The sequence below is a fragment of the Fictibacillus sp. NRS-1165 genome, from assembly GCF_050468105.1.
Classification (GTDB): domain Bacteria; phylum Bacillota; class Bacilli; order Bacillales; family Fictibacillaceae; genus Fictibacillus_C; species Fictibacillus_C terrinigri.
This window is the reverse complement of sequence record NZ_JBDPNU010000031.1, coordinates 1-57,671: the sequence shown is the minus strand read 5'-3', so window position 1 is coordinate 57,671 and position 57,671 is coordinate 1. Positions and strand designations below refer to the sequence as shown.

Here is a 57,671-nt window from a genome sequence, read left to right as displayed (position 1 = left end):
TCCCTAACCAGGAGGTCGCTACCGTTACATTAAGGGAAGTACTTGAATCGAGCCAATATCAAAAACAGACATCCAGACTGGCTATCGGACTTGGCCGGGACATTTCAGGGGAACCCATTTTCGCGGAACTTTCTAGAATGCCCCATCTTCTTGTTGCTGGTGCGACCGGGAGCGGGAAGAGTGTATGTATCAACGGCATTATCACAAGCATCCTGATGCGGGCAAAGCCTCATGAAGTCAAGATGATGATGATTGATCCCAAGATGGTTGAACTGAATGTGTACAATGGTGTTCCCCATCTCCTGGCACCCGTTGTTACAGAGCCGAAAAAAGCGGCACAAGCCTTAAAACGGGTAGTAAGTGAAATGGAACGGCGGTATGAACTGTTTTCCCACAGCGGAACGCGGAACATTGAAGGATACAATGAAAGCATAAAAAGGCAGAACAATGAAGGAGGAGCTAAACAGCCTTTCCTGCCTTACATCGTTGTCATTGTGGATGAATTGGCAGATTTGATGATGGTTGCCTCAGGAGATGTTGAGGATGCGATCATTCGCCTTGCCCAGATGGCCCGTGCTGCAGGAATCCATCTGATCATTGCTACACAGCGGCCATCCGTTGATGTAATTACGGGAATCATTAAAGCCAACATTCCTTCCCGCATCGCGTTCAGTGTTTCTTCACAGACGGATTCCAGAACGATACTGGATATGGGAGGTGCAGAAAAACTGCTTGGCCGGGGAGACATGCTTTTCCTCCCATCAGGTGCATCCAAGCCCACAAGGATCCAGGGAGCTTTTCTTTCGGATCAAGAAGTAGAAAAGATCGTTGAATTTGTTATATCGCAGCAAAAAGCGCAATATCAGAAAGAGATGATTCCAACTGAGGAAGCTCAAGTTACGATGGAAGTGGAGGATGATCTGTTTCCTGAAGCGGTAAAACTCGTTGTAGACATGCAGACTGCATCAGTGTCCATGCTGCAGAGGCGATTCCGAATCGGATATTCCCGTGCAGCCAGACTGGTGGATGCGATGGAGGCTAAAGGGGTCATCGGCCCTTATGAAGGCAGCAAGCCGAGAGAAGTTCTGATGACATCTCTGCCGGAACAGAATCAAGCATCAAGCTCCTGACAAAACCCTTTTTTGGGGTTTTGTTTTTTCGTGGATTTATCTGAATAATGCGTTTATTTCGGGTTTTAAAAAAATCTGTAAAAATAGTATTTATTTATACAGATAAAAATGATATATTTATGTCGATTATTTTAAATATTTGTCAAAAATTTTACACTGAAAAACAGTAAATTGTTATTGGTTTTGGTTGTCATAGAGGTGAATAACAACGTGTCCATTAAGACGGATCATCGTCTGCTGTATTTAAAGGTTATTGAGAAATTAAAAGCCGACATTGAGAACGGCACTTATGAAGAAGGCGAGAAACTCCCGTCAGAATTTGAGCTTTCGAAACAGTTGGGCATTAGCAGGGCTACACTCAGGGAAGCGCTGCGTATTCTCGAAGACGAAAACATTCTGATCAGGAAACATGGCGTAGGAACCTTTGTCAGGACCAGGGCACTCTTTTCTTCTGGAATTGAAGAACTCTTCAGTGTGACAGATATGATCGAGAGAGCCGGCAAGAAAGCATCCACCGTCTTCGTATCCTCTGTCGTGATTCCTGCAGTGGATGACTTGAAGAACAAGTTTAATCTGGCGGAAGGCGAAGAGATTAACGTTGTGGAACGCGTGAGAACAGCGGATGCTGAACCTGTCGTTTACTGCATCGATCATATTCCTGCGGGCTATATGCCGTCTGAATCACAACATAAGTACCTCTCCATGCTTGAGATGCTGGAAAAAGAAGCTGGCAAGCGTGTCATGTATGCGGTGACAAACATAGAACCCCTCGGCTTCCATGAACGGATCTCGGAAATCCTGGAATGTCCGGAGGAAGCAGCGCTTCTCGTTTTAAAGCAGATGCACTATGATCAAAATGATGAGCCTGTTCTCTATTCCTGCAATTATTTCAGAGCTGATAAATTTAATTTTACAGTTGTAAGAAAGCGCTTGTAAGAAGTCAATCCATTATAGGGGGTGATGTGCTACACCGTAGTCCAATGTGTGTTACAAGTGTTATATGCATAAAAAATAGGGGGAAAAAGAATTGAAAAAGAGAACTGGAGTTTTATTAAGTCTTGCTTTAGCAGCCGGCACACTGCTTTCTGCCTGTGGAAAAGATGAAGGCGGAGGGTCAAACGAAGGCAGCAAAAAAGATGCATTTAAAGTGGCGATGGTAACCGACACTGGCGGTGTCGACGATAAATCCTTCAACCAATCAGCTTGGGAAGGTCTTCAAAAGTTCGGTAAAGATAACCATCTTAAGAAAGGTACAGATTTCAAATATCTTCAATCTACCTCTGCAAGTGATTATGCGCCTAACTTGAACTCGCTAGTCAGGGAAAAATTTGATCTTGTTTACGGAATCGGTTTTTTGATGGCAGAAGATATTAAAAAAGTAGCAAAGCAGCAGCCAAACGCACACCTTGCTCTTGTTGATATGGTTGTTCCTGAAAAGAACGTTGCGAGCATCACATTTAAGGAGCATGAGGGCTCATTCCTTGTTGGACTAATCGCAGGAATGCAAACGAAATCGAACAAAGTAGGTTTTGTCGGCGGCGTGGACAGTGAATTGATCAAAAAGTTTGAAAACGGATTTAAAGCCGGAGTTAAAACTGCGAATCCTAAAGCGGAAATTTTTGTTCAATATGCTGGTGACTTTAACAAAGCCGAAAAAGGACAAGCGATCGCTAACACGTTTTATGGCAAGGGTGCAGATATTATCTATCATGCAGCCGGAGGTACTGGTAAAGGGGTATTCACCGAAGCGAAAAACCGATCGAAGAATGGTGAAAAAGTTTGGGTTATCGGTGTTGACCGTGACCAATACGAAGAAGGATTGCCTGAGGATGTAACACTGACTTCCATGGTTAAGCGCGTTGACACAGCAGTTGATCAAGTTTCAAAGGATACTAAGGATGGAAAATTCCCTGGCGGAAAAGTGGTTGAATTTGGTCTTAACGAAGACGGTGTAGGTATTGCTCCTCACAAACAAAATGTAACGAAAGAAGCATTGGCAAAAGTGGACGAGTACAAAAAGAAAATCCAGGATGGAAGCGTAACAGTTCCTAAAACGGATAAAGAATTCAAAAAGTTTGAAGCAGATATGAAAAAGTAAATGCTAAAAGGAAAGGCTGGTATTCGTTTACTGGCCTTTATTTACGCAGTAAAAGGTTAGACTTCTGACTCCCTCTGCAGGATGAAGAAACAAGATTGCTAGGTTTATAGTTTGTCATAAGGGGTGAACACAATGGAGTATGTCATTGAGATGAGGAATATCCGCAAGGAATTCCCGGGCATCGTTGCCAATGACAATGTCACGCTGCAAGTAAGAAAAGGCGAGATTCATGCGCTGCTCGGTGAGAACGGTGCAGGAAAATCCACTTTGATGAATATCCTCTTCGGTTTGTATCAGCCGGAAGAGGGAGAGATCCACGTTAAAGGCCAGAAGATTTCGATTACTGATCCAAATGTTGCGAACCGTTTGGGAATCGGTATGGTGCACCAGCATTTTATGCTTGTTGAAAACTTTACTGTAACAGAAAATATTATTCTTGGCAAAGAGATAACCACTGCTGGAAGGGTCGATTTGAAAAAAGCAGCGAAAGAAGTAAAGGCCTTATCTGACCGCTACGGCTTGCGGGTAGATCCAAACGCAAAGATCGAAAATATCTCCGTTGGCATGCAGCAGCGCGTCGAAATTTTGAAAACGCTGTACCGCGGAGCAGAAATTTTAATCTTTGACGAGCCGACCGCTGTATTGACGCCTCAAGAAATCCATGAGCTCATGGAGATTATGAAAAAACTGGTATCAGAAGGGAAATCGATTATTCTAATCACCCATAAACTGAAAGAAATTATGGAAGCTTGCGACCGCTGTACAGTGATACGACGCGGAAGGGGTATTGGAACAGTTGATGTTGCAGAGACCAATCCGGATAAACTTGCGGCGATGATGGTCGGGCGCGAAGTCAATTTCAAGGTGGATAAAGAGGAAGCTGATCCAAAACAGGCCGTTCTGCAGATCAAAGACCTCGTCGTTGAAGATTCAAGGAAAGTGCCCGTTGTTGACGGATTAAACCTTGAGATCAAGGCGGGAGAAATTCTGGGGATCGCAGGGGTGGATGGAAACGGCCAGACCGAGCTTCTTGAAGCGATTACTGGTTTAAGAAAAGCGACAAGTGGAACCATCCAGCTCAACGGCAATGAGATCACGAACCTTAAACCAAGAAAAGTAACGGAATCCGGAGTGGGCCATATCCCTCAGGACCGACATAAGCATGGACTTGTTCTTGATTTTTCGATCGGTACGAACATGGTGCTGCAAACGTATTATCAACAGCCATTTTCTAAAAATAAAATTCTTAAATTTCCCGCAATTTTTGATAAAGCAAACAAGCTGATAAAAGAGTTTGATGTGAGAACGCCGAGTGAGCATACACTGGCACGAGCATTATCTGGAGGAAACCAGCAGAAGGCGATTATTGCAAGGGAAGTGGACAGAAGTCCTGATTTTCTAATTGCAGCTCAGCCTACACGGGGGCTTGACGTCGGTGCTATTGAATTTATTCATTCCAAGCTGATACAGGAACGGGATAAAGGAAAGGCGGTTCTTCTCCTTTCGTTTGAACTGGATGAAGTCATGAATGTCAGCGACCGCATCGCCGTTATCTATGAAGGGAAAATCGTTGCGGTTGTGGATCCTGAACAAACGACCGAACAGGAACTTGGACTGCTCATGGCGGGCGGCAAGAAACAAAAAGCAGGTGAATTGCAATGAATGTAATGAAAGGCCGTTTATTTCATATTCTCGTCCCTGTCATATCCGTATTGCTAGGCCTGCTGATCGGCGGCATCATCATGCTGGTTTCTAACTATGATCCGATTCAAGCCTACTCAGCTTTGATCGAGGGCATCTTCGGTAATGGATACAATATCGGGGAGACGATTCGCGCGGCTTCACCGCTGATCCTCTCAGGACTTGCAGTGGCGTTTGCGTTTCGCACAGGGCTCTTCAATATCGGAGTTGAAGGGCAGCTGCTTGTCGGCTGGCTGGCATCCGTCTATGTCGGAATCCATTTTGATCTTCCTAAGATCATCCACCTTCCTTTAGCCGTAATCGCAGGCGCTTTAGCCGGTGCGCTATGGGGAGTGCTTCCTGGCATTCTGAAAGCCCGTTTTAAAGTTCACGAAGTTATTACGACCATTATGATGAACTATATTGCACTTTATGTGACTAACGCCATAATACGTGCCTATATGCTTGCCCCGGGTGAACGGACAAAAGATATAAAAGAATCCGCGTCCCTTGCTTCTCCTTGGCTTCAGCAGATGACAGATTTTTCCCGTTTGCATTATGGAATTCTCGTCGCTCTGATCGGTGCGCTTTTCATGTGGTTTGTTCTATGGAAGACGACTACCGGCTATGAATTAAGAGCGGTCGGTTTCAACCAGCATGCTTCACAGTATGCCGGAATTAGTGTATCAAAAAATATTATTCTTGCCATGGCGATCTCAGGTGCTTTTGCTGGTGCAGCAGGTACGATGGAAGGCCTTGGAACCTATCAGTATATGACGATCAATAACGCTTTTACCGGAGTAGGGTTTGACGGGATTGCCGTTTCCTTGCTTGGAGCCAACGGGTCGATCGGGATCATCGTTGCCGCTCTTTTATTTGGAGGATTGAAAATTGGAGCTCTCACCATGCAATCTACTGCAGGAGTTCCGACTGAGCTTATTGGCATTGTTATCGCTCTGATCATCTTCTTTGTTGCGTCCAGCTATCTAATCCGCTGGCTCACCAACCGATTTACTAAAGGGGGTAAAATATAATGAGTTTCTTCGATATTCTTGCCCTTATAGTACCTGCTGCGATCGTTTCGGCAGCCCCCCTCATCCTTACTGCTTTGGGCGGAGTTTTCAGTGAACGTTCCGGGGTCGTAAATATCGGGCTAGAAGGACTTATGATGTTCGGCGCCTTTTTAGGGGCGATTTTCACCCACTACGGTGAACAATGGGGTCTTGGAGCGGCTTCTCCATGGATGAGTTTTGCAGTAGCTATCGTTGGAGGTGCACTCTTTGCTGTTCCGCATGCAGTGGCAAGCATTTCATTGAAGGCGGATCAAGTCGTAAGCGGTGTGGCTCTTAACTTTTTAGCGGCTGGGCTTTCTATCTTTTTAACAAAAAAACTCTTTGACGCTGGACAGACTCCTGATATTCAGGAACGTATCGGCAAAGGTGACATTCCTGTGCTGTCTAAGATTCCAGTCATCGGAGACCTGTTTTTCTCCAATGCTTACTCTACTTCTTTCGTAGCGATTTTCCTGGCTTTTGTAGTATGGTACATTATCTACAAAACGCCGTACGGCCTTCGTCTTCGTTCTGTCGGTGAACATCCGATGGCTGCAGATACGATGGGGATCAATGTTAATAAGACCCGTTACATCTCAGTTATTATCGGGGGAGCGTTTGCCGGTCTGGGCGGCGCCATCTATGTGGCATCAATCGCCGGAAACTTTACACAGTCTACCATTTCAGGACAGGGCTTTATGGCTCTTGCTGCGATGATCTTTGGTAAATGGCATCCGCTTGGGGCGATGGGAGCAGCGTTGTTCTTCGGTCTTGCCCAAAGTTTAAGTATCACAGGGGAACAGATTCCTCTTCTCAAGAATATTCCTGATGTTTATCTGCTGATCGCACCTTATGTTCTTACCATTCTCGCTCTTGCAGGATTTGTTGGACGTGCAGACGCGCCTAAGGCATCCGGACAGCCTTACGAAAAAGGAAAAAGATAATTTACCGAACCTGCTTCAGTTTCTGAAGCAGGTTTTTTTGTTTAAAGCAGGAAAAGTCATGATTCCTATGGAATGTGGGTACACTAGAAGGTATGATAAAACAATTTTGGAAAGGGAGGAAGCAAGATGACACTCGTAGACCATCAAGTGGCTGACTTGCCCGGCATTACCTTACATACGGTCGAAACCACTAAATATAAGACCACTTCCTTAATACTCCAGCTAAAGAGCCCGATTGTTGAGGAGGAGGTCACTAAAAGGGCACTGCTGCCTTTTGTTTTGCAGAGTGGAACGGAGAGATTTCCAAGCAGCAAAGAACTTCGTGAAGCTCTGGACAGCCTGTATGGAGCCACACTGGGAGCCGATCTTTCGAAAAAGGGAGAATATCAAGTGATCACCCTGAGAATAGATGTGGCGAATGAAAAGTTTTTATCGGATAATACACCGTTGCTCGACAGGGCGTTTGAACTTTTGTCCGACGTACTTCTTAAGCCGGCAAAACAGGGGAATGCCTTTTTGTCTGAGATCGTACAGAAGGAAAAACGGTCGCTGAAGCAGCAGATCGAATCGATTTACGATGATAAAATGAGGTATGCCAACAAGCGTCTGATCGAGGAGATGTTTGAAGACGAGCCTTATCGTTTTAATGTATATGGAAGCGAAAAGGAAGTTGATGCCATTACTCCGGAAATTTTATACGACTATTATAACAAAGTGATTCAAGAAGACGAGATCCATCTGTACGCTGTTGGAGATGTGTCAAGAGAAGTTCTTAAGGATCTTACGGCAAAGCATTTCGTGTTTCCCAATGCCAAGACGGAGCCGAAGCGGATTTCTGCCACCGGAAAGCGCAGAGTCGATGAGGTTAAGGAGATTTTTGAAGAGCAGGAAGTCCAGCAAGGAAAGCTTCATATGGGATACCGGACATACATTACATACAGTGATCCGGATTACCTTCCTCTCCAAATATTCAACGGTGTTTTTGGCGGCTTCTCACATTCCAAGCTGTTCATGAACGTTCGTGAGAAAGAGAGCCTGGCTTACTATGCTGCTTCTCGTTTTGAGAGCCATAAAGGGATCATTTTTGTCATGTCCGGAATTGAAACCAATAATTATGAAAAAACAGTAAAAATCATCAATGAGCAATTAAAGGAGATCCAGAACGGCAACATAACGGATGCAGAGCTGGATCAGACAAAGGCAATGATCCGCAATCAGATCCTTGAGACAGTCGATGATTCCACCGGATTGGTAGAGGTTCTGTATCATGAGGTGGTCTCGCGCCATAAACGAAGCATCGAGGAATGGCTTGAAGGCATCGAGAATGTGACGAAAGAGCAAGTGGTCGGTGTCTCGAAAAAGATTGAACTTGATACGATCTATTTCTTAAAAGGGAGGGGCGATGAATAATATGGAACAGATTCATTTTAAACAGCTCAAAGAGACCCTTAACTTCAAGACACTTGATAACGGATTGAAAGTATTCGTGCTGGAGAAAAAGGACTTCAATAAAACATACGCTACGTTTACAACGAATTACGGATCTGTAGATAATCATTTCGTTCCTCTCGGAAAGAGTGAACCGGTCAAGGTACCGGACGGCATTGCCCATTTTCTCGAGCACAAACTATTTGAAAAAGAGCATGGAGACGTTTTTCAGGATTTCAGCAAACAGGGAGCATCGGCAAATGCCTTTACCACCTTTAAGCGAACCGCTTATTTGTTTTCCACGACAGGCGATGTTGAGAAGAACTTGACCACATTGATCGATTTCGTTCAGGCGCCGTATTTCACTGAGAAAACGGTCGAAAAAGAAAAGGGAATCATCGGGCAGGAAATTCGAATGTATGATGACAATCCGGACTGGCGCGTATATTTTGGTCTGATTGCCAACATGTATCAAAAGCATCCGGTAGCCATCGATATAGCCGGAACAGTTGAATCGATCGCAAAAATTACGAAAGATGATCTTTATGAATGCTATGATACCTTCTATCATCCGAGCAATATGCTTCTCTTTATTGTAGGGCCGGTGGATGCTGAAAAGATCATGGAGCTTGTCGAGAAGAATCAGGCGGGCAAGGATTATAAAGACAAGCCTCCGATACAGCGTTTTTTTGATGAGGAACCTGCTCAGCCAGGCAAAAGAAAAGAAGTGTTGAATATGCCGGTTCAAACACCGAAGTGCTATATGGGATATAAAGAGAAGCGTCCGGAAAGGGAAGGGAAAGAATTGCTCCTCCGTGAGCTCTCTGTTAATCTGCTGCTCGAAATGATGTTCGGCAAGAGCACAAAAAATTACGAAAAGCTCTATAATGAAGGGCTGATCGATCCTTCTTTTTCGTTTGACTATACAGAAGAACAGGGCTTTGGCTTCTCCATGATCGGAGGGGATACAACCAATCCTGATGCATTTGCTGACACGATCTCACGAATGGTGGAGGAATTTAAAAAGCAAGATTTAAATCAGGACGACCTGGAACGAGCAAGGAAAAAGAAAATCGGCTCGTTTTTGCGGGCGTTGAACTCTCCTGAGTTTATCGCAAATCAGTTCACAAGATATGAATTTAACGGAATGAATCTTTTCGATGTGATTCCTACGTTTGAAGACTTAACCGCTGCACAACTTGAAGAAGCACTGCACGACCACTTCCAGGAGAGCCAGCTGACCATTTGCCAGGTAAAGAAAAAACAGTCATAATGGAGAAAAAAACATCCTTGCCTTGCTGCAGGGATGTTTTTAAGCGGGTGAAAAACAGATGTCAGGATGGGTTTTAGTCACCGGTGCCAGCGGCGGAATTGGTTCGAGCATTTGCCGGACCCTTGCGAAGGCAGGTTTCCACCTTATCATTCATTACAATAGAGGTGTTCAGGAAGCAAAGGACCTTCAGCAGGAGATCTCTGAAGCATTCGGAGTGGAGACATTATTGGTGCAGGCAGATTTATCAGATCCTGCAGGACCAGATCGCTTGCTTTCATCGCTCTTCATGACGGTCGATGCGGTCATCCATAACAGTGCTAGTGCTTATTACGGGCTCCTGGCTGACATGGACAGCGAGACGGTCCAAAACATGATCCAGCTGAACTTAACGAGTCCGATCTTGATCACGAAACAGCTTCTGCCTTCTATGATGAGAAGAGGCAAAGGAAATATTATTGTCATCTCATCTGTCTGGGGTTCAGTAGGAGCTTCGTGTGAAGTCGTATATTCCGCTGTAAAAGGCGGACTGAATACATTCGTTAAAGCGTTAGCCAAAGAAGCAGCCCCTAACCGCATCAGGGTGAACGGCATCGCTCCGGGGGCGGTCAAGACTCGAATGATGGAAAATTTTACAAAGGAAGAATTGGGTATGCTGACCGACGAGATTCCTGAAGGCCGGCTTGCCCGCCCGGAAGAAATAGCCGAAATCGTGTCTTTCCTCTTGTCAGACCGTTCCTCCTACATAAATGGTCATATTATTTCTGCGACAGGCGGCTGGCATAATTGACGGCGAAGGGTGCAGGGGAAATATCCAATCACATGCATAATTCAAGTCCCTTCTTGAAATATTATAGAATGTACCATATTTTAAGGAGGAAAATAAATGTCTGTATTAGATAACTTTGGACAATGGAAGAATTTTCTCTCTGACCGTCTTGAGCATGCTCAAGGACAGGGGATGGAACAGTCAACCGTATCCAATCTTGCTACAGAAATCGGCGGCTATCTTGCTTCCCATGTTGATCCTAAAAACGCGGAAGAAAAAGTGCTTGCCGACCTTTGGAATGTTGCAAGCGATGACGAAAAGCATTCAATTGCCAACATGATGGTTAAATTAGTTCAGAACGACAAGGGACAACAGTAAATAAAAGGATGTTAAGAATTTTTCTTAACATCCTTTTATTTTTTCTTTCATAATAAATTGAAATCAGATATTATTAATTAATGAAGTGCGAAATTACTGATAGAATACAGGAAATAGGAAAGGGAGATGAAGAGTGGGCGAACAGGAATGGTATTTGGAATATGAAATCAATAAAAATCGTCCTGGTCTCCTTGGTGACATATCATCCCTTCTTGGAATGCTGGGCATCAATATTGTGACCATCAATGGCGTTGACAACGAAAGAAGAGGACTGCTTCTCATCGTCGACCGGCAGGAGAAAGTAGACCGCCTTCGCTCTATTTTACAATCGATGGATAATATTACAGTCACGAAATTCCGTAAACCAAAATTACGAGATATTCTCGCTGTCCGTCATGGACGTTACATACAACGGGACGCAGACGATAAAAAAACATTCAGATTTGTAAGAGATGAACTGGGGCTCCTTGTTGACTTTTTAGCCGAGCTGTATAAAGTCGAGGGCCATAAATTGATCGGCATCCGGGGGATGCCAAGGGTAGGGAAGACAGAATCAATCGTAGCATCAAGTGTTTGTGCCAGCAAAAAATGGGTGTTCATATCTTCTACGCTGCTGAAGCAAACGATTCGGACCCAGCTTGCGGACGATGAATACAGTACGGACAACGTCTATATTATTGACGGCATCGTGTCCTCAAGGCGTTCAAACGAAAGGCACTGGCAGCTGGTCCGGGAAATCATGCGCCTTCCATCGGCGAAGGTCATCGAGCATCCAGACGTTTTTGTTCAGCAGACCGAATATACAATGGATGATTTTGATTACATTATTGAACTTAGAAACGAACCGAATGAAGAAATTACATATGAAGTAATAGAGACAGATGTAGGATTTTCCGCATTTGAATAACTTCAATTAGTGGAAGGTGGTAAATTTGACTGAATTAGGAAATTTCTTAAGGGAAAAAAGGGAAGAAAAAGGCCTTTCTCTTGAACAGCTTCAAACGGAAACGAAAATACAAAAACGCTACCTTCAGGCGATTGAAGATGGCCGATACGATATATTGCCGGGTTCCTTCTACGCCAGGGCGTTTATAAAAAATTACAGCGAAACGGTCGGGCTCAATTTTGAAGAAGTGTTTTCACAGTTTGAAAACGATATCCCTAAAGCAGAAAAAGAGCCGACTGAATTTGTACCCCGCTCTGAAAGAAATAAGCAGCCCCTCGACGGGAAGGACTCTGTTATTACCGTGTGGCTTCCTAAAGTGCTGATCATTGCTGTGATTCTTGCCCTTTTGATCAGTGTTTGGGCTTACCTGGCAAACAGGGGAAATGACGGAGCGGATTCCAAGGATGCCAATAAGCCAGCCAGTGTAGAGCTCGACAAGAGCAAGAATGCTGCAAATACAGATAAGAAAAAGGATTCAATTGCGGAAAAACCAGGGAATGATACTCCTAAGAAGCCGGAAGAGCCAAAAAAGAAAGAATTCGCTCTGACAAAGCAGGCTACACAGGGAATCACGACTACATATGAACTAAGTAAAGCAGAGGATTTTAAAATCGCCTTTAAAATGGACGGGCCAGTATACATGGATGTGAAAGCGGACAACAAAATCATGGCCAGCAAAATGTTTAAGAAAGGTGACACTGCCAGCTATGACTTATCAGGCAAAAAAGAAGTAGAACTGAATATTGGCGCCGCCAATTTTGCGAAAATGACGATTAATGGTAAACCGTTCTCTTACCCGATTCCGCCTGTTAAGAGTGGTATTCACCAAAGAATCGTCATAAAAAACACGGCTTCCGGCAAACAATAACAAACGTAAAGTGCCGTGTAATGGTTGTCAAAATTGGAGGAAATAATATGAACTTGCCTAATAAAATTACAATTTCACGAATTTTTCTTATTCCTGTATTCATGATTGTTCTGCTTGCCCCTTTTGATTGGGGACACGTGACCTGGCTGGATGTGGACATCCCGGTCACTCATTTGGCAGCGGCCTTGATTTTCATTGTTGCTTCCTGTACTGACTGGGTAGACGGATATTATGCACGCAAGCTTAACCTCGTCACGAATTTCGGAAAGTTTTTAGACCCTCTGGCGGACAAACTGCTTGTAACCGCTGCATTCGTAGCACTCGTTGAAATCGGCTATGCTCCGGCATGGATGGTCATTATTATTCTGAGCAGGGAGTTTGCGGTGACAGGCATCCGCCTCGTTGCAGCGGCTGAAGGTGCTGTGATCGCAGCAAGCCAGATGGGCAAATTAAAAACTTGGATTCAGATCATCGCCATCTCCGCCCTTTTATTGCATAATATACCATTCGAGTGGATCGGCATTCCGTTCGCTGAGATCAGCCTATGGGCTGCTACGCTCATCACTCTTTATTCAGGGTGGGAATATTTTATTCAAAACAAAGAAGTTATGCTAAAATCAAAATAACAGCATGAACAGGAGAGAAACTCTCCTGTTTTTTTTCATCAAATTAAACAAAAGTTTAACAATATACATATTGGAGGAATACACAAATGAATGCAGAAATCATTGCTGTTGGGAGCGAGCTTTTACTCGGTCAGATTGCAAACACGAATGCTAAATTCATCTCTTCTGAATTGGCAGATCTCGGGATCAATGTCTTCTATCATTCTGTAGTGGGCGATAATCCCCGCCGTCTGGAATCGGTCATCCGCACCGCACAGAGCCGTTCAGACCTCCTTATCTTTACCGGCGGGCTTGGACCGACGAAAGACGACCTTACCAAAGAAACCATCGCCTCCGTTCTGGGAAGGGCCCTTGTCTATGATCAGGAGGCAATGGACCATATTGAGATGTATTTCAAAAGAACGGGCAGGGCTATGACGGAGAACAATAGAAAACAGGCGCTTGTTCTAGAAGGCTGTGAAGTTTTGCCGAACAGACACGGAATGGCTCCAGGCATGGCTCTGAATACAGACGGCCTCACCTATATTCTGCTTCCTGGACCTCCGAAAGAGATGCAGCCGATGTTCACCCATTTTGCGGCACCCTATCTTTCAGGCAGACTGCCGGGCAAGGAACCAATCGTATCCCGTGTTCTTCGGTTCTTTGGAATAGGTGAATCGCTCCTTGAGGCTACACTGGAGGATATTATTGATGAGCAGAGTAATCCCACCGTGGCCCCTCTTGCCGGAAATCATGAGGTGACACTCAGGCTCTCCGCAAAATTTAAGGATGTTAAGACTGCTGAGGAGCAGCTTGATGTGCTGGAAGGTAAAATCCGTGAGCGAGTAGGAAAATATTTGTATGGCTACGGTGATGATACGCTGCATAAAGCAGCTGCTGAAGTGCTGAAAGAGAGGAAGCTGTCCGTTTCTTCTGCTGAGAGCCTTACTGGCGGATGGTTTGGAAAACAGTTGACCGACCTGCCGGGAAGCTCTGAAATATTTAAAGGTTCTGTTGTTTGCTATACCAATGAGATAAAAGAACAGATTCTGGGTGTTTCTCATGAAGTGCTTTCATCCGAGGGTGCTGTAAGTGAGGGTTGTGCGAAACAGATGGCTGAAAATGTGCGCAGGCTGACTGGAAGCAACATCGGCATCAGCTTTACAGGGGTAGCCGGGCCTGGGCCGAGTGAAAACAAGGACGCCGGCACCGTTTATATCGGGCTGGCCGATTCCTCAGGCACAGAGGTCTTTCCTCTTTCACTATCGGGGTCAAGGACATCAGTCAGGGAGAGGTCCGTCTTGTATGGAATGTTCTACTTGTTGTCAAAGGTCAAAAAAGGACAATAAAAAAACGAATAAATGTTCGCAAAAAGATTGGCAAACAGTAAAAAAAGAAGTAAAATAGAGCTATAGGAAACGACATCATAATGTACTTACATGTGCAATGATATAAATTTGAGGAGTGATTACATGAGCGACCGCAAAGCGGCATTGGAAATGGCCTTGCGCCAGATTGAAAAGCAATTCGGAAAAGGATCCATCATGAAACTTGGCGAGCAGGCTGAACAGAGAGTTTCAACGATCTCCAGCGGCTCCCTTGCACTTGATATCGCACTTGGCGTAGGCGGATATCCAAGAGGGCGTATCATCGAAGTATACGGGCCTGAATCATCAGGTAAGACGACAGTGGCTCTGCATGCGATTGCAGAAGTGCAGAAGAACGGCGGACAAGCTGCATTCATTGATGCAGAGCATGCGCTCGATCCTGTTTATGCCCAAAAGCTTGGCGTAAACATTGATGAGCTCCTTTTATCTCAGCCGGATACAGGCGAACAGGCTCTTGAGATCGCTGAAGCCCTCGTCCGAAGCGGTGCAGTGGATATTCTGATCATTGACTCCGTGGCGGCTCTGGTTCCTAAAGCAGAAATTGAAGGAGAGATGGGGGACTCCCACGTAGGCCTTCAGGCAAGGCTGATGTCCCAAGCGTTAAGAAAACTTTCCGGAGCGATCAGCAAATCAAAAACCATCGCAGTCTTCATTAACCAGATCCGTGAAAAAGTCGGTGTTATGTTCGGGAACCCCGAAACTACCCCGGGTGGACGTGCCTTAAAATTCTATTCTTCTGTCCGTCTGGAAGTCCGCCGTGCTGAAACCTTGAAACAGGGCACGGATATGGTAGGTAATAAAACAAGAATCAAAGTTGTGAAAAATAAAGTGGCTCCTCCTTTCAAACAAGCTGAAGTAGACATCATGTATGGCGAAGGAATCTCCCGGGAAGGGGAAATCCTTGATATCGGCTCTGACATTGACATCGTTCAAAAAAGCGGTGCCTGGTATTCCTTTGAAGGAGACCGCCTTGGCCAGGGCAGAGAGAATTCCAAACAATTCCTGAAAGAAAACGAGGAAGTGGCAGAGGAGATCATTACTCAAATAAGAAACTATTATCGCCTCGGTGAAGAAGTCAATGCTCCGGATCCTGCACAACAGGAAGAAGAGTTTGAATTAACCGAATAGCATCTTAAACCGTACATAGAAATTATGTACGGTTTTTTTGGGGGATAAAAAAGATTTCCTTCATCCGCGTCTACCAAGCCGATGGAAGCGGTTTTCCCGCTGATCCTGAAGAAAAGAGAAAACAGGAGCCAAGGCGGCTGTACGGTCTCGTTGTAGGAATGATTTCCTTTGATTGGATATAAATAAAACTTGCCAATTTTGAAAGTAAGATTTATCATAGATAATTTGACATCTCTTGACATAACGTGCTGTCCTTTATAAAATGGAGATATACTTTGATTTCATCTGAAATTAAAAGATATAACCTGAAATGAGAATGGCATGACTTGTGCACAACACTTTGTTACACGAATGATGCTTATGACCCAGTAAAAAAAGTAGATAGCAAGAGGAGGTGGAAACATGGAAAACATGATTGTCTTCATCTCCAGTTTGCTTGTCTCAGCAGGTGTCGGTGCAGTTGTCGGATATCTTGTTAGGAAAAAAATCGCCGAAGCTAAAATTTCGAGCGCGGAAAATGCTGCTGCTCAAATCGTTGAAGAAGCTAAGCGAGATGGTGAAGCGAGCAAGAAGGAAGCGCTGCTTGAAGCCAAGGATGAAATCCATAAGCTAAGAACAGAAGCAGAGCGCGACATTCGTGAACGCAGAAATGAGCTTCAGAGACAAGAACAACGATTGGTACAAAAAGAAGAGATTCTAGACAGGAAAAGTGAAACTCTTGATAAAAAAGAGGAATCATTGGAGAAACGTGAGGAATCTCTCACCAAAAAACAACGACAAATTGAAGAGATTGAAAGCAAAGTGGAGGAGCTGCTCCGAGAGCAGCAAAGGGAATTGGAACGCATATCCGGCTTTACGCGTGAAGAAGCTAAGCTGATCATCATGAGCGAAGTGGAAAACGAAGTTTCACATGAAATGGCTATGATGGTAAAGGATATGGAAAATCGCGCCAAGGAAGAAGCGGATAAGAAAGCAAAAGAAATTCTTTCTCTCGCTATTCAGCGTTGCGCGGCTGACCACGTTGCTGAAACGACAGTTTCTGTAGTGAATTTGCCAAATGATGAGATGAAGGGCCGGATTATCGGACGTGAAGGACGAAATATCCGTACGCTTGAAACGCTTACAGGTATTGATTTGATCATTGATGATACGCCTGAGGCCGTTATACTTTCTGGTTTTGATCCGATCCGACGGGAAATCGCCCGCATGGCGCTTGATAAGCTCGTTCAGGACGGCAGGATTCATCCAGCTAGAATCGAAGAGATGGTTGAAAAATCTCGCCGTGAAGTGGACGAATATATCAGAGAGGTCGGTGAACAGACTACTTTTGAAGTAGGAGTTCATGGGCTGCATCCAGATTTGATCAAAATTCTGGGGCGCTTAAAGTATCGTACAAGCTATGGACAGAATGTATTGAAGCATTCGATGGAAGTAGCGTACCTCGCAGGCTTGATGGCAGCAGAAATTGGAGAAGATGTTCATTTAGCCCGCCGTGCCGGATTGCTTCATGACATCGGGAAAGCGATCGACCATGAAGTCGAAGGCAGCCACGTCGATATCGGAGTGGAATTGGCAACCAAGTATAAGGAACATCCGGTCGTGATCAATTCAATTGCCTCCCATCACGGAGATACCGAACCAACTTCAATTATCGCTACTCTTGTTGCTGCCGCAGATGCGTTATCTGCAGCAAGGCCGGGAGCGAGACGTGAAACACTGGAAACGTATATCCGACGGCTGGAAAAACTCGAAGAGATTTCTGAGTCGTTTGACGGTGTGGAAAAATCTTTTGCCATCCAGGCAGGTAGAGAGATCCGGATCATGGTTAAACCAGATTTGATTGATGATTTAGCTTCTTACCGTTTAGCGCGGGATATTACGAAGAAAATTGAAAGTGAACTGGATTACCCAGGACATATTAAAGTAACAGTCATTCGGGAAACAAGAGCTGTTGAGTACGCAAAATAAAGTGGTGTATACCACTTTATTTTGTTTTTATACAGAATGTAGTAAAAAGGAGTTCTTCATGAAGATTTTATTTGTAGGGGACGTCGTCGGTTCTCCAGGAAGAAAAATGATCGATACCTATTTGCCCAAGTTAAAACGCAAATATCAGCCGCTTGTTACCATTGTGAACGGAGAGAACGCTGCGCATGGCAGAGGAATTACCGGAAAGATCGTAAAAGGAATTTTTGAAGCCGGAGCACAGGCAATCACACTTGGAAATCACGCATGGGACAATAGGGAAATTTTTGAAATCATCGATAGCACCCCCCAATTGGTAAGGCCGGCAAACTTTCCGGCTGGAACGCCAGGCAGCGGATCAGCGATCTTAAAGATGAATCAACTGGAAATCGGCATTATCAATTTACAGGGCCGAACATTTCTTCCGCCCCTGGACTGCCCTTTTGAAAAAGCTGAACAGCTGGTAGAAGAGATGCGTAAGAGGACGCCGGTCATCTTTGTCGATTTTCATGCCGAAGCAACCAGTGAAAAGCAGGCGATGGGCTGGTTCCTTGACGGCAAAGTTACAGCCGTTGTCGGTACACACACCCATGTACAGACTGCAGATCAGCGAATCCTGCCACAAGGGACCGCATACTTGACGGATGTTGGCATGACAGGTCCGTATGACGGGATATTAGGGATGGATCGTGAAGCGGTATTAAAAAAGTTTCTTACCAGTTTACCGGTAAGGTTTGAAGTTTCTTCCGGGAGGGAACAGTTAAGTGGCGTCTTAATAGAGTGTGATCCTGCAACTGGAAAAGCCAAAAGTATCAAGACCATTTTGATTAACGACGACCACCCGTTTTTTGAATAAAATACATTTTGGTTTCACATTTTATGGCTTGCCGGGCTTCATATGTAAACTTTTCCATACTGCAGGAATACGGGCTCTTACCAATGAATATAGTAAAATGGGTATCATATCTCTAAGGAGGTACAAATTAATGGAAATATTAAAAGTTTCAGCAAAATCCAACCCTAATTCTGTAGCTGGTGCACTCGCCGGAGTTCTTCGTGAAAGAGGAGGAGCTGAAATTCAAGCTATTGGGGCGGGTGCATTAAACCAAGCCGTTAAGGCAGTAGCAATCGCACGAGGATTTGTAGCGCCTAGCGGAGTTGACCTCATTTGTATTCCTGCGTTCACTGATATTTTAATTGATGGAGAAGAAAGAACGGCGATCAAGCTGATTGTTGAACCTCGTTAAGTTAAAGACTATAAGCTGCCTGTTTGCCTGATTTTAGCGCAAACAGGTTTTTTCATGCAAAAATGTGAAGTGAAATCGATGTGAAACCCGGCGGTTGTGCCTAATAATTTTAATGGAATACTTGCTTTTTTGCTTAGTTAGGTCTAGAATTGTAAACGTTTAGTACATATTTTTTAACAAACAGCTTTGGTGATCAGCGCGCTTATTTTCTATTGGAAAATAGCGTATTTTTATACATAAAGCTGTCGGTGAGTATACAGAATGAAAAGCATAGAAGGGGTGGAGTTCATGGTGGATCAACTTTCCTGGAAAGTTGGCGGACAGCAAGGGGAAGGGATAGACAGTACCGGAGAAATTTTTGCAATGGCCTTAAATCGTCTTGGATACTATCTCTACAGTTATCGGCATTTTTCTTCCCGTATTAAAGGCGGACATACAAATAATAAAATTCGTGTCAGCACAAAACAAACAAGGTCGATTTCGGACGATCTTGATATCTTAATCGCATTTGATCAGGAAACGATCGATGTGAATGTTCATGAGATGCGTGACGGAGGTGTCGTCATCGGCGACGCAAAGTTCAATCCAGTCGTTCCGGAAGGCTCTAATGTAAGGCTCTTTTCAGTTCCCTTCACGGAAATAGCGAATGAGCTCGGCACATCCTTAATGAAGAACATGGTGGCTATCGGAGCTACCAGTGCGGTGCTTGATCTGCCTGCTGAATCGTACATAGAAGTGGTAGAAGAAATCTTTTCAAGAAAAGGCGCCAAAGTTGTTGAAAAGAATATGGATGCGATTCGCAAAGGCGCTGAGTTCTTTAATGAGGCAGCAGGCGGACCGATCGAAGGGTTCCAGCTGGAAAAAGCAGATGGAAAAAAACGCATGTTTATGATCGGCAATGATGCCATCGCTCTCGGATTCGTTGCAGGCGGCGTACGTTTTATGGCTGCTTATCCGATTACTCCGGCTTCAGAGATCATGGAGTACCTTATTAAGAAACTTCCGCAGTTCGGCGGAACAGTAATTCAAACAGAGGATGAAATTGCGGCGTGTACGATGGCGATCGGCGCTAACTATGCGGGTGTTCGTACCATCACTTCTTCTGCGGGTCCTGGTTTATCCCTCATGATGGAATCCATCGGCCTAGCAGGAATGACGGAAACACCGCTCGTTGTTGTTGATACGCAGCGCGGGGGTCCGAGCACAGGGCTTCCGACCAAGCAGGAACAATCGGATTTGATGGCCATGATCTATGGTACGCATGGTGAGATACCAAAGGTTGTCATGGCGCCAAGCACTGCGGAAGAAGCGTTCTATGACGCAGTTGAAGCATTGAATATCGCAGAGGAGTACCAATGTCCGGTCATCCTGCTGACAGATCTTCAGCTGTCTCTAGGAAAGCAGTCCGTTGAGCCCCTGGATTTCAGTAAGGTGGAAATCCGCCGCGGCACTCTTGATTTGAACGCCGAGATTCCTGAAGAGGAAGGCGGTTATTATAAACGGTATGAGCTGACAGAGTCCGGTATATCCCCTCGCGTCATCCCAGGAATGAAGAACGGAATTCATCACGTGACAGGTGTCGAGCATGATGAAACAGGCAAACCGTCTGAAGTGGCTGGCAACCGTTTGAAGCAGATGGATAAGCGCCTTAGAAAATTGAAGAATTTAAAGTTCAACACTCCGGTCGTAAAATATACCCCGAATGAAGAGGCTGATCTTCTCCTTGTCGGATTCAACTCAACAAGAGGCGTGATTGAAGAAGTCATTCCTCGTTTGGAGGCAGAAGGAATTAAAGTGAACCATGCGCATCTTCGTTTGATCCATCCTTTCCCGCTTGAAGAGATGAAACCTTTAATCGACTCAGCGAAGAGAGTAGCCGTCATCGAGAATAATGCGACTGGCCAGCTGGCCAATATCCTTAAGATGAACCTTGGTTCTCATCAAAAGATCGAAAGTATCTTAAAATATGACGGAAATCCATTTCTTCCTTCTGAAATTTTCAATAAATGCAAGGAGCTGGTTTAAATGGCGACGTTTAAAGACTTCAGAAACTCAGTAAAACCGAACTGGTGCCCTGGCTGCGGCGACTTTTCCGTGCAGGCATCCATACAGCGGGCGGCAGCGAACGTCGGCCTTGAACCGAACGACCTGGCAGTAATCTCGGGGATCGGCTGTTCGGGCCGGATCTCAGGCTATATTAAATCCTACGGTTTCCACGGCATTCACGGACGTGTTCTTCCCATCGCACAAGGAGTAAAGATGGCCAACCGTGATCTCACAGTCATTGCCTCCGGAGGGGACGGTGACGGATTTGCAATCGGAATGGGGCATACCGTTCATGCCATCCGCAGAAATATTGATGTCACCTACATCGTTATGGATAACCAAATTTACGGGTTGACGAAAGGGCAGACCTCACCGCGTTCTGCTGAAGGATTTAAAACGAAGAGTACGCCTGAAGGCTCTGTTGAGTCTGCCATTGGTATCATGGAGCTTGCTCTTACAGCAGGTGCGACGTTCGTGGCTCAAAGCTTTTCAAGTGACTTAAAAGAACTGACAGCAATCATTCAAAAAGGGATTGAACATAAAGGCTTCTCGTTGATTAATGTGTTCTCTCCTTGTGTCACCTACAATAAAGTAAACACGTACGACTGGTTCAAAGAACATCTTACGAGTCTTGATACCATTGAAGGCTACGATTCTTCTAACCGTATGATGGCAATGCAGACCTTGATGGAGCACGACGGCCTCGTCAAAGGCATCATCTACCAGAATAAAGAGAAGCCTTCCTATCAAGATCTAGCCCATGGATACAGCAAAGATGCATTATCCAAAGCCGACCTTAAGATGGATGAAGAGAAATTCAACGGCTTACTGGCCGAGTTTATGTAATAAAAAGAGAAGCGCAAGCGCCCTTCATAGGGCCCGACAAGCGCTTACAACCTGATTTTTCAAGAAAAAGGCATCCTGGAACATTTGTTTCAGGATGCCTTTTTGGGATTTCGCAATGCGAGCTCCAGTTTTTTGTTTCTCACGATGGAGATCATATTGATGAGCAAGAAGATCATTGTAATATAAAAGATGTCTTTGATGTTGTATGAAGCAGCAACAAAGGTACCAAGCAAAGGGCCCAGAAGATTTCCCAAAAAACGGGCCGAAGAACTGATGCCAAAAGCAGTTGCCTGCAGGTTGGAAGGAGCCAGTTTTTTTACGAGAACATTCAACGAAGGAATCATTCCGCCAATGAACAGACCGAGTAGAGATCTGCCTGCCAACAAGATGTGAACATCGGTTGCCAGTACTTGCGGCAGAAAGGCAAGAGCGGCCATCGTTAACGAGAGGATCAGAACCTTCCGCTGGCCATAGCGGTCGCCGATTCGCCCTAAGATCGGGGATCCGATCAAATTGGCAATACCGGTTACAGCACTGACCAGCCCCACGATTAGTGTCAAATGGTTTCCGTGGTAGATGGTTCTCGTATAGAGAGTGATAATCGGCTGGATGCTCATCATGGCCATCTGGGTGATCGCTGCTGCAATGAATACCGGATAAAGAGGTTTCAGCTCTTTCCATTCGTTTTTCTGCTTTTTCTTTCTTTCTTTTTTTACTGGGAGATCTTCTTTAATGAAGAATAAAACGACGAGTCCTGCGATGAGGATCAGTCCTCCGGTGATGAAAAAGACACCTTCAAATCCAAACAACTCAGACAGGAAGCCTCCAATCAAAGGTCCGATCAGTGTCCCGACAATCTGCCCCGTCTGCAGGGTTCCAAGGGATCTTCCTGCATCTTTGTCTGGTGTAACTGAAGCCTGAAGGGAAATCGACATGGAGATGAATCCGGAGAACAAACCGTTGACCAAACGCAGGACGAGAAGCTGCTCAGGGCCGGTGACGAGCCCCATTAAGGCTGTGACGGTGCCCATGCCAACCGCAGACCGGATAAGCATGACCTTTCTGCCATAACGGTCGGCGAGCGAGCCCCAGAGCGGCTGAAATAAAAAAGAAGTGATAAACTGGGCAGAAAAGATCCATCCTGTCCAATGTTCAACACTCTGTATATTTGTAACTCCTAATTTTTCAATATAGAGGGGCAAGAAGGGGATGATCAGACTCATTCCTGCGGCGATAAGAAAATTAGCCGGCCAAAGAATCCAAAGGGATCGTTTCCAGTACATAGCAGCATCATCTCTTTCATATACAGTTTATCTGATTTCTATTGTACTACCATTATTTAATAAAGTGAAATTTAAGGTACATTAACTATTCGTGACCGCCTGCTTCTGCATGCAGTCCAAACATTCCTTTTACTATCGAAGTCTGTTATAATATTGAAGTTATGAGAAAAATCAACCTCTAGAGTTTCGCTGTTTGCAAGGGAGGAAATTGCAATGAATCCAAAGGGAACCAATCCTGTAAAAGATAAAAAGAAAACCGCTAAGGACTACGCGAGCTATTTTCAGACAACCTATCAGCCGCCTTCCTTAAAGGACGCTAAAAAGCGCGGTAAAGAAGAAATTAAAATTGTAAAAGATTTTGTGATTGAGGAAGAATTAAGAACGATCGGAAAAGGAAAAAAGTTTTATATCAGAACGTATGGCTGCCAGATGAACGAGCATGATACAGAAATCATGGCTGGAATTCTCGGTGATATGGGTTATGATCCGACAACAGATATGATGGAGGCCGATCTGATCTTGCTCAATACTTGTGCGATCAGGGAAAACGCCGAGAATAAGGTGTTCGGCGAACTAGGTCATCTTAAACCGCTGAAGGTGGATAAGCCTGACCTGTTGATCGGTGTATGCGGCTGCATGTCGCAAGAAGAATCGGTAGTTAACAAACTGCTGAAAACGTATCAACAGGTAGATATGATCTTTGGTACCCATAACATCCACAGACTTCCGCAAATTGTGAAAGAAGCCTATCTTTCAAAAGAAAGAGTCGTTGAAGTTTGGTCCAAAGAAGGAGATATCGTTGAGAACCTGCCCCGGGTGCGAAAAGGCAACATTCAGGGATGGGTCAACATCATGTACGGCTGCGATAAGTTTTGCACCTATTGTATCGTTCCTTATACACGAGGCAAGGAAAGGAGCCGCCGTCCGGAAGATATTATAGAAGAAGTGCGGCACTTAGCCAGGAATGGCTATCAGGAAGTAACGCTACTGGGCCAGAACGTGAACGCTTACGGAAAAGACTTTGAAGATATGACGTACGGTCTTGGAGACCTGATGGATGAGATCCGCAAGATCGATATTCCAAGAATCCGCTTTACGACAAGCCATCCGCGTGACTTTGATGACCATCTCATCGAAGTCCTGGCCAAAGGCGGAAACCTGGTCGAACATATTCATCTTCCCGTACAGCACGGAAACAGTGAGATACTTAAGCTCATGGCCAGAAAGTACTCACGTGAACACTATTTGGAACTCGTAGGGAAGATAAAGAAGGCCATCCCGAATGCAGCCTTGACGACCGATATCATCGTCGGTTTCCCGAATGAGACCGAAGAACAGTTTGAGGAAACACTGTCATTGGTAAAAGAGGTTGAATACGATGCAGCCTATACCTTCATTTATTCACCAAGGGAAGGGACGCCAGCGGCGAAAATGGCGGACAACGTGCCTATGGAAGTCAAAAAAGAGAGACTTCAGCGTTTGAATTCGGTGCTAAACGATATTTCGCTGCGCAAGAACCAAGCCTACCTGGATACGGTTGTTGAAGTCCTCGTTGAAGGGGAAAGCAAGAAGAATCCTGACGTATTGTCAGGCCATACTGCATCAAATAAAGTAGTTAACTTTAAAGGGCCGAAGCACCTCATCGGCAAGATTGTAAAAGTGCATATCAACGATGCGAAAACATGGACATTAAGCGGGGATCTACTAGAAGAAAAGGCGGGAGTGTTAGAGGGATGACCTATACAAAAAGTGATATCTTGGAAAAGGCGAAAGAACTGGCAGAAATGATCGCACAAACAGAAGAAGTTGATTTTTTTAAACGGGCAGAACAGCAGATCAACGAAAACGGCACGGTATCCTTTATGATCGCCCAGATCAAAAAGCTGCAGAAGGAAGCAGTCAACCTTCAGCATTACGGTAAGCACGAAGCCCATAAGGAAGTAGAAGAAACCATCGATAATCTGATGAAGGAAGTGGACAGCATCCCGGTTGTTCAGCAGTTTAAGCAATCACAAGCGGATGTGAACGATATCTTGCAGATGGTGTCCCACACCATTTCCAACACAGTTACCGATGAGATCATCGAGTCAACAGGCGGCGATCTTTTAAAAGGTACTACGGGCTCAGCGGAAAGTTGTTCCACTGGAAATTGCGGCTGCCACTAATACGAAGACCAGGAGAATCTTGCATTCTCCTGGTCTTTTTAAATTTCACGTACCGTATTTTAAGAATAAAATATTTTCAAAATTAGGTCACCATCTGGGCATTTTACATAAACTGTATTAACGACATCATAAAAAAGTTTTTTAGCACACTAGTCATTTGCCCTGCATAGGATGAAATGAAGATTGGAAGAGGAGGGATTAAGTCTATGTCAAACATAGATCAAGATCTGAATTACAGAGAGATTATTTGCAAAGCAGTATGCGGCAAGGGGCGGAAATTCTCTCAGTCAACACATACGATCACTCCAAGCCATAGACCTACGAGTATCCTTGGAAGCTGGATCATCAATCATTCATATAAGGCTTCCAGGTGCAGTGATGACACGGTTGAAGTGGAAGGCAATTATGATATTAGCATCTGGTATGCATACAACAATAACACAAAGACCGAAGTTGTTACCGAAACAGTAGGCTACAAGGATTCGATCGTACTTAGTACACGAGATGAGCATGCGACAGGAAAAGATCTAGAAGTTTCCGCAAGGTGCATTCAGGCACCAAACACCTTGGAAGCAACAATCTCACCGAATGGGGGGCGTGTGGTCATTCAATGTGAACGCGAATTCACATGCGATGTGATCGGTGAAACTAAAGTCTGCGTATATGTGAATCCTGACGGTGCGCTTGATGATTGGGAAGAAAAAGACTGGGATTACGGGCTCGACGATCAGGATGTTGATGATATTGATCAATTCTTCATGGGTGAGCTGGATGAATAACGAAACAAGGAAGAAGATGCCTTCTTCCTTGCTTTTTTATGTTCAGAGGTTCTGTTTTCTTTAATCCAAATCAACATCCTATGCTATAATGAACTATTGAAAATAGAACTTAGAAGTTAGGTGAAAGCATGGCACAATACACACCAATGATTCAGCAATATTTAAAAATAAAATCGTCTCACCGTGACGCCTTTTTATTTTTCAGGCTCGGTGATTTTTATGAAATGTTTTTTGAGGATGCGACAAGAGCATCCCAGCTGCTTGAAATTACATTGACGAGCAGGGAAGGTGGAACCTCCGAACGCATACCGATGTGCGGGGTCCCTCACCATTCTGCTGCCAATTATATTAAACAGCTCGTGGAATCTGGCCACAAAGTCGCGATCTGTGAACAAGTGGAGGATCCAAAGTCGGCAAAAGGGGTCGTGAAAAGGGAAGTCATTCAGATCATTACCCCGGGAACCGTGATGGACCAAAACCTGTTAAAAGAAACCGAAAATAATTTTATTGCAGCTGTTTCCTGCAAAGATGAACAATACAGCATCGTGCTCAATGACCTTTCCACGGGTGAATTAAAAGGATATTTGTATAAAGGTGATACCTCTATGCTTATGAGTGAGCTTCAGGCGATGCATGTGAGAGAAGCCATCATGTCTTCTGAACTCTATGATCAAATCGCCGAAACTCTTCGATTGCGGTATCAGATCGTCAGCTCCATTCAGGACCTGAGTGAGGTACCCGATCCTTTTCGCCGCTTAGTACAGAAGAACGAAAAAGAACTGATGAAAGAAGCGTGCGGCCGGCTCTTTCACTATTTGCTGCATACACAAAAGCGTGCGTTGGAACATCTGCAGCCTCTAAGCATGCAGCATCTTAATGAATATATGAAACTGGACAGCTTTTCCAGGCGCAATTTGGAGCTGGTTGAAACGAACCGTTCAAAAGGAAAAAAGGGATCGCTTCTATGGCTGCTTGACCGTACGGTTACCGGGATGGGAAGCAGGAGACTGAAGCAATGGATCGAACAACCCCTGCTCGTTCCTGATCTTATTCAGCAACGGCTGGATGTGGTGGAAGAACTCATTCAGGAGTTTTTTGTCCGTGAAGAGCTACGTGATAAACTCAAACGGGTATATGACCTAGAGAGGCTTGCGGGGAAAGTATCGTTTGGCAATATTACAGCGCGTGACCTCATTCAGTTGAAACAAACGCTGGGCAGCGTTCCAGGCATTAAGCAGACGCTCTTACAATTGTCCAATCCATACAGCAGAGGATTGGCGGAACAGATGGACAGCCATGAAGAGCTGTACAACTATCTTGAATCTTCTCTGCATGACGATCCTCCATTATCATTAAAAGAGGGCGGATTGATCAAAGACGGCTATCATAAAGAGCTGGATACATACAGGGATGCCAGTGTAAATGGAAAAGCATGGATCGCCTCTCTCGAACAGAGGGAGAGAAGCGAAACCGGCATCAAATCACTCAAAATCGGCTATAACCGGATATTTGGCTATTTTATAGAAGTGACTCGTTCAAACCTGTCTCTCATTCCAGAAGGGCGATATGAAAGAAAACAAACACTTGCGAATGCTGAGCGGTTTGTAACTCCGGATCTTAAAGAGAAGGAGAGACTGATCCTTGAAGCGGAAGAGAAGATGGTCTCATTGGAGTACGAACTCTTCCTGCAAGTGAGAGAACATGTGAAAAGCTATATCCAATCTCTGCAGCTGCTGGCGAAGCAGTTGAGTGAGATCGATGTATTGCAGGCGTTTGCTGCGGTCAGCGAAGAACAAAGATATGTAAAGCCTCTCATCTCTTCGACTAACTCCGTGTCCATTTCCAACGGGCGGCATCCTGTAGTGGAGAAGGTGATGGATGCTCAGGAATATGTACCGAATGATATCTATTTGAACGATGACCGTTCGATGCTCTTGATTACAGGGCCGAACATGGCCGGTAAGAGCACTTACATGAGACAGCTTGCGCTTACTGCTGTCATGTTGCAGATCGGCTGTTTCGTGCCAGCGGATCACGCGGAGCTGCCGCTGTTTGACCAGATCTTTACAAGGATTGGCGCAGCCGATGACCTTGTTGGCGGGCAGAGTACATTTATGGTGGAGATGCTTGAAACAAGATACGCTTTAAGTAAAGCGACCAGCCAAAGTTTAATTCTGCTCGATGAGATCGGAAGGGGAACATCCACGTATGACGGGATGGCGCTTGCCCAATCCATTGTAGAATTCATCCATGACCATATCGGCGCTAAGACCCTCTTCTCTACGCACTATCATGAGTTAACGGTCCTTGAAAAGCAGCTCAGATCGCTGAAGAATGTTTATGTATCAGCGGTCGAAGAACAAGGGAGGCTCGTCTTTCTACATAAAGTGATCGACGGACAGGCTGACAAGAGCTTTGGAATCCATGTTGCACAGCTGGCAGAGCTGCCTTCGGCTGTAATCGAGAGGGCAAAATCTATTTTAGAAGATTTTGAGTCGGACGACCGTTCTCAAAAAAAAGCACAGATTGAGCCTGACACCCAACTAAGCTTGTTTATGGAAGAAAACGATACAGAGAAATTATCGAAAAAGAAACAAGAGAAATCAGAAGTGGAAGAGTTTCTAAGGACGATGAACCTTCTGGAAATGACACCGCTTGATGCGATGACCACATTGTTCAATCTGCAAAAGAAAGTGAAATAAAAGGAGACGATCAAGTGGGAAAGATAATCCAACTGGACGATCACCTATCCAATAAGATCGCCGCTGGCGAGGTAGTCGAACGGCCGGCATCTGTCGTAAAAGAGCTGGTTGAAAATTCTATTGATGCCCATTCCAGCCGTATTGAAATCGAGCTGGAAGAAGGGGGTCTGTCCCTGATCCGGATCATTGATAATGGGGATGGGATCGAACCTGAAGATTGTGAATTGGCATTCAGCCGCCATGCGACCAGTAAAATAAAAGAGGAACAAGATCTATTTCAAATCCGGACGATGGGTTTCCGGGGAGAGGCGCTTCCTTCGATCGCTTCGGTTTCTCAGATGGAAATGAAAACCGGTACGGGCACAGGTGCAGGAACGGCATTGTCCATCATGAACGGGCAGATTCAATCCGTATCTTCGACCAATGCAAGAAAAGGAACGGATATTACCGTCCGCCACTTGTTTTATAATACACCTGCAAGATTGAAGCATATGAAAACGATCAATACCGAACTGGGAAATATTTCTGACGTTATTAACAGGCTGGCGCTGGGCCATCCGGAGATTTCGTTCCGGCTCAGGCACAACGGACGGGATCTATTGAACACGAATGGAAGCGGCAACGTGCTGAACGTAATTGCGGCTGTATACGGGATGAATGTGGCAAGAAATATGGTTCCTGTGTCCGCGCGGTCTCTTGATTATGAAATCGAAGGCTATATTGCAAAACCGGAGATCACGAGAGCTTCTAGAACTTATGTGTCATTGTTCATGAACGGAAGGTATATCAGGAACTACGCCGTCCAGCGAGCTGTTCAGCAGGCATACCATACACTCCTTCCCATCGGCAGATATCCGCTTGTGGTCCTTTCGATCACGATGGATCCTTCCATTATCGACGTCAATGTTCATCCTTCCAAACTTGAAGCGAGGCTGAGCAAGGAACCGGAACTCAATTCATTGGTGGAGGAAGAAGTGAGAAAGGTGCTGCGCAAGCTGAGATTGATTCCTGAACCTTCCTCTTCATTAACAGTTAGTAAACCTGAGAAGGATCTGTCAGAACAGCATAGTTTTACGTTTGAACACGAGATAAAGCCATCGGCCCGAACAGAAAAAGAAGCAGATCAACCTTTGTTTACTGAGCATGTTAGGAATGAGGAAGAAAAATTTCCCGAAGAAGTAAAAGAGGTTCAGCAGCTCACGGAGGAAGATTCTTTTTCTTACGTTCCTAACCAAGTTCCTGAACAACAGGAACCCGCAGAAAGTGAGAATATGAGCAAGATTCCGGCCATGTATCCGATCGGCCAGATGCATGGAACGTATATCATCGCCCAAAATGAAGAAGGCATGTATCTCATCGATCAGCATGCGGCACAGGAAAGGATCAAATACGAGTTCTTCAGGGAAAAAGTAGGACAAGTAGCTTCAGAGCTGCAGGAGCTCATCGTTCCGCTTACGTTTCAGTTTACCAATAAAGAAGCCCTTATTATTAATGATCACCTGGAGGTCCTTGAGAAGGTGGGAGTTTTCCTCGAACCTTTCGGCCGGTCAACCTATATCGTAAAAGCCCATCCTCAATGGTTTCCTGCAGGATTTGAGAAAGAAAGCATTGAAGAGATCATCGATCAGGTGTTAAATGACAAACAGGCTGATATAAAAAAGCTGAGAGAAAAAGCTGCCATTATGATGTCGTGCAAGGGTTCGATTAAAGCGAACCATCATTTGCGAAACGATGAGATCTTCATGCTGTTAGAAACACTAAGAAAAAGCGAAGATCCTTATACCTGCCCCCATGGCAGGCCGATCATCATCCATTTTTCCACGTATGAGATGGAAAAGATGTTTAAGAGAGTCATGTAATGAAAAAAAACGCTGCCTTTAAGTAGGCTCGTTTTTTTTTGGCCATGTTTGGATTTTTCACTTCGTTCGCGTTATGATAATGATATCAATAGAAAAAAAGAAACGCTGTGATAGGAGTTTTTATGAAAGAACGGTTGATTGTGATTGTCGGTCCGACGGCTGTCGGCAAAACGAAAACAGGAATAGAACTTGCCAAAGCGCTCGATGGTGAGATCATTAATGGTGACTCCATGCAGATCTATCGAGGCATGGACATAGGTACGGCGAAAATTACTAAAGAAGAAATGGAAGGTATTCCGCATCACCTGATCGATATTAAAGAACCTTGTGATTCATTTTCTGCCGCTGAGTTTCAGGTGCTGGCCAGAAAAAGCATATCTGAGATCAACCAGCGGGGAAAAGTACCGATCATCGTGGGAGGCACCGGTTTATACATACGATCGGTCACACACCAGTACGAATTCTCAGCAGCCCCCCAAGATGAGAGCTACCGCAAAAGACTTGAAGAGCTTGCAAGGGAAAAAGGGGAGCTGCACGTTCACTCACTTCTTCAAAAGAATGATCCTGAAAGTGCAAAAAGAATACACCCCAACAATGTAAGAAGAGTGATCCGAGCCCTGGAGATCTTTCACAGTACTGGCAAGACCATGTCCGAGACTTTGGCAGAACAGCAAACACCGGATGAATCCCTCTATGAACTTGTTTTTATCGGATTATCCATGGATCGGGGACTCCTTTATGAGCGGATCAACGAGAGGGTCGACGAAATGGTCGCTTCCGGTCTGGTGGAGGAAGCTAAACGATTGTATGATGAAGGAGTCAGAGAATGTCAGTCTGTACAGGCTATAGGCTATAAAGAAATATATGAATACCTTGAGGGCAGAATGGCGTTGGAAGAGGCAGTTGAACTACTTAAACGGAACTCAAGAAGGTATGCCAAGCGGCAGTACACATGGTTCAGAAACCAGATGGAGATCGACTGGTTTGATATGTCCTCACTAAACTTTTACGAGAATTTTATGGAAATCAGATTATTTGTAGAAGGAAAATTAAAGAACCTGTCGAATGACTATTTTAATGGCTAATGAGGAGGATTGTATACATGAAGCAAGCGATCAATATCCAGGATCAGTATTTAAACCAATTACGACGTGAAAACATCTATGTGACTGTATATTTACTGAATGGCTTCCAACTAAAAGGACTGGTGAAAGGGTTCGATAATTTTACGGTCATCCTGGAATCAGAAGGAAAGCAGCATTTAATATACAAGCATGCCATCTCAACTTTTACGCCTCATCGCCCGGTAGAGCTGCCGGCTGAAAATTAATACATAGGTTTGTTGGGAATAAGAAAAGCCTTGCTGGTTTCATTCAGCAAGGTTTTTTCCTCGTTCTTTTGGCAAGGATTGCAAATACTTATAATAGCGTTCCAGGCTTAAAGACGATTTAAAACCGAACTTCTTTTTGATCTGTTCCGGTTCTTTTTCTGTTTGAATTTCATTAAGGATGCACGTCCGTCTCATGTGCTGCGCTGATATGCCTTTGCGCAATCCTGAACGCTCGACCTCCATGCGGATCATTTTCTGAACAGCAATCTCGGTCAGAGGTTTAGGGGAATTTGTTTTATAGACCCAGCGGTAGGTTCCCCGCTGATAATCAAAAGCAGCGAAGAAGCAGTCATTGGAATACCAGGCTGGGCGTACCGCAGCAGGTATCGTTTGATAATAGGAATAAAGAACCGCTTGATCCTCTTTTTCCAACTTGATTTTTCTGGAAAGGCTCGTCTCGGAAGGAACTTGAATGATTCCCTTCGTAAAGTTGATATGCTTCATTTTCAACGATGTGACTTCGAGCAAAGACAGACCATAACGGGAAAGGAGAACCACGATTGAAAGGTTGCGGCTGATCAAGAGATAGCGGTATTTTTGCTGATTCTCTGTCAGACCCTCGTACGATTTGATGATCTCGTTCAGCCTTTCCAATTCCCCAGGGGAGATGAAATCCTCTTCGCTGAAAGCCGTTTCTTCTCCAATGCCAAGATCCACACCATTGACCGGATTATACGCCAGTTTCCCAAGGGTAATCTGAAACTGTACGAGCTGTTTTAATACCGTCAATACTCTCCGCAGCGTACGAAGCGAATAGTTTCTTTCGCGGATTAAAAAGTCAAAATAGGACTGATAGTCTTCTGTTCGTAGCGATTGAAAGGCAGAGAAGCTGTCCTCTTTTTTGACCGCCCTCATCCATGCCAAAAAGTCATTCAGATCATAAAAATAGCGCCTGATGGTACTTTCCTGTCTTCCTTTCTTCTCCAAGGTCTCTAAATATACAGCCGAATAGTGGGGCAAGGAATCGATTAGCGGAAACATGAGTTACCTCCGTTTGGCGTTTTTGTTTAATTATACCAACATGTTCGAAGTGAAGCACTTTTAAAACGAAATGAATATTTGGGCAGAGAAGTTTGAACACTAATCCTATCGAATGATAAAAGAGAGGGTTACTTCCATGAAACGATATGTACTGGTTGCAGCAGCTGTCCTTTGGGTGTCCGGATGTTCACAAAATGAACTGGATCTTGATAAAGAAAAGAATTACAAAGCACCAACGAAAGTAAACATGAAAAACCTGCCCAACTCGCAGAATGATGCACCGAACATCAACGAAAAAAATTATGAATCAAAAAATGCTAAAGAAATTTCCAGCCTTGCACAAACCGTTCCAGGGGTTAAGCATGCTGATGTCATTGTGAGCGGTATTTATACAGTCGTAGGAATCACACCGACGCATAAGCTTACACAGGGGAAGAGCGATCATCTCAGATTAAGGGTGTATCATACGATCAAAGGGAATGAACATGGAAAAAACGCGGCCATCACGACGGATCCTTCGCTCATCAAGGAGATGAGAGGAATTCAACAAAAGATCAATGCTGGTGACAATCTCTATACGGATGATGCTTATAACAAATTAGGAATATTGATCGGCAAAATCACTCCTGTCTCCAATCAGGCAAAACGGAATTATCAGAAGGATATGGACCGGACAAAGCAAAATCATAGGGGGCGGCAGGTCTACGAATAGATTATTTCCCGGATAAGCGCAGGAATTGACAAAAAAAGCATAAAAAAACCACCCATAGGTTGAATTGAGTGGTTTTAGCGTTATTTATGCCTGAGCTTCGAGCGTAAGATCATTTTCATCATCGTTTTTCGGTGAATGCGGTTTGAACTTGCCGGCAAGGTAACTTGCGATCGTAATAGTAACGATGGAATAGAGTGCATGTAGAAATCCTACCATCAAGGTTGCAGATATAACGATGATGAAGTCAGTTAGAAAAAGAGTTTTGCCTCGGTTGATCGAAAGGTGCTGATCCATATAGACAGCTAATATATGAATACCGCCGAGAGAGGCGCCATTATTCAGGACGAGGACTACTCCTGTACCGATTATAAGTCCTGATGCAATTGCAATGATCAGCGGATGCAGTCCGGGAGAGGGAGAAATCTTAAGAAATTCATTGATCAAGGAGATCAGTGAGATACATAAAAGGGTATACACGGAAAAGGAGATCCCAAGCCTTTTGACAGATAAAATAAAAAAAGGAAGATTGATCACAAAAAACCAGATCCCCCATGAAATACCCGTCGAGAACGTCAGCAGCGTGGAAATTCCAGCAGTTCCCCCAAAAGTCAGGTGGGAGACGGTAAGAATCTTCGTTCCGATTGCGGTTAAGAACAACCCCATGAGAACTAAAAGCGCTTTTTTCATAAAATACATATTCATCGTTCCTTTATTATGCAGCTAATTTTAACAATAAGGCAGCAAGAAAAAATAGTCAATACATAATTTTGATTAAATATACATTAAATATTCTGAAAATATACATTATTAGATGATTTAGACAATTTAATAGAATAATTATTCACAATAATGTATAATGATTAAATTTCAAACCAGTCAGTAAGCCCGTATAATTGAAACTCTTCAGAATACATTAGAATGAGGGCTAACCGATGGGCATTTGTCACCATAAAACAATGTCATGAGTATAATAATCTTAGACAGCTAAAGAGAGGTGAATCTCTTGCATGATTCCATGACATTTAAAAAGAAAACGCAAATTAATATTATCCTGAACCAAAACAATGAAAGGGAACGCGTGGAAGAAGCAGCGAGTCCATCTGTGAAAGAAAGACAGCTTGAAAAACACCTTCCATTAAAGAAGATGGAACAAGAAATGGCATCACTCGTTGGAATGGAAGAGTTAAAGGGCTTTATTAAAGAGATCTATGCCTGGCTTTATGTGAATAAATGCAGAGCGGAACAAGGACTTAAAGTGGAAAAACAAGTGCTTCATATGATGTTTAAAGGGAATCCGGGCACAGGGAAAACAACGGTCGCACGGATGCTGGGAAACCTTTTTCATGAAATGAACGTATTGTCGAAGGGACATCTGATTGAAGTAGAACGGGCTGACCTCGTGGGAGAATATATCGGCCACACAGCACAAAAAACACGCGAGCTGCTAAAGAAAGCCATGGGGGGCATTCTGTTTATTGATGAAGCATATTCACTGGCACGCGGGGGAGAAAAAGATTTTGGCAAGGAAGCCATCGACACGCTGGTCAAAGCAATGGAGGACCAGCAGCATGACTTTATCCTGATCCTTGCGGGGTATTCAGGAGAAATGGACCGATTTTTAAAACTGAACCCCGGCCTTCCCTCAAGATTTCCGATCATGGTCTCTTTTCCGGACTATTCTGTAGATGAACTGATGGAGATCTCCATAAAGATGGTGGCTGAGCGGCAATATATCATGGCAAAAGATTCAGAATGGAAATTGCGCCATCATCTGCAGCGGGTATGTGCAGCTGGAGAAAAATCGTTCAGCAACGGCAGGTATATCCGCAACATCATCGAGAAGGCGGTAAGGAAACAATCCGTCCGTTTGCTGAGAGAAGAAAAAACAGATAAGAAGTCATTGATGACGCTGACGGCAGATGACCTTCATCTGGAAGAAAAACATGGAATTTGATATGATAGTTTTATTATGAATAGGAAAGCAGGTAGGTTATTTGGAAGAAATCAAGCATTCTCATCTAGAGAAAGCCATCCTCGTTGGCTGCCAGTTGCCAGGGCAAACCGACGAGCGATTTTTTTATTCAATGGAAGAATTGGAGTCGTTGACAAAAACGGCTCAGGGACAAGCTGTAGTATCTGTGACCCAAAAGCGTGAGCGCTATGATGCATCAACCTTTATAGGGAAAGGGAAAATTGAAGAGATCTTGGCGCTTGAGGAAGAACTGGAGCCGGATTTAATCATCTTTAATGACGAACTGACACCTGCCCAAAACCGAAATCTCTCCCGCTTTTTTGAAGCAAGGGTGATCGACCGCACTCAGCTGATCCTGGATATTTTTGCAACACGTGCACGTTCCAGGGAAGGTAAGCTGCAGGTTGAACTCGCTCAGCTGCAATATATCCTCCCAAGACTTGCAGGTGTTGGTGTTTCCTTATCACGTCTCGGCGGGGGAATCGGTACGAGAGGGCCTGGAGAAACCAAGCTCGAAAAAGACAGAAGGCATATCCGTTCCAGGATTACTGAGATCAGACGCCAGCTTGAAGATATCGTAAGCCATCGAGGTCGTTACAGAGAAAGAAGAAAAGAGAATAAAGCGATCCAGGCATCGCTGGTCGGTTATACCAATGCCGGAAAATCCACCATTTTCAACGGGCTTACTTCTGCAGACAGCTATGAAGAGAATTTATTGTTTGCCACACTGGATCCGCTGACAAGAAAAATGAGGCTTCCAGCTGGCCTCCAGGTGCTTGTGACGGATACGGTCGGTTTTATTCAGGACCTTCCGACATCCCTCATTGCTGCTTTCCGCTCCACGTTAGAAGAAGTAAAGGAAGCAGACGTCCTGATCCATGTGATCGATGGCTCCAGTGAAGACCGTGATCAGCATGAATCGACAGTACTTTCTATCTTGAAGGATCTTGATGCTTCCTCCATTCCGATGATTACGGTCTACAATAAAAAAGACCAGTTTAATGAAGGCTTTATTCCGGCCACGTCATCTGTATCCATCTCGGCCTTTCAAAAAGAAGATCTGCTTCTTTTAAAGGATGTAATTGAAAATGAGGTGAAGAAGCAGCTGGAATACTATCATATTTTTGTCCCTGCGGAGGAAGGCAGAAAGCTGTCGATGCTGAAAAACAGCACTATCTTGCTTGAACAGGTCTTCATCGAAGATACACAAAGCTACGAGTGCAGGGGTTATGCCCTGCCATCCATGAAATTACAATAAAAGGAGTACCCTATGTTTTCACAGTTTCAAAACGGAGGTCGACTGCAAAGATTAGCAATTGAGACAGAGGAAAAAATCCGGTCCCAGCATTACGGCATTCAGCAGAGAGCAGAATATAATCAGTTAAAAGTGTTAAACAGCTTTCGTGATCATCAAGTAAGTGACTTTCACTTCACCCCGTCTACAGGTTACGGTTATGATGATGCCGGCCGAGACACACTTGAAAAAGTATATGCACAAGTGTTTGGTGCGGAAGCAGCCCTTGTAAGGCCTCAGATTATATCAGGAACACATGCCATTTCTCTCTCGTTGTTCGGTGTGCTTCTTCCTGGTGATGAGCTGCTGTACATCACAGGGAAACCTTACGATACACTCGAGGAAATCGTGGGGATTAGAGGAAAAGGAACAGGGTCTCTTAAGGAGTATGGCATTACCTATGCCCATACAGAACTTACACCAGAGGGAAGACCTGATTTCAACGCCATCTCAAAATCCATAAAAAGCCATACAAAAATGATCGGCATCCAGCGCTCAAAAGGTTACGCAGACAGACCTTCCTTTACAATAGAAGAAATCGGTGAAATGATCGCCTTTGTAAAAGAGATCAAACCGGATGTGATCGTGTTTGTTGATAATTGCTATGGAGAGTTTGTAGAAGAAAAAGAACCATGCGAAGTCGGTGCTGACCTGATCGCTGGATCACTTATCAAAAATCCTGGAGGAGGTCTTGCGAAAACAGGCGGTTATATCGCAGGCAGGAAAGAACTCGTTGAACGTTGCTCCTACCGGCTGACTTCCCCAGGAATCGGTGGTGAAGCAGGAGCTTCCCTCTATAGTCTGCTAGAAATGTACCAGGGCTTCTTCCTGGCGCCGCACGTTACAGCACAGGCGTTAAAAGGGGCAGTGTTTACAGCTGCTTTTCTTGAAAGGCTCGGTATGTCAACCAATCCATCGTGGGATGCTAAACGGACAGATCTGATCCAATCCGTTAAATTAGAAGATGAAAAAAGGATGATCGCTTTTTGCCAGGCGATTCAGCTTGTCTCTCCTGTAAATGCCCATGCTGTTCCCTATCCGGGGTACATGCCAGGATATGAAAATGATGTGATCATGGCGGCAGGAACATTCATCCAGGGAGCAAGCATCGAACTGACAGCAGACGGACCGATCCGTCCTCCTTACATTGCATTTGTGCAGGGCGGTTTAACGTATGAGCATGTGAAAATTGCGATTCTAACGGCTGCAGACCGACTGATTCAGGAGGAACTGATCTAATTAATTTTTTATGTTATTTTTTCTTACATAAGGTTGACATGTGAGGTTTTGTAACATAAGATAAAAGTAGTTGGAAGGAGGGCTTATGATGATGAATGATGATACAAGACGGAATCAACCTTTATTCCCGATTAGTATTGTTATGAAGCTGACTGAATTATCTGCCCGGCAAATTCGATATTATGAAGAACATGAATTAATTCATCCGGCACGCACTGACGGAAACCGGAGAATGTTTTCTTTCAACGATGTGGATAAATTGCTGGAAATTAAATCTCTGATTGAACAAGGAGTTAACCTTGCCGGCATCAAGCGTGTGTTTGAATTGAACCAGCAAGCAGTTAACCTTTTGAAAAATGAGGTTAAGAATGAACAAATGTCTGAGTCTGCAATTCACCGCCGTTTAAAGCGTGAGCTCATGCATGCAGGGCGATTTGGCAAAACTTCATTGATTCAAGGGGAATTATCCCGCTTTTTCCACTAATCTTAACAGTGAATGCTGTATTCAATTACTAAGGAGGAGTAACAAGTGGCTAAATTTACAAAAGACAACATCATGCAAATCGCTAAAGATGAAAATGTACGTTTCATCCGCCTTCAGTTTACCGATCTATTAGGGGTCATAAAAAACGTAGAAATTCCTGTAGGACAATTGGAAAAAGCATTAGACAATAAGATGATGTTTGACGGTTCTTCTATCGAAGGATTTGTGCGCATCGAGGAATCTGACATGCTTCTTTACCCTGATCTGGACACTTGGGTTGTTTTCCCTTGGACTTCCGAAAAAGGAAAAGTAGCAAGATTGATCTGTGATATCTACAATCCAGATGGCACTCCATTTGCCGGGGACCCTCGCGGAATCCTTAAAAAAGTATTGAAGGAAATGGAAGACCTTGGTTTCACTGACTTTAACATCGGGCCAGAGCCGGAATTCTTCCTCTTCAAAAATGATGAAAAAGGCGAGCCAACACTCGAGCTAAACGATAAAGGCGGGTATTTTGACCTTGCGCCAACGGACCTTGGTGAAAACTGCCGCCGTGACATCGTTCTTGAGCTGGAGGACATGGGCTTTGAAATTGAAGCATCTCACCATGAAGTAGCTCCGGGACAGCATGAAATCGATTTTAAATATGCAGATGCGATCACAACATGTGACAACATTCAAACGTTTAAACTCGTCGTAAAAACAATTGCCCGTAAACACGGACTTCATGCAACATTTATGGCAAAACCGCTATTCGGTGTGAATGGATCCGGTATGCATGCGAACATGTCGCTATTTAAAGATGGAGAAAACGCATTCTACAACCCATCCAATGAAACAGGGCTCAGTGAGACTGCCATGGAGTTCCTTGCTGGAATCCTTAAGCATGCACAAGACTTTACAGCCATCACAAATCCAACTGTAAACTCTTACAAGCGTTTGGTTCCTGGATATGAAGCACCTTGCTATGTTGCATGGTCCATGCAAAACCGAAGCCCGCTTATCCGTATCCCTGCTTCCCGCGGACTCAGCACACGTGTTGAGGTTCGTAGCGTGGATCCAACAGCAAACCCTTACCTTGCAATGGCTGTGCTGCTTGCATCCGGCCTGGACGGTATCAAGAATAAGCTTGAAACCCCTGCGCCGATCGACCGTAACATTTATGTAATGGACAAAGAAGAGCGCGAAGCAGAAGGAATCAAGGATCTGCCAGCGACTCTAAAAGAAGCGATCGATCGTTTAAAGAAAAGCGAAGTGCTTCTTAAAGCGCTTGGTGAGCACGCAGCAGAACACTTTGTGGAAGCAAAAGAAATCGAGTGGGATATGTTCCGCACACAAGTTCACCCTTGGGAACGCGAACAATATATGTCCATGTATTAAGACTAAAAAACCCTTGACACCGTTGGTGTTAAGGGTTTTTTGTTTTTTGGTCATATAGGTTAATTTCATTTTCAATTGATGCAGGACCAAAATTGGACCAAAAAATTTTTAACTTTAAGACATTTTTCATATACTCTTCATATTTACCCATAGTATCTGTTTCTATCTTTTTGGAGATATGGGCATAAACATCTGATGTAATTTGAATGCTGCCATGACCTAAACGCTCCTGAATATACTTCATATCAGCTCCTGCTTCCAAAAGCAAAACAGCATGTGTATGACGTAATGAATGGATTGGTACTTTGGGAAGATCAGCATGTTGCAAAATACGTTCAAAGGCATTGAATAAAGTTGATTTTGGCATAATATCCCCATCGTTCCTACATAATACTAAATTAAGATCATGATGGTACACTTCATTCAGGGCAAGTTTATTTTGATTTTGATACTTCATGTGAAAGTAAAAGTCATTTACTAAGCTATTACTGATGTGATGGTTCGTTTTGAACTATAAGTCTTAGGATCCCCAAATAATTCTGAAGGGTTTTCCGCTTTAAAATCAAGTGTTTTATTGATGGAAATTAATCCTTCTTTTAAGTAAACATCCGACCACTTCATAGCAGCGGCTTCCCCTTTTCGCATTCCAGTTTCAATAAGAACTTAAAAAATAGCCAATAGATATAGTCATATTTATAAGCTTCATGCAGAAAACGAGAGATGTTTTGCGACTCAATAAAACGCAAAGAGGCTTCTTTTTTCTTACCTTTAATCGTTACACCTACGCAAGGATTTTTTTTAAGCTTTCCTAATGTTACAGCCTTTTCAAGGGCATTATTCATAGTCGTGTGGATTATTTCAACGGTACGTTTACTGTAACCCTGAGCTGTCAAATGATTTAAAAATTTTTGATACATAATCGGTTTTAAATAGAAAGACGGATGTTATTAAAATAGGGAAGTATGTGTTTTGCAATGTTACGTTCATGGAGTATATAAGTGTTTTTTCTCACTTCTCCCTTTTTGTATTCAGTTAACCATTCCTCCAGGAATGTTTTTAGAGCAGTAGGAGCTTGTTCGAATCCCTCCGCAAGTTTCAATTCTTCCTTTGCAGCAGCTAATTTTGCCTCAGGTTTTGTTCTGAAGCCACCTTTTGATTTCAATTTGAGTGAATACTTGAATATAAAATACTATTTAGTAGACCCATGCTGACAAAAAGCATGGGTCTTTGGATAAGTTTAACTATCAGCAAATAAAGCTGGTGATAGGTGGACTTAGTAGGAAATAAAAAGAAAATATGTTTTCTTATTTGTTTCCGCTTAACGATTTAAATATATCATCACCTGGAGCAACAGGGGAAGAACAAGGAGCATCACCCTGCATAACACCAAACTCTGTTATTTCACAAATACTTATTACTAATTCTGTAAATGATATATAACCTGCCCCAAAACAACAACTCATCTTATCTGCATTCTTAAGGATAAGAACCGAATCGCTCTTTACATCTTTTATAGTGCCGCGAGCTATATCGCCATTTCTTTCAAAAACAACAACGAAGTCTCCTCTTCTTTTTTCTAGTTGTTCTGCCAGTTCTTCCACACAGTCACATTGACAATCTGATTTTTTATGGCTGCTTGACAAATTACCCAACTCTCCCTTCAAGAGTAATTTAAATGAAATTTCTATATTCAGGATTCTTGCTTTTTGTTTCTATGTTTTATAGTTTAAAAGAAATTTCTATATAAGATTCAAGATTCATAGTTTTAGTTTGTATGCTTGTCTATTAAAATCAAATACAAGATTTGTTAGGTAAAAATGCCCTTGAGAAATTGAAACTGGCAAAAAGAAAACATGCAAAAAAAGAGTGAAGGGCTGTAAGGCCAATCACTTTTTTGGAGGATTTGGTGAGATGAACGCTCGTTTCCTCCATCCAAAGACTGGATTAGTGGATGATTCCTCGCCTTTTTTTCCCGGCCTGAACTGCATGGTCAATCGGTTGTATTCGCCGACTTTTTCTCCGAGCGGAAGGAAGTAGAAGAGTTTAATCAACGATTGTTTAATAAATAGTAAACCCTGTAAAGCGAACAGAACCATTCGGGCTTTACAGGGTCTTTCTTTTTGTAATATTGGAATTTACTAGTTTTCTGTTAAAGGAGTTAATCTATCATAGGGGGCCGCATCAGCCATGCAGGCTTCCCTGTAATCTTGGATGGGGCCGGAAGCAGCCCAAAGGGATTTGGAGCAGGCTGGTTTTTCCCTTTTCACTCAGTTTATAGAGGCCATCATAGGATTGGACATCAAATCCGAGAAGGGGGTGCCCGCCCATATTTAATGCCGAAGCGGCCAGAAGCAGATGCTGGGACAGAATTCCAGCTTCCATGTGCTGAATACGATGTCCCCTGTATCCATAAGCGCTTTGGTAATGATCCTTATGGCCAGAGATCGTGAAGGAAAGTGGAACTTGAGACATGTTTACAGTATCAGCAAGCAGTCCGTCTTGCAGCCGGCATCGGAAATCACCATCTTGAATAGGCTGTAACGCATGATTGGATTCATCATAAAAATAAGAGCCGTTTGGTAAACCTTCGATATTATACATACAGCAATAGAGTGAGATACGGTAAGGTGAATGATGAAAATTATGATCAAGATCATTTCGGTAAGAAAAAGTGGAGAAGGCTTCGAATAGAAGGGCTGATAAGGTTTGTTGGTTTATGGGTTTCTGAACAAAGTCCATTCCAGGCGAATATCGATTTCGGCAGGCGGAAGAGAAATCATACGATAACCGGTCCACACGAGGCAGCAGGTGGAACGAGGGTGCCAACTCTTCTTTCTTTTCTTTTTCCATTTCCTTATGAGTTGGGACCGAGTCCAACCTGCATGCTTCATTCATCTTCATCAGCATGGGATATTCGCTGATTTTCCTAGAACGGACGTAATGTTGATGCTCAAGTGGTTCCAGTTCACGGCATAACGAAGCAGCAGTGGAGGATTCCTCTGTTTCATCACTCGTAAACCAGTTCATGGCTGGATTTACGGAAAGAGGAATCACCGCATACACATTTTCTTCTTGCTCGGATATTCCTAAAAGGTGATGAAGGGCGCGGTCAAGAAAATGGTAATACACCCCCGTCTCAAAACCGATGCGTCTTCCTGTTTCCAGCAGCTGACCGATCACAAAGCCGGTATCCAGCCCTTGCAGACGGTAAGAGAAGTTATGGTATTTAAAAAAATTCTTCCAAAAAAACGTTGAGATCAATACGGTGCCAAAAGTGGAGGACACGTCACAGCGATTGCCCAGAGCTCTGTTCAAGTAGCTGTCAAAATTCCCTTCTCTTAAACAAACTAAACGATGGTGTGCGGCGTCATAGTGATAAATGCCTTCAGGGATCTCCTCCATTTTTAAATAGATATAAAGTTCGTTCGGATACAGTGCACCGCCGGATGGGACAAAGCGCCGGCATGCTGTCCATTCTTCTGTTTGATCAGTAAAAAACATGGTTTGGCTTACTTGTGTAAGCCCGAAGGTATATTTAAGAATGTGACCAATTTCCTGGAGATTCGGTTTTGGATTTCTTTTCTTTTGTTCGAGATGGAGCGGAAGATCTGCGTTTAATTCCACTACAGGCAAACCCCTGTAAAGCTTATAGGGAAGGGGGGCGTCGTCCCAGTCCACCACCCAGTCCCGGGGTTTTACTTTGTCAGATTCATAATGCAGCTTATGCAAAAATTCTTCGAGGTTCATTCTTTTCCCCCTTTGGCACTGTTATGGAAATGGATGGGGATGCGGGTTAAGCTTTCCATATGTCAACGGCTTTCTCACATATCCGAGTTTCGCTGGTACGTTCAATACCCGGTCCAACCCTTGCAGCCGGGTAAGGTGATGTCCGAATGTCATGGGCAGCATCCCGGGTATCACTACTTTTACACAATGCAGCCCGTTTCGTTTCAGTTCAGGACTGGTTTGGTCCACAACAATGACCTCCAGCTGAAGCTGCCGAAAAACTTCCAGGATTCCCGTTACATCATCCAATAGATCAGCTGATTTGCGAATGGGACGGAATTCCTGTTGAAGGCTCCTTTTCGGGCGCTCATCAAGCAGAAAGGATAAGCGTTCTTCAGCTTCTTTTAACCCGTATAGCATCGAATGGTCTTCCATCTGATGAACGAGAAACGAATCATGATACATCTGCAGGTATTTCTCCCGGTCTTTTTCCAGCTTATCGTCCATGGTGAGAAGCATCCCTGATAGCTCTTGAACAGCTCCTTTTACCGCTCTTAATGGATCAATGTGGGCTCCAGCTGCACATAAGAGATTCATGCCCGTCTGCTTCGTATTTTTGGCGAGAGCCCAAATGCTCGGAATGACGTTCTCGGTCGTCGAATTAAATAAATGAACCTCATATCCGGTCACTGCGTGCAGGCGCTGGATCATGAGTTGAAGCTCCCGGTCGTCAATGGATGATAGTTCAAGACGAGGAATAGGGAGCTGGCCGTACCAGGTCATTAAAAATGAATCCCGTTCAACAATTTCGAAAATACCGTAAAGAATCGCTTCCTCCATGCTACCGCCGAGTGCACAGCCGTTAGAGGTTTCATAAACAAAGCCTTCTCCGCCACCCAGGCTGTAATAGGCAAACGTCTCCGGAACCAGGATGGGCCGGTTCTGTGATAACGAATATCCCCAAACCCAATGAATGGGCCGGTCGGGGTCCAATGGCCTGAAAGGAAATTCGGGCATGTCATATTGTTCCTTTGTATGGAGTCCTATGGATCGAGGGTTAAGCGCATGCTTTTCCACCCTGGAATACGGCTCATAAACCATTGTCCGTTTACCCCTTGGGGCATAGCCGCAGTATCTCTCCAGTCCTTCCAAAATGGCTGATTGTTCACTATGAGCATAAGAATGGGTGCGCCCACCCGTTAACTCATTGCCTGATAATAAAGGAAGATTGACAATCGTATCGGCAAAAGGGGAGATGAGGTCATATCTTTTATGATTAAGAAGACCCGTTCTGCTATCCAAGTAATCCTTGCCCAGAACCTTCTCGAGATCTTCCAGAGAGCGGCAGCGGTAGCTATGGATAGAGGTTTTTGGGCATGGTTTCAATATGATCTCTGTGGGATCTGCTGTATCCTCTGGAAGATCGCCACACACAGGGCAATAGGGGTCAGGCAAAAAGAAATGATAAGATAGCCGGAGCGTATTTAACTGTAGAAGAAATACATGCTCATACGTGCGGGCTTTTTCTCCTTTTAAAATTCGATGAAGCTCTTCTTGAATGAGATAGGAAGTTTGCAATAACCCCAGAGCTGAAGCCCAAGGATCTTGCTCGATACCGGGTTGATCCATTTTGTATTCTTTCATTTGGAATTGTTCTCTCCGGTCAGAGCCCGCCATAAAACGGCGCCTATCCGCGCACTGAGAACACCCTTGTTTGTCAGGAAGAACAAGCGGTCCAATGTTGGCTTCACCAAAAGATACGAATCCCCGAAGCCATGGGATGCCACTGGACTTAAAGACCTCATCGGCTTCTCTGTGTTCAGACGGAACCCAGGAATCGTGGAGCACTAATGCCAGATTTCCTTGATTCGGAACGGCTTCTTTTACAGAGGCCAAGCGTGTAATGGGATAGAGCCCGCTCAATTGTTCGCTTACCGTATCAGCTAACCTTCCGTTTCCGATGATGATGATGGAGTGGCTCATGGAAGTTCCTCCCCGCTTAGCGCAATCCCATAAATGCCAGCCGTGTTCTCTTTAAAAACGGATTCCAGATGAAGTTCAAAGATGTGAACTTGTTTTTTTCTCTGCCTTAATCGATGTATTGCGGAATGGAAGGTTTCATCCAACGGCTTCTCTTCAAAAGAAGGAACCGGAACCTTCTTTTGAGCATCCTTTTGCGATGTAATGGAGGAAACCACAACCCCATAGGGATAATGTAAGGTTTCTTGATTTTGAAAATCCATCACAGCCGTTTGTAATGCTCTGCTTAAAGCCATCTTCATATTTAATCCAACGCTTCCATACCATTTGCCGTTTGATTCAACCCAAACGACAGGGAATCCCAGCACATCATGGCCCCAAAAAAGTTCTGGTTCAGACTTTCTGGTTCTCAAAGCCTGCAGAAAAAATCGGCAGCGATGATCATTTACAAGACTTACATCTAATGTGGCTTTAGTGGCACCGTGATCTGCTTGCTTCACAAATTCTTCATGAAGTGCGTTTTGCAATGCTCTGCATAACCCTTCCGCAGGGGTTTTGCCTGTTCCTATACCACTTGGTGAAGAATGCTCACTGAAACACTCTTTCCCAAAACTTCTGACATACGTTTCAATTCCAAAAAGACCTGCCTCCAGGCGAGCTTCTTCATGCGTGAGTCCTGAACAGACGGTCTCAGGATAGAGCTTGGCAGGGCCTTCTGAACGCGGATCAGCAACTTGGACTTTGCATTGGGATAACGGCAGCTGGAGTAAATCTGCTTCCTCCCAAAGATGAAAAACACCACATTCTTTTGAAGTAATCCGGTAAAACAATGAATGTAAATCCATTTGTTGATGATTGCATGTTTCAAGGAATTTAACAGGGTCCTTAATGGGTTCTGCATAAACACGCCCAGTAACCAGTGGGTGGGGGATAAAGGTATGCCAGCTTCCTTCGAGCGTTTCCAGGTTAAGCAAGTAAAATGGTCTTTCTTTTTTATCCTCATGTACCCCCGTGATTTCTTTAAAAAGCTCAAAAACCGCCACATTGGCTAATAGCGCACCCGCTGTTTGTGAGAAGGTGCGGGAACCATTGCTTTTTTCATTCGGCCGCTGGTGCAATCGGCGGAAGGCAGACTCCCAGCACGAATCGGATTCAGGAGAAACGAGCGGGCCCGTAAAGGCTAAGTCTTTTAAAAAAGTAACGGGAAGAGCTTTCTTCTTTTGTTCCTTGCAGATGGTTAGAATGGTACGAAGTTGAGCTAAATCACTGTCCTTGAATCCATATAGTATGGAATCAAACGGCTCTAGAGTTTCTCTCCATGAATGTTTCTCGGGACGTAAGATCGTGATTTTCGTTTCAGGCTCTGATTTGCGTGCTTCAACGATCATGTCATTTAACCGGTGCTGAGCATCCTGGCGGGAATCAGTTAGCAGGATGCTGAAAGAAGGAAGCCCTGACTGAATCAATGCTCGAACGAGAGAGAGGAGAAGCGAATCAGAACCGATCACCGCAACTCTTGCCTGGCGGTAAACTTGAAATCGGTATGCGCCGGAATCTCGAATAGAATTTAAATATTCAATTTGGGAGGTGTATTTTATAAGAATGCGATCAGGAAGCTGATGGGGGACATCCTGGCTTACATCACGGACAAAACCGTTTTCGTACAGAACTTGTGCGATCTTATACACTTGTTCTTTATAAGCATCTGGTAAACCGTTTGTTACAGATTCAAGAGTATGGGTTCCGTCGAAAATAGGAATTAATTTTTCCAGCCATCGGTCAATGGTGCTGCCTTCCATTCTTAAAGATTTTTCGTTATTCCGGAGATATACACCTTCGGCTGAATCCGGAAAAACAAACGTGTCTCTGTTCACTTTTAAACACATAGAAGGATTTAATATTTGCATGATCGCCCTCCTCTTCAGAAAGCTCCACATCTTTTACATTATTTAACACTATGGATGCCTTGTGTCCTTTATGTCTAAACAAACAAAAAAAGCCCTACAGAGGGATATGCAGGGCAAACCATTTTGAATTCCTGTTAATGTGAGTCGGAGCTCAACGATCGTCGCGATGACCTCCGCAACGACCTCCGCAACCACCGCATCCGCCACAACGGCCACAGCCGCCACAGCCACCGCAACGGCCAAAGCATCCGCCACATCCGCCACAGCCACCGCAACGGCCAAAGCAACCGCCAAAGCCACCGCATACACCAAAGCCACCGCATACACCAAAACCACCGCATACACCAAAGCCACCGCATACACCAACACAGAAACCAATGCCAAGGCCAACACATAGACGAGCGGGATCACTCATCTCTTGGTCCTGGGGATAATTCGGGGTAACATTGCTGACATTTACACCATCAGTGTGCAGCCCCTGAAGATCCCACTTGAATTCTTCATTCAATAAAAAAACCTCCTACTTTATTTTACGGGTTTAACGAGCTGAGAAATCGCCAGAACACAAACGTTTTTTCTGGAAAAGTACTCTCAAAATAAAATATGGGACGTGGTTGTCCCAAGTTACTGTCCATATGCCTAGTTATCATACACCAACAAATTGAACAAATTAACACCGAAACGGAATCGACGAAGTGCCAGGGCGCTTCCTTTTAATGAGGAACTAGGGGTGTTTTTGTGAGAATTGCCCGCACATTGCGAAAAAATGGATCGGGCTTTTGTTAATTGAAGGTTTCGGATTTTCTCCTCTTTATCGTACGGGAACAGGACATCATGAGAAAATATGGAAGTACCTACAGGACACAATCTTTCCATGCTGCTATATTTAAGATAATTTTAAAGGGGAGATGATACATCAAGATGAACAAACAGGAAAGCGGCTATCGATGGGTGGTATTTGGTACCGTTTTATTTGCTTACTTTTTGATTGTGAGTCAAAGAACGGCGCCAGGACTCATTACCGATCAGTTAATGAAAGATTTTCGTGTTTCCGCTTCTACTATAGGCCTTATGAGCGGTATTCAATTTTTGGCTTATGCAGGGTTACAAATTCCGGTTGGTCTATTATCTGACCGATATGCTGGTTTGTTGAATAAGTATGATGTGTAATTTGAAATACAATTCCACTACCAAACCACCCACATTTTAACCACGAAATTATCAACATTGATATATTTTAATACACACATATTTATTAAAAGTATTGATTTTAAAGGGTTCTAGCACTTATTTGGGCTTAAAAAAACACGTAGTATATGTTCCGCACACAAGTTCACACTTGGGAACGCGAACAATATATGTCCATGTATTAAGACTAAAAAACCCCTTGACACCATTGGTGTTAAGGGGTTTTTGTTTTCATATTTGTTAATTTTATTTTACTTTGCGTGCCAATGTTACTTTGAGTGAAACTGCTGGGCTTTACATAGGGTAGGGGGGTATAGTATTATGTAAAAAAGGAGGTGACACCCCATGGAACTTAACACTTCAGAAGAACTAGAAGAAAGCTGTTGTGCCCATGAAGAACGTAAAAGTCATCATTCTGATAAAGTAAAAAATAATTTAACTACACGCTTAAATCGTATTGAAGGACAGATTCGCGGCGTAAAAGGGTTAATTGAGCGTGACACCTATTGTGATGACGTACTTACTCAATTATCTGCTATACAATCTGCGTTAAATAGTGTCGGAAAAATATTGCTAGAAGGTCATCTGAAAAGTTGTGTGTTAGAGCGAATTCAAGAAGGCGATGATGCAGTGCTGGATGAGTTTCTTGTCACGGTTAAAAAATTAATGAAATAAGAAAAGTGAGGTAAATAAAATGGAAAAGAAAACGTTAATGGTTAAAGGGATGTCTTGCAATCATTGTGTGAATGCTATTGAAGGAAACGTGTGTAAACTAGCTGGTGTAACCGAAGTAAAGGTTAACTTAAGCGAAGGAAAAGTAGATGTTACGTTCGATTCAAATAAAGTTTCCTTAGAAAAAATTAAAGAAACAATCGATGACCAAGGATACGATGTGGCCTAAGATAAACTTGCGTGCTGTTTAGCACGCTATCTTTTGAATCTAAATATACCCTATATAGGTATATAGGAGGTAAAGGAATGGAATCTGCAAAATCAAAAGAAACCAACTTGCAAATCACGGGTATGACCTGTGCTGCTTGTGCGATTCGTATTGAAAAAGGGTTGAATAAACTAGAGGGTGTTAACCAAGCTAATGTGAATCTTGCACTAGAAAAATCGACCGTCTCTTATGATCCAACGGTTATTACAGTATCCGACTTGCAAAAAAAGATAGAGGATTTAGGTTACGGGACGGTCTCAGAGAAAACAGAATTTAATATCTCTGGAATGACGTGCGCAGCATGCGCCACCCGAATCGAGAAAGGATTAAATAAGCTTCCCGGTGTAAACAAAGCGAATGTGAATTTAGCTTTGGAAACCGCAACCGTTGAATACAATCCAGGTGAAGTGTGGATTGCTGACATGGTGAAAAAGGTTCAAAATTTAGGTTACGATGCGAGCCTTAAAAAGGAAAATGATCAGGAGCAAGGGGATCATCGTGCACTAGAGATTGAAAAACAAAAAGGGAAGTTTATATTCTCTCTTATATTATCGATCCCTTTACTTTGGGCGATGGTCTCTCACTTTGAATTTACATCCTTTTTCTATATGCCTGAGATGTTTATGAATCCATGGGTCCAGCTGGCACTGGCAACTCCTGTACAATTTGTTGTCGGTAAACAATTTTATATTGGAGCGTATAAAGCGTTAAGGAATAAAAGTGCCAATATGGATGTGCTTGTAGCATTAGGCACTTCAGCCGCCTATTTTTATAGTCTGTATCTCTCCGTTCTATCGATTGGTTCCAATGGAGGAATGGTTGAGCTCTATTTTGAAACTTCTGCTGTGTTAATCACGCTAATTTTACTCGGAAAGCTCTTTGAAGCAAAAGCAAAAGGACGATCGTCTGAAGCCATCAAAAAGTTAATGGGTTTACAGGCTAAAACAGCGATTGTAGTTCGAAACGGGGAAGAAAAAGAAATTCCCATTGAAGAAGTAGAAGTGGGTGATGTGGTTTATATCAAACCCGGCGAAAAAGTTCCTGTGGATGGTGAAATTATTGAGGGACGTTCAGCTTTGGATGAATCAATGCTCACAGGTGAAAGTGTACCGATCGATAAAACGGTGGGAGATTCCGTGATTGGGGCCACTATCAATAAGAACGGTTTCTTAAAAATCAAAGCTACCAAAGTGGGCCGCGATACAGCATTGGCCCAAATTATCAAAGTGGTAGAAGAGGCTCAGGGGTCAAAAGCGCCGATCCAACGCTTAGCCGATAAGATCTCAGGGGTTTTCGTACCCATCGTGGTGGGAATTGCTGTTTTAACTTTCTTGATTTGGTACCTATGGGTAATCCCAGGGGATTTTGCTGCAGCTCTTGAAAAACTTATAGCCGTACTCGTTATTGCTTGTCCTTGTGCCTTGGGTTTAGCTACGCCAACATCCATAATGGCCGGATCAGGTCGTTCGGCCGAATATGGGATATTGTTTAAGGGAGGAGAACATTTAGAAACAACTTCCAGGATTGATACGATCATATTAGATAAAACAGGAACCGTGACCAATGGGACACCAGAATTAACCGATGTTATCCTAATGCAGCCGTTTACAGAAGAAGAAGTCCTAAAATTAGTGGGTGCTGCAGAGAAAAATTCAGAACATCCTCTGGCTCAAGCCATCTTACAAGGAATTCAGGAGAAAGGAATACAACTGCCTTCATCCAGTGAATTCGATGCGATCCCAGGATATGGCATTCAAGCTGTTGTTGACGATAAAAAGATATTCATCGGTACACGTAGATTGATGAAAGAAAACAACATCACCATTCACGACGTAGATACGGCCATGGAAGAACTCGAGCGGAATGGAAAAACGGCGTTGTTGATTGCAATTGAAAACAACTATGCGGGGATTATCGCTGTAGCTGATACCATCAAAGATACTTCTCAGCGAGCTGTTTCTCGTTTGAAGAGTATGGGTCTCAAGGTCATCATGATTACTGGTGACAATCAACAGACAGCGAACGCTATTGCACAAGAGGTGGGAATACACCATGTCATTGCTGAAGTTTTACCAGAAGGAAAAGCGGAAGAAGTGAAAAAGCTGCAGCAACAAGGCAAAACGGTGGCTATGGTAGGAGACGGCATTAATGATGCGCCGGCTCTTGCCCTTGCAGATATCGGAATGGCCATCGGAACCGGGACCGATGTGGCGATGGAAGCTGCCGATGTCACGTTGATAAAGGGCGATCTGAACAGTATTGCGGATGCCATTTATATGAGTAAGAAAACGATTCGAAACATCAAACAAAATCTGTTCTGGGCGTTTGGCTACAACGTGTTGGGTATACCTGTTGCAGCTGTTGGATTTTTAGCACCATGGCTTGCGGGAGCAGCGATGGCCTTTAGCTCCGTTTCGGTTGTACTAAACGCATTAAGATTACAAAAAGTGAAATTGTAAAGGGGGCTTTCAGCAGTGCTAAATAATATCGTCATACGTTGGGCATTATCGGCTGTTATCATCCTTGCACTAGTGATCGGAGGATATTCTGTTTACGCATCATTAGCTGGTAATCCAACAGACAATCATACCGAACACAATTCTTCAAAAGAACCGGGTGAACATGGAAGTCATGAAGAACATAACGATGGGATGCAAACAGAAAGTGAAGTAGACCCTATGATTGTTCATGCATATGGAAAGATGCGTATTGAGTTAAAAGATAAGGTCGGGGAACCCGTTGACCAACTAGAAGTGAACCATGAGAAAAACATGCATTTGATTATCGTTAGTGAGGATTTAAAACAGTATTACCATTTGCATCCAGAGAAAATAGGAAAAGGGCAATTCCAGGTGGCGAAGAAACTGTCGGACGGTAATTACAAAGCGTTTATCGACATTAAACCGAAAAATAAAGAATACATGGTGAAGCCATTACCGATAGAAGTAGGAACGAATCATGCCCATGATAAAGATGCAACATTAAAACCAGAAACAACCTTTACGAAAACAATAGGCGATCATACGGTCACCATGACACCAGACACGTTTAAAGCAAAAGAACCCGTCACATTGAGCTTCTCGTTTAATAAAGGCACCCCTCAACCTTATTTAGGGGCGCTTGGCCATGTGGTCATCTTAGATGAAAAAGGAGATAAATTCGTTCATGTACATCCTGTTTCAGAGAAGGAAACAAAATTTGAGACCCAATTTGATCAACCAGGCGTGTATAAAATCTGGGCGGAATTTAAATTCAATGGCAAGGTCAATGTATATCCTTTTGTTATTGAAGTGAAGTAAAACATTCACCTGGGAGAGGTGATTTAAAATGGAACTGTCAGGCGTGACTAAACATATATTATTATGCAACGGGGCTGAAGAAACCACGAAAGCGATTAGAAGTGAATCAAAAGGGCTGGGGTTAACAAACGAAATTCATACCACACTGACACTATGTAATGGCCGATGCCAAGATGGTCCAACGGCAGTTGTTTATCCTGATGGTGACCGGTATAAGAATATGACACCGAATTAGGTGAAAAACTTATACAAACCACGCATCAAAATCAAAGACTAGATGAATTTATCACATATTCCTTTAATGGAGATGAATTTGCACCTCAGGTTCAACAAAAGAACGAAAATAATTAAAAGTAAAATGAACCGCTCCATCAGCAGATGGGCGGTTTTTTAACTTTAATCCGTTGGCAAATCCTGATGACCCAAATTTCATGGTTGATCATTTATCCAGACTTACAATATTATGAGAAGGGCTCGAAAATTGCCATCGCCCCTATTTTACCCGATGGTAATACTTCCATACCATGCCAGATGATTGGTTTTAAATACGGCACGATTTATACAAGAGGACAGAAGATTCAGTTTAATACCCTTTACCTTTGTCTTTGGCCGCTGCAAAGGAACTGATCAAAATGATTGGAGTTGTCGAATTTGTCACCATGATGTCAGAAATTCACTGATATGAGTGATGGTTTGGGTATGAATGAAACAGAAGATGTGTCTATCATAACCAGCTATACGATGTACCGAAGAATACTGGAATAAAACCAAAGTCGGATGATTTAGGATACCTATGACAGGTTTGGACTCAAATACTCAAAGGACCGAAAAACCGTCTTTTTTGTACTGTCTTAGAGTGGTTTCGGCATTACAAATGTAGAAAAGGCTACCTCTTCGAAAGGATAGCCTTTATAGTGATTCCCATTAATCACTTTCATTGTATACGCTGCACAGCCATTCTGTACTTATAATAGTATCACTTTGGAAGCTTTGTCTTAAGCCTCGCGCGTTTATGGAACCAGCGCTTTAACATGTGGAATGGACTGCAAAATCCGTACAATGCAATAGGAAATAGCCAAGGCAAGCATGCTTGTAAACAACATTCCAACTAAAGGGTGTATAAACATCGCATTAATCGGTAAAATTTTAAGAATAAAAGGATGCAGTAGGTAAATGCCAAGACTTGCTTTGCTGATTTCTTTAATGATGGGGCTAGGAATTGCCTGATCCATCTTTAAATAATTATGCTTAAAAAATATGAAGAGTGCTATCGACAAAACGATAATATTGGGAGCAAGGTAACTATAAAAGTAATCAAAAAACTGGCCGTTTCTAAGATGGGTTACATAGAAAGTTCCGGCTACGGTCCCAATTAACGCAACAATCGCCATAATATAGAGCGATTTACGGAATAGATTGTTCACATTTACTTTGGTTAAATAATAACCAAGTACAAAATAACCAACGTAACCGACAACCACTGGAATATCAATTCCTATGGATATCCCTAGAAACTTTTTGACAGCGGCATAACCACTTGCACCAATAAACCATAATGCAATAAAATAAGCAAGATTTTTATTGCTGGCGTTTTGTACATAAATTTTCAGGATAGGGACAATTAAATAAAGACCGAGCAGCATATAAAGAAACCAGAGATGATAAAAAACGTCGTTCTCCAGAAACGCTATAATAAACGATGTCCCGGATAACTCCGCTTTATTTTGATAAACCTGATACACATAATAAAAGACGCTCCAGCCGATAAATGGTATAACCACTTTGGACGACCTTTTTTTAAAAAAGGTATTGAGTGGCTCAGATTTTCCGTTTAATAACAACGCCCCGCTAATAATGATAAAGATTGGCACGCACCATCTCGTGAATGAATCAAAAACATTCATTACCATCCATTGATGCTCACCGATATTGTTCATTTCATATAAAAACGGGGCTGCAGTGTGCAAAACAACAACTGCTATAGTTGCAAACACTCTTAATGCATCTAAATATAAAATCCTCATTGCTTAATCCTTTCTCATTAATTTGTTTAGTCCTATACCTTTCGTGGCAACTTATGTCTTTGTTTCTCTTGAAAGCCTCCCGACTTTTTAAAATTTCCTGATACAACGTTATTTCAATATTGGAATTTGACGGCCAAAAATCCTCCTATTTTTATAGAAGGGATATGATATAAAATTTCATTCCTTTTTATTTTTTTCAAAGCTGTACAGAGAAGAGTTCTATGTCGAAATGATTGGATTTATACTATTCAACAATCGGACCCTCTAATGGAAAAGAATCACAGCAGTGGCTAAAGATACTAACCGGGATTACTTTATGAGTGCTGAAGAGTATATGATTATAGTTCAAGAGGGAGACTGCCAAACAGTCTCTTTTTTTGTCGGAATATGATGAATAAAATTCATTTTTTATGTTATATTATGAGTAAAATTAATATAAAGAGGGATGAATTTGTCCATAGGCAAATATGAAATATTTCATACAGTAGTAGAACTTGGCAGCTTAACAAAAGCAAGTGAATCATTAAATATATCTCAATCAGGTGTAAGTCATGCCATTTCCAGCTTGGAAAAAGAGCTGGGGTTTTCCTTATTGACCCGTAATAAAGCAGGCATCAGGCTAACTGTAAACGGTGAGCGAATGTTGTTATATATTAGGGAAATTCTATATTTAAATGAAAAGATGCTTCAGGAGGCCGGGGAAATAAGAGGACTAGAAATAGGGACTGTTAGGATCGGCACATTTTCATCTATTTCTGCTGTATGGCTTCCTGGAATATTGAAAAAATTCATGGATCTATATCCGCATATAAAAGTAGACATTGTGGAGGGGAAACAGGAGGAAATCTCCCTGTGGATTTCTCAGGGGATTGTTGATTTCGGTTTTTTAATGCTGCCTGCTGCCGAATTGGAGGTTCTCCATTTAAAGCGAGAAGCATTTTGCTGTGTTGTGCCGGAAACCCACCATCTTGGTGCCGAAAATTCTATAAAGCTAAATGCACTGAATGAAGAGAAGCTGATTCTCCAAAATTCTACCCTTAAAATCATCCATGATATGTTGAAATCAAATAAACTTTCTCCTGAAATTGCTTTTCGTTTAGATGATGAACAGGCTGTTATCTCTATGGCAAAAAACTCCCTTGGTGTAGCGATCCTGCCAGACATTGCTTTACATAATCTTCCTGATGGAGTAAGGAAAATACCCCTTTCAGATGATCGAGCAATTTCGTCCATCGGCATCGGTTCGATATCCTTCAAAAATCTTCCGCCAGCTGCCGAAAAATTTATAGCAGCATCGACCTTATGGTTAAACGAACATTTCACATGATTCTCACAATATGGCCTATTTCGCTGAGATATAAAAGATGCCATGTCCGATGTAAGTGAAGATTGGATTATCCTGAAAGAACACCTGAAATTAGTAACGTCCTACTTACTGATGGAGATCCATTAATTTTGGCCGCCGAAAACTAAAGGTGGTCCTAGAACGTTTAAGGTCAATTGAACATGTACGGATTATCAGCATGTAAGGTAATATGATGGACCAAAATCTCGACCAATATATGTCCATTTATTAAAATAAAGAAACCCCTTGATACCATTGGTATGGAGGGGTTTTTTATGTTGTTCTTAATTTGTTCAGTGCAAGCGGCGATGCGCCTACTGCAAAGATGGAACCGCTTCTTATTGAGGAGAGATACATGTGCTCGGAATCGGAATATTTAACAGATTATTACGTTTATTGCCACAAGTTCCACACCGGTCAGTCATGTGGCATAGTGCAAAGATTCGTTGGAAAGCATTCCACAGGCAGGCCGTAAACTTTAAACCTTGCACCCAAAAAAACTATTGAATATGGGTGTTTTCTAACACGAGTACCTTTTCGTGGGTAGAACGAGCTTTTTCTTTTGTATGTTGAACTAATCTAATAATTTCGCCCTTTACCTGCTTAGCACCTTTAACAAGTAAAGGAACACCTAGTGAATCCATTTTTAGCCTTCTGGATAATAAACCTCCAATTGTCATGGCAAAGGGTACAGTTGGGGATGTATTTGAAAAGATTATCTTTTCATCTTGATTAAATTTTTCCTGTAACAATAAGCTTAAATTTTCTAGGCTCGGAACTAACACTTTAGAATTTCCTCGACCAATTGTATAAACTGAATCTCCTTCTTCATCCAAACCATGAAATATAATTGTACCCATATCTGATGTATTAAGTTTATTAAAATAACGGACACTTAAGATATCTTCGGTTGTAAGGGGCTTATTGCTTTGTAATTCTTTCAAGTGATATGCAGCAGCTAAAGAAGTAGTATGTGTTCCGCCATAATCATTATAAATATAAATCATATTTTTCTCCAACATCTGTTAGGATTTGATATTTTCTATTTTTATCTAACCCTAAAGAATACATACCTAGGTACCTGGCTTAAGGGTTATATTATCAACAATCGTTTCAAAAAAGATCGGTGGCATCTAGGTAACGGATTCTTTTTTGGAGTACAAAAAGTAACAGCAATAGCATATTAATTAGCAATAAAAAAAGCACTGCAAATCTATACTGCACCCCAAAAGTT

The 57,671-nt window shown here is 43.3% G+C and carries 49 protein-coding genes and 2 pseudogenes (1 of these 51 running past the window's edge); 40 read left to right on the top strand and 11 right to left on the bottom strand.

Annotated elements, in window-relative coordinates:
- The 20 genes from ABHN01_RS15365 to ABHN01_RS15270 all read left to right on the top strand — a co-directional run.
- Positions 1-1,130 carry the 3' end of a DNA translocase FtsK gene (locus tag ABHN01_RS15365; RefSeq protein WP_429876267.1) on the top strand. The gene continues 1,213 nt to the left of window position 1, outside the view, so the window shows 1,130 of its 2,343 coding nt (coding positions 1,214-2,343); its start codon lies beyond the left edge, outside the window; it ends in the stop codon at positions 1,128-1,130.
- Positions 1,131-1,340: 210 nt separating this feature from the next.
- Positions 1,341-2,066 (top strand): GntR family transcriptional regulator, encoded by a 726-nt coding sequence (locus ABHN01_RS15360; RefSeq protein ID WP_290399506.1) that lies wholly within the window; start codon positions 1,341-1,343, stop codon positions 2,064-2,066.
- Between the two features lie 91 nt (positions 2,067-2,157).
- Positions 2,158-3,228, top strand: a complete 1,071-nt coding sequence (locus ABHN01_RS15355; RefSeq protein WP_429876266.1) for a BMP family lipoprotein — start codon at positions 2,158-2,160, stop codon at positions 3,226-3,228.
- Positions 3,229-3,360: 132 nt separating this feature from the next.
- Positions 3,361-4,890, top strand: coding sequence for an ABC transporter ATP-binding protein (locus ABHN01_RS15350; RefSeq protein WP_429876265.1), 1,530 nt, complete (start codon positions 3,361-3,363; stop codon positions 4,888-4,890).
- Positions 4,891-4,895: 5 nt separating this feature from the next.
- The gene (locus ABHN01_RS15345) at positions 4,896-5,942 is read left to right on the top strand and encodes an ABC transporter permease (protein WP_429876343.1); all 1,047 of its coding nucleotides are present in this window, start codon (positions 4,896-4,898) and stop codon (positions 5,940-5,942) included.
- Complete coding sequence (locus tag ABHN01_RS15340) at positions 5,942-6,904, top strand: ABC transporter permease (protein WP_429876264.1); 963 nt, start codon at positions 5,942-5,944, stop codon at positions 6,902-6,904. Before ABHN01_RS15345 ends, ABHN01_RS15340 begins: the two co-directional genes overlap by 1 nt.
- 126 nt (positions 6,905-7,030) lie before the next feature.
- Positions 7,031-8,314: an EF-P 5-aminopentanol modification-associated protein YfmF gene (gene yfmF / locus ABHN01_RS15335; RefSeq protein ID WP_429876263.1), complete on the top strand. Its 1,284-nt coding sequence runs from the start codon at positions 7,031-7,033 to the stop codon at positions 8,312-8,314.
- A 1-nt stretch (position 8,315) separates the two neighbouring features.
- Positions 8,316-9,605, top strand: coding sequence for an EF-P 5-aminopentanol modification-associated protein YfmH (gene yfmH / locus ABHN01_RS15330; protein WP_429876342.1), 1,290 nt, complete (start codon positions 8,316-8,318; stop codon positions 9,603-9,605).
- Between the two features lie 58 nt (positions 9,606-9,663).
- Complete coding sequence (gene ymfI / locus ABHN01_RS15325; protein WP_429876262.1) at positions 9,664-10,392, top strand: elongation factor P 5-aminopentanone reductase; 729 nt, start codon at positions 9,664-9,666, stop codon at positions 10,390-10,392.
- A gap of 96 nt (positions 10,393-10,488) precedes the next feature.
- Complete coding sequence (locus ABHN01_RS15320) at positions 10,489-10,749, top strand: DUF3243 domain-containing protein (RefSeq protein ID WP_429876261.1); 261 nt, start codon at positions 10,489-10,491, stop codon at positions 10,747-10,749.
- Between the two features lie 133 nt (positions 10,750-10,882).
- Positions 10,883-11,656, top strand: coding sequence for a DUF3388 domain-containing protein (locus ABHN01_RS15315; RefSeq protein WP_290399499.1), 774 nt, complete (start codon positions 10,883-10,885; stop codon positions 11,654-11,656).
- Positions 11,657-11,681: 25 nt separating this feature from the next.
- Entirely contained in the window at positions 11,682-12,563 is an 882-nt protein-coding gene (locus ABHN01_RS15310) for a helix-turn-helix domain-containing protein (RefSeq protein ID WP_429876260.1), read from the top strand.
- A 47-nt stretch (positions 12,564-12,610) separates the two neighbouring features.
- Positions 12,611-13,189, top strand: coding sequence for a CDP-diacylglycerol--glycerol-3-phosphate 3-phosphatidyltransferase (gene pgsA, locus ABHN01_RS15305; RefSeq protein ID WP_429876259.1), 579 nt, complete (start codon positions 12,611-12,613; stop codon positions 13,187-13,189).
- Positions 13,190-13,275: 86 nt separating this feature from the next.
- The gene (locus ABHN01_RS15300) at positions 13,276-14,517 is read left to right on the top strand and encodes a competence/damage-inducible protein A (RefSeq protein WP_429876258.1); all 1,242 of its coding nucleotides are present in this window, start codon (positions 13,276-13,278) and stop codon (positions 14,515-14,517) included.
- A gap of 123 nt (positions 14,518-14,640) precedes the next feature.
- Positions 14,641-15,684 carry a recombinase RecA gene (recA, locus tag ABHN01_RS15295; protein WP_429876257.1) on the top strand — a complete coding sequence of 348 codons (1,044 nt, stop codon included), beginning with the start codon at positions 14,641-14,643 and terminating at the stop codon, positions 15,682-15,684.
- A 402-nt stretch (positions 15,685-16,086) separates the two neighbouring features.
- The gene (gene rny / locus ABHN01_RS15290) at positions 16,087-17,652 is read left to right on the top strand and encodes a ribonuclease Y (protein WP_290399494.1); all 1,566 of its coding nucleotides are present in this window, start codon (positions 16,087-16,089) and stop codon (positions 17,650-17,652) included.
- Positions 17,653-17,710: 58 nt separating this feature from the next.
- Positions 17,711-18,505 carry a TIGR00282 family metallophosphoesterase gene (locus ABHN01_RS15285; protein ID WP_290399493.1) on the top strand — a complete coding sequence of 265 codons (795 nt, stop codon included), beginning with the start codon at positions 17,711-17,713 and terminating at the stop codon, positions 18,503-18,505.
- Between the two features lie 130 nt (positions 18,506-18,635).
- Positions 18,636-18,896 (top strand): stage V sporulation protein SpoVS, encoded by a 261-nt coding sequence (gene spoVS, locus ABHN01_RS15280; protein WP_010193268.1) that lies wholly within the window; start codon positions 18,636-18,638, stop codon positions 18,894-18,896.
- Between the two features lie 288 nt (positions 18,897-19,184).
- The gene (locus ABHN01_RS15275; RefSeq protein ID WP_429876256.1) at positions 19,185-20,921 is read left to right on the top strand and encodes a 2-oxoacid:acceptor oxidoreductase subunit alpha; all 1,737 of its coding nucleotides are present in this window, start codon (positions 19,185-19,187) and stop codon (positions 20,919-20,921) included.
- On the top strand, positions 20,922-21,788 hold the full coding sequence (locus ABHN01_RS15270; protein WP_429876255.1) for a 2-oxoacid:ferredoxin oxidoreductase subunit beta: 867 nt from the start codon (positions 20,922-20,924) through the stop codon (positions 21,786-21,788).
- An 89-nt stretch (positions 21,789-21,877) separates the two neighbouring features.
- On the opposite strand, the gene ABHN01_RS15265 is transcribed toward ABHN01_RS15270, so the two are convergent.
- Positions 21,878-23,071 carry an MFS transporter gene (locus ABHN01_RS15265; RefSeq protein WP_429876254.1) on the bottom strand — a complete coding sequence of 398 codons (1,194 nt, stop codon included), beginning with the start codon at positions 23,069-23,071 and terminating at the stop codon, positions 21,878-21,880.
- A 213-nt stretch (positions 23,072-23,284) separates the two neighbouring features.
- On the opposite strand from ABHN01_RS15265, the gene miaB reads away from it, so the two are divergent.
- From miaB to hfq, 7 genes are all read left to right on the top strand, one after another.
- A complete protein-coding gene (gene miaB / locus ABHN01_RS15260) occupies positions 23,285-24,808 on the top strand; it encodes a tRNA (N6-isopentenyl adenosine(37)-C2)-methylthiotransferase MiaB (protein WP_429876253.1) in 1,524 nt (507 codons plus the stop codon).
- Positions 24,805-25,236, top strand: coding sequence for a RicAFT regulatory complex protein RicA family protein (locus tag ABHN01_RS15255; protein ID WP_290399489.1), 432 nt, complete (start codon positions 24,805-24,807; stop codon positions 25,234-25,236). Before miaB ends, ABHN01_RS15255 begins: the two co-directional genes overlap by 4 nt.
- 206 nt (positions 25,237-25,442) lie before the next feature.
- Positions 25,443-26,015, top strand: a complete 573-nt coding sequence (gene cotE / locus ABHN01_RS15250) for an outer spore coat protein CotE (protein ID WP_429876252.1) — start codon at positions 25,443-25,445, stop codon at positions 26,013-26,015.
- A 128-nt stretch (positions 26,016-26,143) separates the two neighbouring features.
- Positions 26,144-28,717: a DNA mismatch repair protein MutS gene (mutS, locus tag ABHN01_RS15245; protein WP_429876251.1), complete on the top strand. Its 2,574-nt coding sequence runs from the start codon at positions 26,144-26,146 to the stop codon at positions 28,715-28,717.
- 14 nt (positions 28,718-28,731) lie between these two features.
- Positions 28,732-30,576 carry a DNA mismatch repair endonuclease MutL gene (mutL, locus tag ABHN01_RS15240; RefSeq protein WP_429876250.1) on the top strand — a complete coding sequence of 615 codons (1,845 nt, stop codon included), beginning with the start codon at positions 28,732-28,734 and terminating at the stop codon, positions 30,574-30,576.
- Positions 30,577-30,698: 122 nt separating this feature from the next.
- Positions 30,699-31,661: a tRNA (adenosine(37)-N6)-dimethylallyltransferase MiaA gene (gene miaA / locus ABHN01_RS15235; protein WP_429876249.1), complete on the top strand. Its 963-nt coding sequence runs from the start codon at positions 30,699-30,701 to the stop codon at positions 31,659-31,661.
- Between the two features lie 17 nt (positions 31,662-31,678).
- Complete coding sequence (gene hfq / locus ABHN01_RS15230) at positions 31,679-31,906, top strand: RNA chaperone Hfq (RefSeq protein ID WP_061969616.1); 228 nt, start codon at positions 31,679-31,681, stop codon at positions 31,904-31,906.
- A 39-nt stretch (positions 31,907-31,945) separates the two neighbouring features.
- Here the strand turns inward: hfq and ABHN01_RS15225 are convergent, their stop codons facing one another.
- Positions 31,946-32,947 carry a tyrosine-type recombinase/integrase gene (locus ABHN01_RS15225; RefSeq protein WP_429876248.1) on the bottom strand — a complete coding sequence of 334 codons (1,002 nt, stop codon included), beginning with the start codon at positions 32,945-32,947 and terminating at the stop codon, positions 31,946-31,948.
- Positions 32,948-33,083: 136 nt separating this feature from the next.
- Here ABHN01_RS15225 and ABHN01_RS15220 point away from each other — a divergent pair, with 136 nt between their 5' ends.
- Positions 33,084-33,659 carry a YhcN/YlaJ family sporulation lipoprotein gene (locus tag ABHN01_RS15220; RefSeq protein ID WP_429876247.1) on the top strand — a complete coding sequence of 192 codons (576 nt, stop codon included), beginning with the start codon at positions 33,084-33,086 and terminating at the stop codon, positions 33,657-33,659.
- Positions 33,660-33,743: 84 nt separating this feature from the next.
- Here ABHN01_RS15220 and ABHN01_RS15215 read toward each other — a convergent pair whose 3' ends face one another.
- Positions 33,744-34,355, bottom strand: coding sequence for a YitT family protein (locus tag ABHN01_RS15215; RefSeq protein WP_429876246.1), 612 nt, complete (start codon positions 34,353-34,355; stop codon positions 33,744-33,746).
- Between the two features lie 319 nt (positions 34,356-34,674).
- On the opposite strand from ABHN01_RS15215, the gene spoVK reads away from it, so the two are divergent.
- The 5 genes from spoVK to glnA all read left to right on the top strand — a co-directional run bounded on the left by spoVK (position 34,675) and on the right by glnA (position 40,028).
- A complete protein-coding gene (gene spoVK, locus ABHN01_RS15210) occupies positions 34,675-35,613 on the top strand; it encodes a stage V sporulation protein K (RefSeq protein ID WP_429876341.1) in 939 nt (312 codons plus the stop codon).
- A gap of 40 nt (positions 35,614-35,653) precedes the next feature.
- Positions 35,654-36,889 (top strand): GTPase HflX, encoded by a 1,236-nt coding sequence (gene hflX, locus ABHN01_RS15205; RefSeq protein WP_429876245.1) that lies wholly within the window; start codon positions 35,654-35,656, stop codon positions 36,887-36,889.
- 12 nt (positions 36,890-36,901) lie between these two features.
- Complete coding sequence (locus tag ABHN01_RS15200) at positions 36,902-38,164, top strand: aminotransferase class I/II-fold pyridoxal phosphate-dependent enzyme (protein WP_429876244.1); 1,263 nt, start codon at positions 36,902-36,904, stop codon at positions 38,162-38,164.
- Positions 38,165-38,255: 91 nt separating this feature from the next.
- Complete coding sequence (locus ABHN01_RS15195) at positions 38,256-38,648, top strand: MerR family transcriptional regulator (protein WP_290400412.1); 393 nt, start codon at positions 38,256-38,258, stop codon at positions 38,646-38,648.
- Positions 38,649-38,693: 45 nt separating this feature from the next.
- Positions 38,694-40,028 carry a type I glutamate--ammonia ligase gene (gene glnA, locus ABHN01_RS15190; protein ID WP_429876243.1) on the top strand — a complete coding sequence of 445 codons (1,335 nt, stop codon included), beginning with the start codon at positions 38,694-38,696 and terminating at the stop codon, positions 40,026-40,028.
- Positions 40,029-40,056: 28 nt separating this feature from the next.
- Here glnA and ABHN01_RS15185 read toward each other — a convergent pair.
- From ABHN01_RS15185 to ABHN01_RS15160, 6 genes and pseudogenes are all read right to left on the bottom strand, one after another.
- Positions 40,057-41,211 (bottom strand): annotated as a pseudogene (locus ABHN01_RS15185) (tyrosine-type recombinase/integrase).
- Positions 41,212-41,332: 121 nt separating this feature from the next.
- On the bottom strand, positions 41,333-41,671 hold the full coding sequence (locus ABHN01_RS15180; protein ID WP_429876242.1) for a hypothetical protein: 339 nt from the start codon (positions 41,669-41,671) through the stop codon (positions 41,333-41,335).
- A 538-nt stretch (positions 41,672-42,209) separates the two neighbouring features.
- Positions 42,210-43,775, bottom strand: coding sequence for a SagB/ThcOx family dehydrogenase (locus tag ABHN01_RS15175; protein ID WP_429876241.1), 1,566 nt, complete (start codon positions 43,773-43,775; stop codon positions 42,210-42,212).
- Positions 43,776-43,796: 21 nt separating this feature from the next.
- Positions 43,797-45,737: a TOMM precursor leader peptide-binding protein gene (locus ABHN01_RS15170; protein ID WP_429876240.1), complete on the bottom strand. Its 1,941-nt coding sequence runs from the start codon at positions 45,735-45,737 to the stop codon at positions 43,797-43,799.
- Positions 45,734-47,641, bottom strand: a complete 1,908-nt coding sequence (locus ABHN01_RS15165) for a putative thiazole-containing bacteriocin maturation protein (protein WP_429876239.1) — start codon at positions 47,639-47,641, stop codon at positions 45,734-45,736. The genes ABHN01_RS15170 and ABHN01_RS15165 overlap by 4 nt, the downstream gene beginning before the upstream one ends.
- A 48-nt stretch (positions 47,642-47,689) precedes the next feature.
- The gene (locus tag ABHN01_RS15160; protein ID WP_429876238.1) at positions 47,690-47,977 is read right to left on the bottom strand and encodes a hypothetical protein; all 288 of its coding nucleotides are present in this window, start codon (positions 47,975-47,977) and stop codon (positions 47,690-47,692) included.
- Positions 47,978-48,562: 585 nt separating this feature from the next.
- On the opposite strand from ABHN01_RS15160, the pseudogene ABHN01_RS15155 reads away from it, so the two are divergent.
- The 6 genes and pseudogenes from ABHN01_RS15155 to ABHN01_RS15130 form a co-directional block, all read left to right on the top strand.
- A pseudogene (locus ABHN01_RS15155) lies at positions 48,563-48,781 on the top strand (MFS transporter); the annotation flags it as partial.
- Between the two features lie 393 nt (positions 48,782-49,174).
- Positions 49,175-49,504, top strand: coding sequence for a metal-sensitive transcriptional regulator (locus ABHN01_RS15150; RefSeq protein WP_290399459.1), 330 nt, complete (start codon positions 49,175-49,177; stop codon positions 49,502-49,504).
- Between the two features lie 19 nt (positions 49,505-49,523).
- Positions 49,524-49,730: a copper chaperone CopZ gene (gene copZ, locus ABHN01_RS15145; protein ID WP_429876237.1), complete on the top strand. Its 207-nt coding sequence runs from the start codon at positions 49,524-49,526 to the stop codon at positions 49,728-49,730.
- A gap of 77 nt (positions 49,731-49,807) precedes the next feature.
- Positions 49,808-52,228 carry a heavy metal translocating P-type ATPase gene (locus tag ABHN01_RS15140; RefSeq protein ID WP_429876236.1) on the top strand — a complete coding sequence of 807 codons (2,421 nt, stop codon included), beginning with the start codon at positions 49,808-49,810 and terminating at the stop codon, positions 52,226-52,228.
- Between the two features lie 15 nt (positions 52,229-52,243).
- Positions 52,244-53,068, top strand: a complete 825-nt coding sequence (locus ABHN01_RS15135; RefSeq protein ID WP_429876235.1) for a hypothetical protein — start codon at positions 52,244-52,246, stop codon at positions 53,066-53,068.
- A 28-nt stretch (positions 53,069-53,096) separates the two neighbouring features.
- Positions 53,097-53,303: a (2Fe-2S) ferredoxin domain-containing protein gene (locus tag ABHN01_RS15130; protein WP_429876234.1), complete on the top strand. Its 207-nt coding sequence runs from the start codon at positions 53,097-53,099 to the stop codon at positions 53,301-53,303.
- 775 nt (positions 53,304-54,078) lie between these two features.
- Here ABHN01_RS15130 and ABHN01_RS15125 read toward each other — a convergent pair.
- The gene (locus ABHN01_RS15125; RefSeq protein WP_429876233.1) at positions 54,079-55,092 is read right to left on the bottom strand and encodes an acyltransferase; all 1,014 of its coding nucleotides are present in this window, start codon (positions 55,090-55,092) and stop codon (positions 54,079-54,081) included.
- A gap of 451 nt (positions 55,093-55,543) precedes the next feature.
- Here ABHN01_RS15125 and ABHN01_RS15120 point away from each other — a divergent pair, with 451 nt between their 5' ends.
- Entirely contained in the window at positions 55,544-56,419 is an 876-nt protein-coding gene (locus ABHN01_RS15120; protein WP_429876232.1) for a LysR family transcriptional regulator, read from the top strand.
- Between the two features lie 518 nt (positions 56,420-56,937).
- Here ABHN01_RS15120 and ABHN01_RS15115 read toward each other — a convergent pair.
- Positions 56,938-57,444, bottom strand: coding sequence for a DUF3189 family protein (locus ABHN01_RS15115; protein WP_429876231.1), 507 nt, complete (start codon positions 57,442-57,444; stop codon positions 56,938-56,940).
- Positions 57,445-57,671 lie beyond the last annotated feature (227 nt).

Coding starts and splice junctions, on each gene's coding strand:
- rny (WP_290399494.1), top strand. CDS start 16,087: ATGGAAAACATGATTGTCTTCATCTCCAGTTTGCTTGTCTCAGCAGGT.
- ABHN01_RS15170 (WP_429876240.1), bottom strand. CDS start 45,737: ATGAGCCACTCCATCATCATCATCGGAAACGGAAGGTTAGCTGATACG.
- recA (WP_429876257.1), top strand. CDS start 14,641: ATGAGCGACCGCAAAGCGGCATTGGAAATGGCCTTGCGCCAGATTGAA.
- ABHN01_RS15275 (WP_429876256.1), top strand. CDS start 19,185: ATGGTGGATCAACTTTCCTGGAAAGTTGGCGGACAGCAAGGGGAAGGG.
- copZ (WP_429876237.1), top strand. CDS start 49,524: ATGGAAAAGAAAACGTTAATGGTTAAAGGGATGTCTTGCAATCATTGT.
- ABHN01_RS15140 (WP_429876236.1), top strand. CDS start 49,808: ATGGAATCTGCAAAATCAAAAGAAACCAACTTGCAAATCACGGGTATG.
- ABHN01_RS15200 (WP_429876244.1), top strand. CDS start 36,902: ATGTTTTCACAGTTTCAAAACGGAGGTCGACTGCAAAGATTAGCAATT.
- ABHN01_RS15115 (WP_429876231.1), bottom strand. CDS start 57,444: ATGATTTATATTTATAATGATTATGGCGGAACACATACTACTTCTTTA.
- ABHN01_RS15225 (WP_429876248.1), bottom strand. CDS start 32,947: ATGTTTCCGCTAATCGATTCCTTGCCCCACTATTCGGCTGTATATTTA.
- spoVK (WP_429876341.1), top strand. CDS start 34,675: ATGACATTTAAAAAGAAAACGCAAATTAATATTATCCTGAACCAAAAC.
- ABHN01_RS15130 (WP_429876234.1), top strand. CDS start 53,097: ATGGAACTGTCAGGCGTGACTAAACATATATTATTATGCAACGGGGCT.
- ABHN01_RS15215 (WP_429876246.1), bottom strand. CDS start 34,355: ATGTATTTTATGAAAAAAGCGCTTTTAGTTCTCATGGGGTTGTTCTTA.
- ABHN01_RS15150 (WP_290399459.1), top strand. CDS start 49,175: ATGGAACTTAACACTTCAGAAGAACTAGAAGAAAGCTGTTGTGCCCAT.
- ymfI (WP_429876262.1), top strand. CDS start 9,664: ATGTCAGGATGGGTTTTAGTCACCGGTGCCAGCGGCGGAATTGGTTCG.
- miaB (WP_429876253.1), top strand. CDS start 23,285: ATGAATCCAAAGGGAACCAATCCTGTAAAAGATAAAAAGAAAACCGCT.
- ABHN01_RS15165 (WP_429876239.1), bottom strand. CDS start 47,641: ATGCAAATATTAAATCCTTCTATGTGTTTAAAAGTGAACAGAGACACG.
- miaA (WP_429876249.1), top strand. CDS start 30,699: ATGAAAGAACGGTTGATTGTGATTGTCGGTCCGACGGCTGTCGGCAAA.
- ABHN01_RS15125 (WP_429876233.1), bottom strand. CDS start 55,092: ATGAGGATTTTATATTTAGATGCATTAAGAGTGTTTGCAACTATAGCA.
- ABHN01_RS15265 (WP_429876254.1), bottom strand. CDS start 23,071: ATGTACTGGAAACGATCCCTTTGGATTCTTTGGCCGGCTAATTTTCTT.
- ABHN01_RS15255 (WP_290399489.1), top strand. CDS start 24,805: ATGACCTATACAAAAAGTGATATCTTGGAAAAGGCGAAAGAACTGGCA.
- pgsA (WP_429876259.1), top strand. CDS start 12,611: ATGAACTTGCCTAATAAAATTACAATTTCACGAATTTTTCTTATTCCT.
- cotE (WP_429876252.1), top strand. CDS start 25,443: ATGTCAAACATAGATCAAGATCTGAATTACAGAGAGATTATTTGCAAA.
- ABHN01_RS15320 (WP_429876261.1), top strand. CDS start 10,489: ATGTCTGTATTAGATAACTTTGGACAATGGAAGAATTTTCTCTCTGAC.
- ABHN01_RS15350 (WP_429876265.1), top strand. CDS start 3,361: ATGGAGTATGTCATTGAGATGAGGAATATCCGCAAGGAATTCCCGGGC.
- ABHN01_RS15175 (WP_429876241.1), bottom strand. CDS start 43,775: ATGAACCTCGAAGAATTTTTGCATAAGCTGCATTATGAATCTGACAAA.
- hfq (WP_061969616.1), top strand. CDS start 31,679: ATGAAGCAAGCGATCAATATCCAGGATCAGTATTTAAACCAATTACGA.
- yfmH (WP_429876342.1), top strand. CDS start 8,316: ATGGAACAGATTCATTTTAAACAGCTCAAAGAGACCCTTAACTTCAAG.
- ABHN01_RS15300 (WP_429876258.1), top strand. CDS start 13,276: ATGAATGCAGAAATCATTGCTGTTGGGAGCGAGCTTTTACTCGGTCAG.
- yfmF (WP_429876263.1), top strand. CDS start 7,031: ATGACACTCGTAGACCATCAAGTGGCTGACTTGCCCGGCATTACCTTA.
- ABHN01_RS15285 (WP_290399493.1), top strand. CDS start 17,711: ATGAAGATTTTATTTGTAGGGGACGTCGTCGGTTCTCCAGGAAGAAAA.
- ABHN01_RS15220 (WP_429876247.1), top strand. CDS start 33,084: ATGAAACGATATGTACTGGTTGCAGCAGCTGTCCTTTGGGTGTCCGGA.
- ABHN01_RS15340 (WP_429876264.1), top strand. CDS start 5,942: ATGAGTTTCTTCGATATTCTTGCCCTTATAGTACCTGCTGCGATCGTT.
- ABHN01_RS15195 (WP_290400412.1), top strand. CDS start 38,256: ATGAATGATGATACAAGACGGAATCAACCTTTATTCCCGATTAGTATT.
- ABHN01_RS15345 (WP_429876343.1), top strand. CDS start 4,896: ATGAAAGGCCGTTTATTTCATATTCTCGTCCCTGTCATATCCGTATTG.
- spoVS (WP_010193268.1), top strand. CDS start 18,636: ATGGAAATATTAAAAGTTTCAGCAAAATCCAACCCTAATTCTGTAGCT.
- ABHN01_RS15270 (WP_429876255.1), top strand. CDS start 20,922: ATGGCGACGTTTAAAGACTTCAGAAACTCAGTAAAACCGAACTGGTGC.
- mutS (WP_429876251.1), top strand. CDS start 26,144: ATGGCACAATACACACCAATGATTCAGCAATATTTAAAAATAAAATCG.